Here is a 57,671-nt window from a genome sequence, read left to right as displayed (position 1 = left end):
AGCGGATCGTTATCGAAGATATTTACGGTACGGTTATTGAGCTGAGCCGTGATTATTACGATGTCGCAAATAAAACCGAACCTTATCAATTTATTAAAGAGGGAACCGACGCGTTAAAAGAATTCTATGAAAATTATTACGCACAGCATCCTAATTTAAAAGAGATGGCCAGGAAAACCGTCAAAAATTATATCAAAAAGAACTTCGGGCTGAATATCAACCCTGATAAATTCTATTTCATGCACTTTAACTCTATTGAGTATATTGATTATAAAAAGCTACAATTCGCCCCTGCGGATATCATAAGAAGTCTTACCCAGTGTCTTTTTACAAATTTTGGCGCCTGGATCCAGGATCGCATGCCGGATATGGATGCCATGTGCGGCATTTACCGTGAATCGATGATTAATAATACTGAATTTGATGCCGACAAAGCGCTTGGTGTCACGCCGACGCAATTTATTAATGCCGTCTGGTATATCAACTTCTATAAACAGGCCACCAACGCAATCAATAAATTCTTCGCCAATGAAGATATGCATATCAAAAAATTGTTTCTTGATTTTATCGACCATTTAAACATTGCAAAACTTCCCGAAGATGCGGCAAGAGATGTGTTAAACGGTGTAAACCTTTTCAATGATCGCGAAATCGAGGGCAGTTTTTTTGATATCGATGGTTATCACTCACCCAATTCCTTCCATTTTAATAATATAAAAACCGGTCGCCACACGCTGTATTTTCCGCACAGCGATTTTAAATTTAAAAGCTTTGATAACGATATTCTTATGCGTACCTGGGTGACGGATGCCTGTTCCGATAAAAAATTTCGCGACATGCTGGAAAAACACTTTACTCTGTATGACCGACAGGATGGTTCGATTTATTCTGGCGTCGACACCTGGGTCAACGCCATCGCACAAAATCATCGATATTACGATAAAATTGCCAGAAAATCTGAATTTATAGATTCAAAAAATTTTTTCCGCACCCGTGTCGCCAAATTAAAAGAGAAAATGTTATCGGATGCTGACACCTTAATAAAATCAGATAGCGAAGTCACACGGGATTTGTTTGAAGCCGGCTTTGAAGCTGCCAATGAACTCTTTTTTGACCCATTTACAGGTATCGTTTCACTCGCTTTTCATATTGAACATGCGGCTGAGGGCGATACGCCTGAAGAGAGAAAAGCTGAATGGGTAAAATTAAGAAGTGATGCGGTGAATATCGCTACGCTGGTTGCTTTCGCCAGTTTCGTTAAATTACCCGGCATTGAAGGTTATGAATTTATTGATTCGGTAAAAACAGATATTAATGTCGAGGCGGAACGCAGGCTGGTAAAATTTTCAGAAATGGAGGAGGTCTATGCGCCAGGAGAACTGGAGTCTTTTGATAAAAACGAGATGATTGACGCGCTTCTCCTGCACAATAACCCGGAAATCGCTGAAGATGCGGCTTCACTCGATGATTTATTGCCCACTAACGATCAAATATCGCTGCCAGGTGCCGAAGAAGGCCCTGCGCAAGCCCCCCCTGTTGATGAGCGAGATCCGTTTAAGCATATCCCCCAGCCACATGACCCCTTTACGCTTGATGAAATACAGGAGCTTGATGAGATTCAGCCATTCGTTAAAGAATCTGCGCGTGCGGGGAACAACCCACTGTCAGGAGCAGGAAGGAGTCAACAGGCAGGCGCGGCGGCTATCAGCTGGAGCGGAGGCCGAAGAGTCGCTATCCCTCCAACGTCCGGGGCCTCTTCTTTAATGCGGCCAGTCATCAGTACCCAGACGCTGCCTTATATTCGCAGTTTCGTTCCTTATAGGGAAATCCCTCTGATTAAAAATTGGGCAAGTTTTGACTATACCTTGTCACAATTTATAACGGAAAAATTACGCAATCATCCCTGGGATCTCTTTCTGGGCTTTAGTGAAGGAGAACAAGAGTTTGTTCCGCAATATATGCGGGTCGCGCGCTCTGTCGTCAGAATGCATATAAAATCGGCGGAAGATGCGATTACGAAAACCCGCAGAGTGTTATTAAACCCGGATATGCATGATGACGTCCATTTTTATTTCAGAAATATCCTTGGCATTGCCGATGATCGGATCATATTTGAGGCAGTAGACAGGTTCCGTTTACAAATACAGCGCATATCCAATTTCCTTTATGATACTGAACAATCCGGCTATAACAATTTTGTGATTATTTCTACGCGGCAAGAAATTGTCGATAACCCGATCTTCGGATTTAATCATCAATACCGCAGCTCCATCCACGATAATAATTACTTGCGTACGCTATCGAAAGCGTTCATTGCCAAAGGTGACCCCCACCGCAGAATTTTTATCATGTACGACACGATACCCGAATTTGATATAACAGGAGTCGATGCTTTCGGTAGGCGAAAAAATAATATGGAAAGCACAATATTGCATGAAATCTCCCACCTTGCCGCCGATACCAAAGATTTTTACCCCAACGAAATAAACCCACAAACTTTTGAATTAGGTACAGCAAGATATATGTCGGAAAAATTCCAGCATTTACTGAACAACGGTGCACTTGCCTATCAAAATGACTTCAACATATTTACCAACGCTGTTTCTGAATGCTTTATGCTGCCTTATACCAATAACGATATCGCCATGCTTAATTTAATGAGGCAAAACCCGATGCTGCAAGCGAATTTTATGATGGAAAATGCAGACAACTTTGTGGCTTATGTGAAAGATATCAGCGAAATGCACCCCCCCATCACCAAAAAGATTAAAAAAATAAAAAAGAAAAAAAATTGGGGTGGAAAAAGTAGCCAAAGTAGCGACAGCAAGCCGGGAACATCCGATAGCGGAGTTTCTCACCAAATGTTAAAAAGAGCGATTCGGGAACCTGAATTTGATATCACGGAAAAATTCAACGGTATCACCTTTACCGCGCCACGAGAGCATTACATGGCGAATAATACACACAAAGCCAGATCAAATCGCAGCGGACCAGAAAAAAAGCGACTTAGCTATACCTGAACGACGAAACAGTAATATAAAGCGGGCGCTCCCGAAACCTGGAGCGCCCAATTGTTAGAGGATGCTTTTCGCAAACACGCCCGCCGCCACCTCCGGGGGAGTAACCACTCCGCTGTCCAGCACCCAACCGCTGATAAGCGACGCGGGCGTCACATCAAATGCCGGGTTATAAACCCGCGCGTCCTCAGGCGCCCACTGAACACAGCCAAAGCTTCCCGCCACGCCGGTCACTTCTGCGCCAGCACGCTGCTCAATCGGGATAGCCTCACCGTTTGGGCAACCCGGGTCCAGCGTGGTTTGCGGCGCCGCCACGTAAAAAGGGACGCCGTGAAATTTTGCCAGCACTGCCAGCGAATACGTGCCGATTTTGTTCGCCACATCACCATTGGCGGCTATTCTGTCCGCCCCCACCCACACCGCATCCACCTGCCCTTTGGCCATGATACTCGCGGCCATCGAATCGGTAATCAGCTGATAAGGCACACCCAGCTCGCCCAGTTCCCAGGCGGTAAGTCGCCCACCCTGCAATAATGGCCGCGTTTCATCCACCCACACGGTCGCCACTTTTCCTTGCTGATGCGCCAGTGCGATCACCCCAAGCGCCGTGCCTGTCCCTGCCGTTGCCAGCCCACCGGTATTACAGTGGGTCAGCAAACGGCTGCCCGGCTTCACAAGCGCAGCCCCGGCCTGCGCGATGTCGTCACACAGGCGTTTGTCCTCTTCCACTAAGCGCAGCGCTTCGTTTGCTAACGCCGCTACCCAGTTTTCCTGCGCCAGCGCCTGCTTCATTCGTTCGAGGTTATTCATCAGATTCACCGCCGTCGGGCGCGCGGCGCGCAGTGTTTCCAGCGCCTGTGCCAGCCGGCTTCGCGCTGCCCCCTGCTCCGCCAGCAGCGCCAACAACAGGCTGGCGGAAAGACCAATTAACGGCGCGCCGCGAACGCGCAACGCATGAATATGACCCACAAGTTCCTCTACCGTACTGGCCGGTAGCCAGTGTTTTTCCTGCGGTAAGGCCTGTTGGTCGAGAATAAATAAGCGATTATTGGCGACTCGCAGACTGGTGGTCTGTAATGGCTGCATCTCGTTAAATCCCTGTTGCGTTAATGTATCGTATTGTGTCAGGATGAGGTTCGGATGTATAGACGTCTAAATGGCTTTATTTCAGATATGAGGATCAGGCAATGTCGCACTACCGCACCTTCACCGCCCGCGATGCCGTGGCATATGCTCAACAGTTTGCTGGCCTGGACGATCCTTGCGCGCTGGTTGATGCCCGTGAAGTTGGCGACGGTAATCTGAACCTGGTGTTTAAGATTTTTGACCGCGAAGGCATCAGCCGCATCATCGTTAAACAAGCGCTGCCCTATGTCCGTTGCGTGGGAGAATCCTGGCCGCTCACGCTGGACAGAGCCAGGCTCGAAGCGCAAACGCTGATTGAACACTATCAACACTGCCCGCAGCACACGGTAAAAATCCACCACTTCGACCCACAGCTTGCGGTGATGGTGATGGAAGATCTCTCCAGCCATAAAATCTGGCGCGGTGAGCTGATCCACAACATTCATTACCCGCAGGCGGCAGCGCAACTGGGTGAATACCTGGCGCAAACCCTCTTTCACACCAGCGATTTCTTTTTGCACCCGCACGAGAAAAAAGCCCTCGTCGCCCGGTTTATTAACCCGGAAATGTGCGAAATAACCGAAGATCTGTTCTTCAACGACCCCTACCAAATCCATGAGCGCAACCAGTATCCGGCAGAGCTTGAGGCTGATATCGCCGCTCTGCGCGACGATGCTGCGTTAAAGCTGGCCGTGGCGGCACTCAAGCATCGCTTCTTCTCCCATGCCGAAGCGCTGCTGCACGGCGATATTCATAGCGGTTCGATTTTTGTTGCCGAAGGCAGCCTGAAAGCCATCGACGCCGAGTTTGGTTACGTCGGGCCAATCGGTTTTGACATTGGTACCGCAACGGGCAACCTGCTGCTGAACTACTGCGGCCTGCCGGGGCACCTGGGGCCGCGCGATGCCGCTGCCGCGCGTGAACAGCGCCTGGCCGATATCCACACCCTGTGGAACACTTTCAGCCAGCGTTTCCAGGCGCTGGCTGAGGAAAAAACGCGCGATACAGCGCTGGCCCAGCCGGGTTACGCTCAGGCGTTTTTACAGAAAGTCTGGGCGGATGCTATCGGCTTTTGCGGCACAGAACTGATTCGCCGCAGCGTCGGGTTGTCGCATGTGGCGGATATCGACAGCATCGCCGACAACGCGATGCGCCACGCCTGCCTGCGCCATGCCATTACGCTGGGCAGAGCGCTGATCCTGCTGGCTAGTCGTATTGATAGTGTTGATGAACTGATTGCCAGGGTGCGCCAGTACAGCTAGCCACCTTCTCCTGCGCCCGGAAACGCGCGCAGGAGCGCGTTTAGCCCAGATACTCAATCACTGATAAGCCACCGTTATAATCCGTGCTGTAGATTATCCCCTGTGCATCGACAAAGACGTCGCATGACTGAATGACGCGCGGCCTTCCGGGGCGGGTATCCATCATTTTTGCCGGTGCGCCAGGCACCAGCGCACCGGTTTCCACCGGGCGATAAGGGTTAGAAATATCGTATGCCCGCACACCCGCGTTCTGATACGTCGCAAAAATCAGCGTGGAGCTGATAAAGCTGCCAGGGCGGTTTTCATGCAGATTGTGCGGGCCAAAATGCGCGCCTTTCGCCACATAATCCGCCTCGTCCGGCTGCGGAAAGGTTGAGATGCTGACCGGATTGGACGGTTCTCTGATATCAAACAGCCAGATCAGTTTCTCGCCATCTTGTTGATTATCCAGCACGGCTTCATCCAGCACCACCAGCAAGTCCCGGTCAGGCAACGGCAGCGCGGTATGCGTACCGCCGCCGAAAGGTGGGCTCCAGTTACGGTGGCTGATAAGTTTTGGCTGCGTGCGGTCTTTGACATCCAGCAGCGTCAGCCCCCCGTCACGCCAGCTGCCATAAGCTGTATCTCCGCTGATAATCGCGTGATGCAGCGCATAGCGTTTACCGGCGGGCCACGTTGGCGTCTCGCCTGCGGCCTGATGCATCCCCGGCAGCCACCAGCGCCCGGCGACCTGCGGTTTACGCGGGTCGGCCAGATCGATGGTAAGGAAAATATAATCGCTAAAACCGTCGATAAGCGCCGAAACATACGCCCAGCGCCCACCCACGTACCAGATACGGTGAATACCGATGCCCTGCAGCGACAAGAAGCTGATTTCGCGCGGTTTATCCGGCGCAGAGATATCGAAAACACGCAGCCCGGCGCTCCAGCCTCTGTCCTGCACATCACTGACCGTGTCGCCAACGGAGCGGGTGTAATACACCTTTTCATCGGCAAAGCGTGCGTCAGCGAACAGGTCGCGCGCGTTAATCACCAACAGCAAATCATCGTGCGCTTGCAAGTGCACGTTCCACGTGCCCGGCGGCGCAGGCACATAGCCGACGGTTTTCGGCTTCGCTGGATTGCGCACATCCACAATCGAAAACCCCTGCGAAACCATATGCCCGATATAAGCAAAACCCCGGTGCACCATCAGCTGTACGCCGTCAGGCCGCCCGCCCTGATCGCTGTGACCAATCAGCCGCATATTGCGGCTGTATTCCGGGCGCGGTAGTTCAGTTGCCATAACCCGCCCTTATTTGTTTTTGGCTTCCAGCGTGGCAAACCACGGGGCGATAAAGTCCTGCGTCTGTCCCCAGCCCGGAATGATTTTACCCAGCGTCGCCACACTCACCGCCCCCGGCTGGCTTGCCAGCAGCGCTTGCGGGATAGCCGCCGCTTTGAAGTCATACGTGGCGGGTGTCGGTTCGCCTGCGATTTTATTCGCCAACAGGCGTACATTGGTGGCGCCAATCAGTTTTGGGTCCACCGCCACGCTCACCTTCCACGGGCTGTTGGCTTCGCGCATCAGCTGCAAATCCTGATTAGAGATATCAATGCTGTAGAGTTTTATCTCCGTGCGGCCGTTCTCTTTCAGCGCTTTGTACGCGCCCTGGCTAAAGGCATCCCAGGTGCCCCAAATAGCATCAATCTGCCCTTTCGGGTACTTCGCCAGCACAGCGCCAAGCTTGTTGGCGGTGTCTCCCTGGACATCAGACGAGACCGCGCCGATGGACTCCAGCTCCTTGATACCCGGATGCGCTTTCAGTAACGCGGCGTAGGCCGCCTGGCGACGCTCCATCGGCGGGAACCCGGCCACCCACAGTTTGATAATGTTGGCGTTACCGTTAAAGTCTTTCACCAGCTCGCCAAAAGAGAGGTTCGTCAACGAGGCATCGTCCTGCTGCGTCACCGTGACGCCTGCAATCTCCCCGTTCACCGCCGTATCAAATACCGACACCTTGATGCCTGCCGCCACCGCTTTTTTGATCAAGTCAGTGGAATAAGGATCGCGCCCCTGCGAGAGGATAATGCCGTCATATTTCTGGCTGATGGCCTGGTTAACAAAGTCCTGGAACTTCGCATCGTCACCGTTACTTAAAAAGGTGCTGATTTTAAAGCCGAGCTTTTTCCCCTCCTGCACGGCACCGGCCACAAACTGCGTAGTGTTATCATCAGACCCCAGGTTACGGATAAGCGCGATACGCACAGGCCCGTTATGGCTGGCAATCGCCTGCGGAACGGGCGATGGCGTGGCGGCAAAACCCGGTAGCGCGCTCAGTAACCCTGCCGCTAACAGTGTAAGTGTGATTTTTTTCATCTGACCCTCTGAATCATTAACGGCGCTGAAAATAGGTCAATGCCAGCGCGCCAGCCAGCACCAGACCTTTAATAATGTCCATCGCGTAATACGGCACCGACAGCATCACTAAGCCGTTTTGCAACACGCCAAGGATAACCGCGCCCACCAGCGTGCCGAGCGCGTTCGGTTTGCCGGAGCCTGCCAGCGAAAAACCTATCCAGGCCGCCGCGACGGCGTCCATCAGATATCCGCCGCCCGCGTTGACCTGCGAGGAGCCGATGCGCGAAGCGAGCAAAATGCCGCCAAGCCCGGCCAGCAGCGAGGCAATCACATACGCCGCCACTTTGTATCGCGTGGTACGTATTCCGGAGAGGCGCGCGGCTTCTGGGTTGCCGCCAATGGCGTACATCCGCCGACCGTGCGTGGTGAGTGACAAGCCAAGCTGGGCCACGAGCGTCACCACCAGCATAATGATGACAATGGTCGGCACCTGGCCGAGCAGGCCAAATGCCGCCGGGATCACGCCTTCTGCCATTTCACCACTCGGCAGCACCATGTTTTGTGTAATCGAGCCGCCGTAGCTGTAGGTCATCGCCACGCCCTGGATCACAAACAGGCTACCGAGGGTGGCGAGCATGTCGGGAATTCGCAGCACAACAATCAGAAACGCGTTAAACAGCCCGACCAGCGTACACAGCAGCAGAGTGATAACGATGGCTTCGGTGGTGCCAAAGCCGTGCCAGACGAACAGGGAGATAACCAGCGCATTGGCCAGCGAGGCGGTGGAACCCACGCTGAGGTCAAAGCCGCCGACGGTGAGCGAAATCGAGACGCCAATGGCTATCACCGTCACGATCGCTATCGAGCGTAATATGTTGATAATATTGAAAGGGTCGAGGAAGTTATCCGCCGCCAGACCAAAAATCGCCACCAGCGCGACCACGGTAAGCAACATGCCCCATTTATAAAGAAACTCAAAAAATTGCTGACGCGGCGACGCCGCCACGTTCACTGACAGGGCCTTGCTCACAGCGCCGTTCCTCCGGTGGAATAATAAAGTAATGTCTCTTCCAGAGCCTCCTTGCCCTGCATTTCTGCTACGATGCGCCCGTCCCACAGCACACAAATCCGGTCACACAACCCCACCAGCTCGGCAAATTCACCCGAGGCGTAAATTACCCCTTTGCCCTCGCGCGCCAGAGCGTCAATCAGCGCAAAGAGATCGGTTTTCGCTTTAACGTCTATGCCTTTGGTCGGTTCATCGAAAATTAGCACGTTGGCATTACCGCGCAGCCATTTACCGATAGCCACTTTTTGCTGATTGCCGCCGGAGAGACGGCGCAAGCGCTGCCCCGGCCCGGTGGTGCGCACGCCAACGCGGGCAATCACCTCCTGCGCCCAGCGCCAGGCCTGGCGATGGCCAAACAGCCCCCAGCGCGAGAAACTGTTATCCGCGCTGACCGATAAATTCATGCTCACCGCTTCGTCAATAAAGATGCCTTCTTTGCGCCGCTCTTCAGGCACCAGCGCCAGGCCGCGCTGGACAGAATCCGCCGGGTCGCGCGGTCGCCAGGGCTGGCTATTCAGCTCGCCGCGCGTGATGCGGCTTTTGCTCGCGCCAAACAGCGCCTTGCACAGCTCCGTTTTCCCGGCACCGGCCAGCCCGGCAATACCGAGAACTTCGCCTCTACGCAGACGCAAAGAGATATCTTTCAGCAGCCCTTCGTCGTGCAAACCCTCCACGCTGAGCAGCATTTCATCACCGGGCGTCGGGCGCGGCGGCGGCCAGATATCGCTCAGCTTATGACCGAGCATTTTCTCGACGATTTGCTCCCCGCTGAGCGCCGCCATCGGGCCGCTTTCAATCAGCTTACCGTCGCGCAGAACGGTTAAGGTGTCGCAAATCGCTTTCAGCTCATGAATACGGTGTGAGATAAACACCACGCCGATCCCCTGCTGTTGCAGGCGCTTCACGACGGTGAATAAGCGCTCACTTTCGTGCCGATCCAGCGGCGCGGTCGGTTCGTCGAGGATCAGAAAACGACACGCGCTGGAGAGCGCCCGCGCCAGCAGCACCTGCTGTTTTTCCGCCAGCGAACAGCTATCAATACTGCGCCGGACGTCCAGCGAGACATCCAGCAGCGCCAGCGCATCGCTCGCCTGCCTGCGAATTTCGCTCCAGCGGTAGCGATGCCCGGCTTCGGCGAGTTTATCGAGCATAATATTTTCCGCGATGCTCAGCCCCGGCACTAACGCCACATCCACTTCCTGTTGCACCAGATGGATGCCGAGCTGCTTTGCGTCACGCGGTGTGCGCACAGACACCACCTGATGATTGATGCTTATCTCCCCTTCATAGTGCGCATGGGTGCCGCACAGCACCGCCATCAGCGTGGATTTCCCCGCGCCGTTGGCGCCGGTCAACGCATGCACCGAACCGCCGCGCAGGGTGAAGTCCACCTGTGAGAGCGCTTTCGCGCCAGCAAAGCTCAGGCAAATGCCGCGCATCGCGAGGTGGTTATGACTCATGGTGTTTATACCCACGGTTTAATAGATTGATTTAACGAATTTTTCACAGCCTGGCTTGACTGGCAACGACAGAAAAGGCATAAGATAAAGCCAAATATTATTAGCCATCCGGATGTCCAGACATAACATCGGGTTAGCCTTCCTCCACAAGGACACAACTTATGAGCAGTACAGAGATTCGCGTCGTACCCGGCCCGGCCAACTACTTTTCACACGCGGGCAGCCTTGCGCGCATAGCGGATTTTTTCACCCCGGAGCAGCTTTCCCGCGCGGTGTGGATTTATGGCGAGCGCGCTTTTGCCGGGGCCGAAGCCTTTTTGCCTGCGGCCTTTCACGCGCCGGGAGCCAAACACTGCCTGTTCAAAGGCCACTGTAGCGAGCGCGATGTGAATGAACTGGTGCGCCAGGCGGGCGACGACGGAGCGGTGGTGATTGGTATTGGCGGCGGTGCGCTGCTGGATACGGTCAAAGCCGTGGCGCGCCGTCTTGCGCTGCCAGTGGTGGCTATCCCGACTATCGCCGCCACCTGTGCGGCCTGGACACCGCTCTCGGTCTGGTATAACGACGAGGGCCAGGCGTTACACTTTGAGATCTTTGACGACGCTAACTTCCTGGTGCTGGTGGAGCCGCAGATAATCCTCAACGCACCGGCGGAGTATCTGCTGGCGGGTATTGGCGACACGCTGGCGAAATGGTACGAAGCGGTCGTGCTGGCACCCCAGCCGGAAAACTTACCGCTGACGGTACGTCTGGGCATTAACGGCGCGCTGGCCATTCGCGATCTGTTATTAACGAGCAGCGAGCAGGCGCTGGCAGACCAACAACGCGGCGAGGTTACTCAGGCGTTTCGTGATGTGGTGGACGCCATTATTGCCGGCGGCGGCATGGTGGGCGGTCTTGGCGAGCGCTATACCCGCGTGGCGGCAGCTCATGCGGTGCATAACGGCCTGACGGTACTGGCGCAAACGGATAAATTCCTGCATGGCACCAAAGTGGCGTACGGCATTCTGGTACAAAGCGCCCTGCTCGGCCAGGACGCAGTGCTTGCCGAGCTTATCGCCGCCTTTAAGCGCTTTAACCTGCCCACGTCGCTTGCCGCGCTGGCGGTGGATATCAACGACCGCGTCGCGCTGGATAAGGTGATTGTGCACACCCTGCGCCCGGTCGAGTCTATCCATTATCTGCCGGTCACCCTGACAGCCGACACCTTGCGCCGCGCCTTTGAAAAAGTCGAAGCCCTGTCGCGCCAGAGCGTGTGACAACGCGTTACGCGGGCCACAGGGCCATCGCCATGCGCGCAATGGCAAGCAGCGTTTCACGGCTCGCCCCGTCGCGCGCCTGAATCGACATCCCCTGCTGGATGCTGGCATAGAGTTTTGCCAGCGCGTCGATATCGGTTCCGGCGGGCAGCTCCCCTTGAGAAAGCCCCCGCGCCAGGGTGGCTTTTAACATATCAATGCCCCTGGCGCGAAGCTGGCGCACCCGGTTGCCCAGTCGATCGTTGCCTTCGCAGCCCACCGCCGAGAGCGTCACCATACAACCGTTTGGTATATCGCTTCGCGTTAAGGTCTGCGCTGAGCGCTCCAGCCAACGCGCCACCGCCGCTTTTGCTGAGGTTTCGCTGGCCATATCGCCCCAAATCAACGGCGCGATACACTGTTCGTAATGTTGCAGCACTTCGTCATACAGATCTTCTTTGCTGCCAAACGCCGCATACAGGCTGGGAGATTTGATCCCCATCGCCTGGTACAAATCACTCATTGACGTGGCGGTATATCCCTTGCGCCAGAAGAGATCCATCGCCTTGTTAAGTGCTTCAACGCGATCAAATTCACGTGGTCTTCCGCGTCCCATCGTTTCGCCTCCATACATTTTGTGCTGATCGATATATTAATACTATTGACGGACAGGTGAAAGGCTGTTTATTTTAATTGTGTATCAATCGACACATAATTCAGGAGCCATCATGTCATATGCACTTTCAGGTAAACGCGCCTTAGTCACCGGTGCCAGTCGTGGTCTGGGTAAAGCTATCGCGCTGACGCTGGCGCGCGCGGGCGCAGATGTTGCTATCACCTTTGAAAAATCAGCACAAAAAGCCGGGGACGTTGCGGGCGAAATACAGGCGCTTGGTCGTAATGGCCTTGCGATTCAGGCAGACAGCGCCCGGCCAGAAGCGGTTCGCGCGGCGGTAACCCAGGCGGTCGAAGCGCTGGGAGGGCTGGATATCCTCGTCAATAACGCAGGCATTGCTTACGGCGGATCGCTTGAAGAAATGTCGCAAGAACAGATCGACGCATTAATTAACGTCAACATTCGCGGCGTGGTCTACGCCACGCAGGCTGCGCTGGCATACCTGCCAGACGGCGGGCGGATTATCAATATCGGCAGCAGCCTTTCTGACCGCGTGCCATTACAGGGGGTCGCCATCTATTCCATGACCAAGTCGGCGCTGAACTCGCTGACGCGCGGGCTGGCGCGGGATCTGGGAGCCAGAGGTATTACGGTGAATATGGTGAAACCCGGCTCGACAGACAGCGATATGAACCCGGCCAACGGTGAGAATTCAGAAACGCAGCGGCAACTCACTGCGCTTGGGCACTATGGCGAGCCGCAGGATATCGCCGAAGCCGTAGCGTTCCTGGCAAGCCCGGCGGCAAAACAGATAACCGGTGCGGATATTGTGGTCGATGGCGGTGCAAACGCCTGATTCGAACGCTGAGACGGCGCGTCAGCAACAGCGCGCGCCGCCTTTCCCACCGTAGCGAGCATCCTGCCGCTCGCGGAAAAACTCCTCATAGCTCATCGGCGTCTGCTCAGGATGCGTAATGCGTACATGCTCAACGTAGTTGTCATAATCCGGCACGCCAATCATCATTTTCGCCGCCTGACCAAGATACTTTCCGGCTTTCGAAAGGGTATCAAACATGGTGTCTCCCGTTAGGATTTCCTCACCCTCGCCACAAAGAGGGTGAGGAGAACAATTAATGCGCGCCTTTTGCCTGGGTAACAATCTGCTCGACGTTTTCCGGCATCGGCTCATACGGCGTCTCTTTTGCCGTGGGTTTCTCGTCTTTTAACGCCGCCAGCGCGGTTTTCAGCGAGTAGCCCGCCAGCACCACAACCACCACCATAAAGAAGATGGTCAGTCCTGCGTCGAGACGGTTGTTAAACACCAGTTGTGCCAGCTGTGACTGGGTATACTGCGCCGGAATATTACCGCTGTCGATCATCGCCTGGAATTTATTCGCGATAGCCAGGAAACCGACTTTGGTATCCGGACTGAACGACTTCTGCCAGCCCGCCACCAGCGTGCACACCAGCAGCCAGGCCGTCGGCACCAGCGCCACCCATGCGTAACGCTGGCGCTTCATCTTAAACAGCACCACCGCGCAGAGCATCAGCGCCATGCCTGCCAGCATCTGGTTAGCGATGCCGAACAGCGGCCACAGGGTGTTGATACCGCCCAACGGATCGACAACGCCCTGATGCAGGAAGTAGCCCCACGCCAGCACGCACAGCGCGGTGGCGAGCAGGTTTGCCGGGAGTGATTCAGTACGTTTAAGCGTCGGTGAGATAACCCCCAGCAGATCCTGCAACATAAAGCGCGCCGCACGCGTCCCGGCATCCACCGCCGTCAAAATAAACAGCGCCTCAAACAAAATAGCGAAGTGATACCAGAACGAGACATCCATCAGCCCGCCGAGCGCGCCGTGCAGAATGTAGGCCATCCCCACGGCAAGGGTCGGTGCGCCGCCCGCGCGCGAAATAATGGATTGCTCGCCCACTTCGTTAGCGATGTGCGTCAGGGTTTCTGGCGTCACGCTAAAGCCCCAGCCGCTCACCACCTGCGCCGCCGACGCCACCACATCCACCGCGCCCGCCGGGGCGAGTACCGCCATCGGGCTGTTCATGGCGAAGTATACGCCCGGGTCGATAATACAGGCGGAGACCAGCGCCATAATCGCCACAAATGATTCCATTAACATGCCGCCGTAGCCGATAAAGCAGGCCTGCCCTTCGCTGGCGAGCATCTTCGGCGTGGTGCCGGACGAAATCAGCGCATGGAAGCCCGACACCGCGCCACAGGCAATCGTAATAAAGAGAAACGGAAACAGATCGCCCGTCCACACCGGCCCGGTACCATCGACAAAGCGGGTCAACGCAGGCATGGTCAGCGTCGGGCGCATAATCAGGATGCCAATCGCCAGACCGATAATGGTGCCGATTTTCAGGAAGGTCGACAGGTAGTCTCGGGGAGCCAGCAGCAACCACACTGGCAGCACGGCCGCCACAAAACCGTAGCCCACCAGCATCCACGTCAGCTGGACGCCGGTAAAATCAAAAAACGGTGCCCAGGTCGGGCTGGCCGCGACCCAGCCGCCGGAAATAATGGCAAACACCAGCATCACAAGGCCGATAACCGAGACCTCGCCAATCCGTCCTGGACGCAGATAGCGAATATAGATCCCCATAAAAATCGCCAGCGGAATGGTAAAGGCCACGGTGTAAGTTCCCCACGGGCTGTGGGTCAGCGCTTTGACGACAATCATTGCCAGCACTGCGAGGATAATCACCATGATCATAAAGGTCGCCACCAGCGCAATCACGCCCACGGTCGGCCCCATCTCCTCTTTCACCATCTCCCCAAGCGAACGCCCGTCGCGGCGGGTAGAGATAAACAGCACCATAAAATCCTGCACCGCCCCCGCCAGCACCACGCCCGCGAGGATCCAGATCATGCCCGGCAGATACCCCATCTGCGCGGCCAGCACCGGGCCAACCAGCGGGCCAGCCCCGGCAATCGCCGCAAAATGGTGACCGAACAGCACTTTTTTGTCAGTTGGCACATAGTCCAGGCCATCGTTGTGCCGCACCGCCGGGGTCATGCGCGTCGGGTCAACCTGCAGCACTTTTCTGGCGATAAAGAGGCCGTAAAATCGGTAAGCAATAAGGTAGACACAGACCGCCGCCACCACAATCCACAGTGCGTTGATCTGCTCGCCACGGTTTAGCGCGATGTAGCCGAGGGCAAAAGCTCCGACGAGGGAGAGGATTGCCCAGATGAGGTATTTCCCTGCGTTGTTCATAGTGGTTATCCGTTGTGGAGACAGAAGAATGTTACATTTTGTTTCTATCTCAATTCACAATTTTTAACAACTTTGAAACATGAGAAATCAGCCTTTCATCGGGGCATTTACACCATTGTGTTAAGGAGATCACTGTCGCGCGGCAGGTAAAGGGCAAAAGCGTTAGCTGCCCTGGGATATTGCGCGGTGAATTAGCCCAGCACCGCCGTGCTCAGACGGCAGGTACAGCAGCGCCGCCCCTGCTCGTCAAACACGACGATTTCCCAGCTTTGCTGCTGACGGCTCAGATGTAACGGCTGACAAACGCCGCGCACTTTACCCTGCGCCACCGGGCGATGATGCGACGCGTTCAGCTCGGTGCCCACCACGCACTGGCCGTCGCGCGTCATCAGATACCCCGCCATAGAACCGAGGGTTTCCGCCAGCGCCGCCGATGCGCCGCCGTGCAGCAGGCCAAACGGCTGATGGGTGCGGGCATCGACCGGCATTTCAGCTTCCAGCGTATCGTCGCCGATGCGGGTATACACAATGCCAAGATGCGCCACCATCGTGGCGCTGCTGGTCGCGTTTAGCTCATCAAGGGTTAAATGACGTTTCCAGATCATTTATGCCCCCAGCGTCGAGCCGCCATCCACCACGATATCCTGTAACGTGATGTGGCCTGCCAGATCAGAAGCCAGAAACAAAATCGTATTCGCCACGTCCTGTGGCCGGGCGATTTTACCCAGCGGAATACCCAGCTTGAACTGCTCGCTAAACCCGCGGATACGCTGCTGTTCAGCATCATCACTTTGCCAGAGCGTGCGCTGCATATCCGTGTCGGTGGAGCCTGGCGAGACAATATTGCACCGCACATGGCTTGCTGCCAGCTCCAGACCAACGGTCAGCGCCAGGCTTTTGAGCGCCGCTTTTGACGCGCCATACGCGCTCATCCCGATGCGCGGCGTGTGCGCCGCATCTGAGGCAACGGTTACAATCGCCCCACTCTGCTGGCGGCGAAACTGCGCCATCGTCTGCTGAAAAAAGTTAAACGCCCCGCCCACATTCACCGCAAAAGTGCGCTGCCACGCCTGCGGCGACAACGCATCCGTCGCGCCCATATGCAAAATGCCAGCGGCATTGACCAGCACATCCAGCCGCTCGTTTTGCGCCAGCAAGTGCGCACAAACCGCCGCCACCTGCCCGGCTTCGGCGACATCCAGCGTTTCACAGGCAAAGGGGTAATCCGTGCCCGGAAAGGCGATATCCAGCCCGGTCACCCGTGCGCCTGTGTCGGCAAATGCCCGCGCGGTCGCGTAGCCAATTCCCTTTCCGGCCCCGGTGACCCACACCATTTTCCCGGAAAAATCCAGCGCAGGCATTATTTCACCTCGCGGGAAAGTAGCGCCCACCAGGCATCAATCGTCGGGTTCTTCGCCAGCATCACAAAATCGATATCGCTGTGGACTTTGCGCCAGCGGGCGGCCAGCGCCATCATGCGCACCGAATCCAGACCGTAATCAATCAGGTTTTCGTCGTCCAGCGGCTCGTCAGACTCGTCCAGCAGCGGCAGGATAAGCGCACGCAGCGCCGCTTTACTGCCCGGCACCGGCAACAACGCCTGGGTCAGCAGCACGCGACCGGAGCGACCGGCGACGTATTTCAGCGACATCAGATGCTCCTCGCGGCTAAAGTCAGCCAGCGCATCGGCCACCATAAAAGGTTTGATATCGCGCATGAATGCATCGGTGGCGGTGGTCATGCAGCCGATATGGGCGTACACACCGGTGATAATCAGCTGGTCACGGCCCGTTTCTTTGAGCATTTGCTCTAATGGCGAGCGGTGAAACGCGCTGTAGCGCCACTTCACCAGCACCGTATCGGCCTCGTCTGGCGCCAGCTCCGCCACAATTTTTTGCTGCTCCGGCGAGCGGGTCAGTCCCGGCCCCCACATATCATTGAGCAGCGCCCGGTCTTCATCGCTCTGCTCTTTCGGCTGCGCGGTGTAATAGACCGGAATACTATGCTGCTTGCAGAAGTCACGCAGCGCGGCGATATTCGCCACCACCTGCTGCATCATCGGGCAGTTATCACCCCAGAAGTTGATGAAATACTCCTGCATATCATGAATCAACAGCGCGGCACGCTGAGGCTCGAACGCCCAGCTGACTTTATTTTCCGGGATATCCGCCGCTGTCGGCAGCGCGTAGCCCTGCAATTTAGGGATTGCCATGTTCTCTCCTCGTTACGCGCTGGCGCGCTGTGCCAGCCACTGGCGTAATTGTTTTTTATCGACCTTGCCCACCGGCGTTAGCGGCAGTGCGTCCAGGCATTCGACCCGATCCGGCAGTTTGTACTCCGCCACGCCTTGCTCGCGCAGAAAACGCCGGATGGCCACCGCCCGCACCGGCGCTTTTACCACCAGATACGCGCAGCTTTTCTCGCCGAGCAGCTCATCTTCCATACTGACCAAAGCCGCATGAATCACTGCCTCATGGCGCAGGAGCAGGTTTTCTATCTCTTCGGCGGCAATTTTCTCGCCGCCACGGTTGATCTGATCTTTTTCACGCCCCTGCACGGTGATATAGCCCTGCTCATCAATCGAAATCAGATCCCCGGAGCAGTAAAAACCGTTCTTATCAAAGGCGCTGGCGTTGTGTTCCGGGCTATTAAAATATCCACGGAAGGTATAAGGGCCGCGCGTCATCAACCGCCCGACCTGCCCTGGTGGCAGCGGGTTGCCCTGCTCATCGGCCACCCAGACTTCATCGTCCGGGCACATCGGACGCCCCTGGGTATGAAAAATACGCGCGTCGCTGTCATCCAGACGGGTGTAGTTCACCAGCCCTTCGGCCATGCCGAACACTTGCTGCAGCTGGCAGCCGATCTCAGCCGGAATACGTGCTGCAAGCGTTGCCGATAAACGCGCGCCGCCAACCTGCAACAGTTTGAGCGACGCGAGCTGCGCGTTGCTGCCCCACTCGTTTATCGCCTGCAACCACAGGCTTACGGCAGGCGGCACCAGCGCGGTCACGTTGATGCGATGCTTTTCAATCAGTGCAAAACAAAGGCTCGCGCTGGGATCGGCGGCCAAAACAACGCAGCCTTCGGCCAGAAAGACGCCCAGCGCGCCAGGTGAACTCATCGGGTAGTTATGCGCCGCAGGCAGGGCGCACAGGTAGCGGGTTTGTGCATTGAAGCCACAAATCTCATTGCTGCGCAAAATGCTGTAGTAGTAATCATTATGCGTGCGCGGAATGAGTTTCGGCGTGCCGGTGCTGCCGCCGGAGAGCTGGAAGAACGCCACTTCATCCGCCGGGGTCGGCGTTGCGAGCAGCGCCTGCGCCGGGCGGGCAATCGCCGCTTCCAGCCCATGCTCGCTGCTCTCGCCGCGCAGCAACACCACCCGCAGCGAGCGGTGCTGCGCCACAAAATCATTCACAAAGGTATCGTCAGCAAATAACGCGTGCTGGCGATCGGCTATCAGCAGCGCCGGTTTTATCTGCGAAGCGTATGCATTGAGTTCGCTACGCTGATGGCTGAACAGGGCGTTCACCGGCGCGACGCCGATTTTTAACAGCGCAAACAGCGTGATGTAAAACTCCGCCACGTTGCCAAGCTGCACCAGCGCCGTCTCCCCGTGGCGAACCCCTTGCGCCTGTAATGCACTCGCCAGGTTATCAACGGCCTGATTAAGCGCCTGGTAAGTGAACTCCCGCTCGCCGTCAATCACCGCGACCGCGTTGCTCTGCGCGTGGCGCGTCAACATCTCGATCAGCGGCAAATCCTGCCAGTAACCTTTTTCACGGTAGCGTCTGGCGAACTCATCCGGCCAGCGGGTAAAAGGAATGGACATTTTTGCTCCTTAATGCAGGCCAAACACGTTCAGCATGGTGGTCAGTTTGACGCCGGTTTCGCGCCACTCAGAAAGCGGCGAAGAAGCCGGAACAATCCCTGCCCCGGCGAACAGGCGCACCGTGCGCTCATAAAGACGAGCGCAGCGGATAGTGACCACCCATTCGCCGTTGCCCTCGGCATCGCACCAGCCAACGATGCCGCCGAACAGTTCCCTGTCGAACGGCTCCAGTTCCGCAATCAGTTTTTTCGCCGCCTGATGCGGGAAACCGCTCAGCGCAGGCGTAGGATGCAGCAGGCAGGCAAGCGTCAGGGCATTCTCTTCGTCACGCGCAACGCCCTCAATAGGCGTGGCCAGGTGCCAGAGGGTCGGCGTGCTGACCAGTTGCGGCGAGTCCGGCAGCGTCAGCGAACGGCTGCGCGGTGCGAGCACGGCTTTCATCGCCTGCGTGACCAGTTCATGCTCGTGGCGGTCTTTTTCTGACGCCAGCAGCTTGTTGCCTGCTTCGCGATCGAGCATGTCGTCTGGCTGACGACGCGCAGACCCCGCCAGCGGCAGCGAGCTAAAATGCGCCCCCTCTTTGCGCACCAGCAGTTCCGGGCTGGCGCCCAGCAGCACGCCGCCATCCGGTAGCGGCACGTGGAAGTTAAAACTGGCCGGGTTTTGCGCAATCAACCGCTCCAGCAGCGCGCCGCTGTCGATACGGCTTTGCGTATTGATATCAATCAGGCGCGAAAGGACGACTTTATCCACCTCCGGCGTCGCGGTTTTTGCCACCGCGCGCTCCACCATCTGCATAAAGGTATCCTGCTCAGGGATAGCCGTTTGCGACGTCACGGCAGGCATCGCGGCGCCCGCGTGGTAACGGGCTGAGCGCTGTTTGTCCGGGCGGGAGAAGCTTTCTATGCGTTGCGGGATAAACAGAGCGGACGGCTGCGTCGTATCGAAGGGGATAGCGCCCACCATCACCGGGTTGGCGATGCCAGAGGCTTTGGCATCGGCAAAGGCCTGCGCCAGTTTTTGCTGGAAGCGGCTCGCCTGCGCCTCGCCGCCGCTGGCCGGCTCAGAGAAGCGGGCAAAACAGCCTGTTGTGGTAAAACTGCGGTACGGCGACATAAAGAAAAACTGTTCAGCGTTCAGTGTGTTAGCTGAGCGCTTAATATCCTCTGCCAGTTCGGTATCCATCTCTCCTCCAACAACGCTAAGTTAACTAATAATTATTATCATTTGCATTTTAAGTCCGATAAGATAAAAAGTTATGACCGGCTCTGTCAACAGCAGAATCTTTCTCTGTAGGGCAAATGCTTGCATCTGCTTCATTCAACACTGAAAATGATACGCATTAACTTTACGTTTAAATACAGGATGTGCCACGTGAGATTACCTGTTTTCTTCTGCAAGTCCTTATTGTTACTGTGCTTTTTCACTTGCGGATTAACCTCAGCCGCCGCTGAAGGCTGGCCGCGCCAGGTGACGGACAGCCACGGAACCCACCAGCTCGACAGCAAACCGCAGCGTATTGTCTCTACCAGCGTCACCCTCACCGGTTCACTGCTGGCGATTGATGCGCCCGTGGTGGCGAGCGGCGCGACCACGCCGAACAACCGTTTCGCCGACGCGCAGGGTTTTTTGCGCCAGTGGGGCGATATTGCAAAACAACGTAACGTGGCGCGCCTTTATATCGGCGAACCCAATGCCGAAGCGGTCGCCGCGCAGATGCCGGATTTGATCCTGATAAGCGCTACCGGCGGTGATTCTGCCCTCGCGCTCTACGATCAGCTCTCGACCATCGCGCCGACGCTGGTGATTAACTACGACGATAAAAGCTGGCAAGCGCTGCTGACCCAGCTTGGCGAGATAACCGGCCACGAGCAGCAGGCCGCCGCGCGTATCACCGAGTTCAATCAAAAGCTCGCGGCAGCGAAAGCGCGCATGACGTTGCCGCCTCAGCCGGTCAGCGCGCTGGTTTACAACCCGGCGGCGCATAACGCGAATCTGTGGACAAAAGACTCCGCCCAGGGGCAATTGATGGAGCAGTTGGGTTTCGCCCTTGCTTCGCTGCCTGCCGGGTTACAGGGCAGCCAGAGCCAGGGCAAACGTCACGATATCGTGCAGTTAGGCGGTGAAAATCTGGCTGCCGGATTGAACGGCGAGGCGCTGTTCTTGTTTGCCAGCTCGCAGAAAGAGGCGGATGCGCTGGCGGCGAATCCTCTGCTTGCGCATATCCCGGCGGTGCAACAAAAGCGTGTTTATGCGCTGGGCGCGGAGACGTTCCGCCTGGATTACTACAGCGCCACCCGCGTGCTGCAACGCTTAACCGCGCTGTTTGGTTAGTTCGCTCTCTGGCGGCGTTTGGCGAAAACGCCGCAGCTCTCCCAGCACCATCACCAGCAGCACGCCAATTATCACCAGCGCGAAGCCGCTGATACTGGCCGACGCAGCAGGCGTAATCATTGAGCCCATCGCGCCAAGCAGCGCCGCGCCGATGGCATCTCCGGTCACGTTCTGCGCCGTCCATAAACCGTTAATGCGCCCGAGCATCGCTTCCGGCGTCTGGGTTTGCAGCAACGTATATTGTAAAAGCGAACTCACCGCGCTCAGCCAGCCGCAGAGCGCCAGAAACAGCGCGCCCAGCTGCCAGACCGGCATCAAACTGAACAGACCGATTGCGAGAAACGCCCCAAGCGTGGTTGCCAGCATCACCACGCCTGGCCGCTCGCTGTGCGCCAGCCGACCGCTGGTTAGCGCGCCGATGGCGGCGCCCAAAGGCAGCGCTGCATACAGCAGGCCAATCCCGGCGGGCGACATCTGCCAGCCGGTCGCCAGCGCCGGGTAGAGCACGCGCACGGCGCTCGCCATCGTCAGCAATCCGCCAAGCAGCGCAATACCGCCTATCAATGGGTTACGCAGTAAAAATTGCAGCGCGGCCAGCAGCGATTTCAGCGGGTGCTCGCGCGGCTGTGGCGGCGGTGGCAAGGTGGGCAAGCTCAGCAGAGGCAGCAAGGTAATAAAGGTGCCCGTTGCCGCGAGGCCGTAGTTCCACACCACGCCGCCGGTCGCCAACAGCAGGCCGCCGCACATCGGGGAAATCACCGAGCCCAGGCGCACGGTCAGCATGGTTATCGCTCCGGCCTGCATCAAATTTTCCCGCCCGACCAGCGCAGGCGTCGCCGCCAGAAGCGCCGTCACGCCCAGCGCACCAAAGAAACCGTCCCAAATGCCCAAAAGATAAATCGTCGCCAGCGACGGGGTGGGAAGCAGCGCATTAAGACACAGACCGATAAACCCGACGCCACAGGTGGAGCGCGCCAGTAAAATCAGTTTTTTACGCTCAAACCTGTCCGCCAGTACGCCGCCAATCATCAGGCCGATAAACATCGACCCGCCGGTAAGCGTCACGGCAAGCCCCACCGGCCAGCTCGATTGTGTCAGCGTCTGAATTTGTACCGGCACGGCAACGCCCAGTAAACCGAGCGCGAGGATGGAGATAAAACGCGCCAGAAAGACCGCGCGATAAGCCGGGTGCGTGCGCAGCAGGCTCAGGTTTAACAGCCAGGATTGTTGCTTCATTACAATGCCTTAATACACACTTTTTTATGCCCACTTGCGGGCGGCGCATGGTAACATACCAGAACAAGATCGATAACGATAATTACTATCATTATCAAATTCAAGGTGTTGTATGTCGTTTTCTGCTTTCCCGACGCGCCCCTGCGCTCTTGTCGGGTTATTGATATTGCTACTGATAGCCATTGCACTCAGCCTGTTAATCGGTGCCAAACCGATACCCGCCTCCGTGGTGATTGATGCCCTGACCGGCGCGTGCCAGAGCGCGGACTGCACCATTGTGCTGGATGCCCGCCTGCCCCGCACGCTGGCAGGTATTCTTGCCGGTGGCGCGCTGGGCGTGGCCGGTGCGCTGATGCAAACCCTCACCCGCAACCCGCTGGCCGATCCGGGCCTGCTTGGCGTCAATTCTGGCGCAAGCTTTGCTATTGTGCTCGGCGCGGCGCTGCTCGGCGTGGCGTCGCCCCAGGAGCAACTGCTGCTGGCGTTTTGCGGCGCGCTGGCCGCCTCCTTGCTGGTCGCCTTTACCGGTAGCCAGGGCGGCGGGCAGCTCAGCCCGGTGCGCCTGACGCTGGCAGGCGTTGCGCTAAGCGCCGTGCTCGAAGGCTTATCGAGCGGCATTTCGCTACTCAATGCAGACGTCTACGATCAGCTGCGTTTCTGGCAGGCCGGTTCGCTGGATATCCGCACACTCTCCACGCTGAAAATTGTCCTGTTGCCGGTTGTGCTGGCTGGCGGCATCGCTTTATTGCTAAGCCGTGCGCTGAACAGCCTGAGCCTCGGCAGCGACACCGCCACGGCGCTTGGCAGCAAAGTGGCGCGCACCCAGCTGCTTGGGCTGCTGGCGATTAGCATCCTGTGTGGCAGCGCCACCGCCGTGGTTGGGCCGATTGCGTTTATTGGCCTGATGATGCCGCATATGGCGCGCTGGCTGGTGGGTGCCGATCACCGCTGGTCGCTGCCGGTCACCCTGGTTGCCACCCCTGCCCTGCTGCTGTTTGCCGATATTATTGGCCGCCTGCTGGTGCCGGGCGAGCTGCGCGTGTCGGTCGTGAGCGCCTTTATCGGCGCGCCGGTATTGATAGCGCTGGTGCGCCGCGCGAAAGGAGGTGGCCTGTGATAGCGCCCTCCCGCCGCCTGGTTGTTAGCTGTTTAGTGATGACCATCGCCGCACTGGTGCTGAGCGCCTTCAGCCTGCGCAGCGGCGCGGTTACGCTGGCGTTTTCTGATGTTTTCCACGCCCTCTTTGGCGATGCGCCGCGCGCGATGAAACTCGTCGTCACCGAGTGGCGTCTGCCGCGCGTGCTGATGGCGCTGCTGATTGGTGCCGCTCTTGGCGTCAGCGGCGCGATTTTTCAGTCGCTAATGCGAAACCCGCTCGGCAGCCCCGATGTGATGGGTTTTAACACCGGGGCGTGGAGCGGTGTGCTGGTGGCGATGGTGCTGTTTGGTCAGCATCTGACCGCTATCGCGCTGGCGGCCATGGCAGGCGGAATATTCACCTCGCTAATTGTCTGGCTGCTGGCCTGGCGCAACGGTATCGAAACTTTCCGCCTGATTATTGTCGGCATCGGCGTGCGCGCGATGCTGGTGGCCTTTAACACCTGGCTTTTGCTGAAAGCCTCTCTGGAAACCGCGCTCAGCGCCGGGCTGTGGAACGCAGGTTCGTTAAACGGCCTGACCTGGGCAAAATTGCTGCCCTCTGCGCCGATTATTGTGGCGATGTTTGTCTGCGCGGCCTTGCTGGCTCGCCGCTTGCGGCTGCTGGAGATGGGCGATGACAGCGCCTGCGCGCTGGGAGTCAGCGTTGAGCGCTCGCGCCTGCTGCTGATGCTGGTGGCGGTGGCGCTCACCGCGGCGGCGACGGCGCTGGCAGGCCCAATTTCCTTTATTGCGCTGGTTGCGCCGCATATTGCGCGCAGAATTAGCGCTACCGCGCGCTGGGGGCTGGCGCAGTCCGCCCTGTGCGGCGCGCTGCTGCTGCTGGGGGCCGATATGATAGCCCAGCAAGGGTTCACGCCTTACCAGTTGCCGGTCGGTGTGGTGACGGTCAGCCTCGGCGGCATCTACCTTATCGCCTTGTTAATTCAGGAGTCCCGCAAAAAATGAACGATTCACAAGCCCGTTTGCGTGGCGAAGCGCTCACCCTGGGTTACGGCAAAAAAATCGTTGCCGAGCAGTTGACGGTCGCTATTCCCGACGGCCATTTCACCGCGATCATCGGGCCTAACGGCTGCGGGAAATCAACGCTGCTGCGCACGCTCAGCCGCCTGATGACGCCGACCAACGGGCACGTTTACCTGGATGGCGAGCAGATCCAGCGCTTTGCCAGCAAAGAGGTGGCGCGGCGCATCGGGTTACTGGCGCAAAACGCCAGCACGCCGGGAGATATCACCGTGCAGGAGCTGGTCGCGCGCGGGCGCTATCCGCACCAGCCGCTGTTTACCCGCTGGCGTAAAGAGGATGAAGCGGCGGTGCAGCGCGCGATGCGGGCAACCGGCGTGGAGAACCTGGCGCAGCAAAGCGTCGATACGCTCTCCGGCGGCCAGCGCCAGCGTGCATGGATTGCGATGGTGCTGGCGCAGGAAACCGCCATTATGCTGCTCGATGAGCCGACAACCTGGCTGGATATCAGTTATCAGATAGATGTGCTGGAGCTGTTAAGCGCGCTGAATCGCGAGCAAGGTTACACGCTGGCGGCGGTGCTGCACGACTTAAACCAGGCCTGCCGCTACGCCACGCATCTGATTGCGCTGCGCGACGGCAAGATTGTGGCGCAGGGCGCGCCAAAAGAGATAGTCACCGCCGAGCTGATTGAAGCGGTCTACGGCATGCGCTGCATGATAATTGACGATCCTGTCGCGCATACGCCGCTGGTGGTGCCGCTGGGGCGTCAATAGTGCGGCCTGGGCGAGCGCGTGTTGCACTCGCCCTGCCCTTTCAGCCCTCGCCAAGAATGTCCCGCAAGACCGGGCCGATGCGCGTAAATGCCTGCGGCGAGATAATATCCACATGCGCGCAATCCTGGCGATACACCTCCAGCTCACCCACCCAGGGTGCCCAACATTGTTGCGGGTCCATACCTGAAGGCAGCGTACGTTCGGCGACAAACAGCGTCGCTTTCCCGGTAAATGGCTGGCTGCGGGCGGTGGTCAGCAAACGCACGGCGTCGGCATAGTTGCCCTCAATTGTGTTAAACAATTCGCCACAAGCCTGCCCCTGCTGCGCGGCAAGAAAGGCCTGGCGCTCGCGTTCGATTTCCGCCAGTACCACCGGGTCCAGCCCGTTCGCCTGCTTCTGCGCCCAGTTTTGTGTTTCCGGCGGCCAGGTATCCAGCAGCCCGAGAAACGCCACCGCTTCGCCGCGCGCCTGCAAACGCGCCGCGATGCCTTGCGCCAGCGTGCCGCCAAGCGAGTAGCCAAACAGATAATAAGGCCCGTGCGGTTGCTGGCTTAAAAGTGTCGCCAGATGCTGCTCGCACACCTCATCGAGCGTGGCGGCTTGCTGCATTGGCCCGGTTGGTCGCGGCGACTGAAGCCCCGTAATCGACCAGTTGGGCGCCAGATAACGCGCCAGCACGCTGAACTGCCAGGCAAAGCCGGAAGCGGGATGGAAACAGAAAAGCGTCGGCCCACGACTTTCGCGCAGCGGCAGCAGCGTTTCCAGCCCCAGGCGCTGCGTCTCTTCAGATGAGCGCGTTTTTTCCAGCAGAACGGCGAGTTTCTCCACCGTTGAAGCGACCATGATTTGCCCCGGCGTGACCGGCTGTTCGCTCTGCGCACTAAGTTGCGCGGCAAGGCGCATGGCCAGCAGGGAATGGCCGCCAAGCGCGAAGAAATCCGCCTGCGCATCGTTAATGTCACAGCCGAGCAAATCCGCAAACGCCTGCGCCACGCGGGTTTCCATCCCTGCTTTCACCGGACGCCCGCCGCTGCTTGCCGTAAGGTTCGGCAACGGCAGCGCTTTTCTGTCGAGTTTGCCGTTGGCGCTGAGCGGCAGTTCGCTCAGTTGCAGCAGCACTACCGGCACCATATGCGGCGGTAGCTGGCTGCGCAGTTGCTCCAGTAACGCTTGCGTATCAAGCGGCAGGCCGGAGGCCGAAACCACATAGCCGACCAGCTGGCGCGCATCGCCGCCGCTGGCTGCCGCCTGGTTCAATACGCAGGCATGCGCCACCGCCTGCGCCACATCCGTAAGGTTCAGCATCGCGCGGTCGATTTCGCCTAATTCAATGCGCTGGCCGCGGATTTTTAACTGAAAGTCGCTACGCCCTAAATACTCAACCGCGCCATTCTCCAGCCAGCGAGCCACATCGCCCGTGCGGTACATACGCTCGCCGGGGGCAAACGGGTCAGCGATAAACCGGCTGGCGCTAAGATCAGGTCGCCCCAGATACCCCTGCGCCAGTTGCACGCCGGTAAGGTAAAGATCGCCCGCTACGCCAGGCGGCACCGGGCGCATCATGGCATCCAGGATACGCAGCCCCGTGTTCCACACCGGGTAGCCAATCGGTACGCTGTTACCGCGCACCGCTGCGAGCGCCTCGCCATGCGCCGGATACCAACTTACGTCAACCGCCGCTTCCGTCGGGCCATAAAGGTTATGCAGCGCAACGCCGGTCAACTGCTGCCACTCGCGGCAGAGATCGGCGGGCAGCGCCTCGCCGCTACAAAACACCTGCTTTAAGCTGGCGCAGCTTTCCTTCGCGCGTTGTGGCGTCAGCGAGGCCACGAACGCCGCCAGCATGGAGGGCACAAAATGGGTGGTGGTGACGCCGTACTGGCGGAAAAAAGCCTGCAATGCCTGCGGGTCGCGGTGCGCCTGCGGTTCGGCCATCACCAACTGGCTTCCGGCGAGAAACGGCCACCAGAACTCCCAGACCGAGACGTCAAAACTGCATGGCGTTTTCTGCGCCACCACATCCTGCGTGCTTAAGGGGTAGTGCGCCTGCATCCACAGCAAGCGGTTAACGATAGCCTGCTGACCGACCATTACCCCTTTCGGCCGCCCGGTCGAACCGGAGGTAAAAATAATGTAGGCCGTATGTTCCGGGCGCGAGAGCGCCAGCGGCGTGCTGCCATCCGTCGCCAGCGGTGCCTCATAGCAAAAATGCGCCAGCCCAGGAATGCCGCTAAAACGTGCACGCTGATCGTCGCTGGTGATAAGCAGGCGCGGCTTCGCATCTTCCAGCATCATGCGTAGCCTGTCGTCGGGGTAGCCGGTATCGAGCGGCAGCCAGGCGGCTCCCGCTTCCACTATGCCGTGCAGCGCCAGCGTCAGAAAGACCGAGCGCGGCAAGGCGACCGCCACGCTGTCGCCAGGCTGAACGCCCAGCTCGCGCAGCTTGTGCGCCAGCGCCAGCACCTGTTCGCGCATTTCACGGTAGGTAAAGTGCCAGCGCGCATCGGCCAGCGCGGGCGCGTCCGGCGTTTTTGCCGCCTGCGCCGCCACCAGCTCACTCAGTGTCGTGCGCGGGATCTCAACGGCTGTGTCGTTAATACGGGCAAGCTGTTGCGCTTCGTCAGGCATCAGTAGCTCTGCATCGCCGCAGCGCAGCGCCGGGTTCTCCGCGAACTGGCGCAGCAGTGCGTCCAGGCGCGCAACGTGCTGGTTTAGCGTCGCTTCATCGTAACGGCTGCGATTCGCCAGCACTTCCAGCGCCAGGCCTCCCTCCTCGTTCGGGATCAGGGCGATTTCCAGATCGTTGACCGGCCCGGTTGCCAGCGTATGGGTTGTTGCGCTGATGCCGTCAATATCCAGCCGGTAATCAAACATTTTTACGTTAAAGACCGGGCCAAACAGTGGCTCAGCCCCTGCTGCCCGCCCGGCATCGCGCACGATTTGCTCGGCGTCATAACGCTGATGGCGACGCATCGCTTTTAGCGAGGCGGCCAGTTGTGCGGCCAGTTGCTCCAGGGTTTGCGTGCCATCCAGATGAATGGCGAGCGGCAGCACATTCAGCACCGGCCCGGTGGTGGTCAGCGCCGCCGACCCCATGCGGCGCATAAAGATAAACCCGGCGGCGTAATCCGTACGCCCGCACAAGCGCCCCAGCCACAGGGCCACCAGCGCCAGCGCGAGATCGGCGGGCTGGCTCTGTTTTGCCGACTGCGTTAAACGGCTGAACGCTGCACCATCAAACTGCTTTTTCAGGCGGATAATCGCGGTGGTGGCCGACGGCCCCGCCAGCGGTGTTGCAGAAAGCGAAGCCGGGGGCGGCAGTTCGCCACGCTGTTTTGCCCAAAACGCGCTGTCGCGCTGCCAGGCATCGCTTTCCCGGTAGCGCTGGTACTCCTCCACCACTTCAGCGAAGGGGGTGAAAGGCGTTGCCGGGGTGGGTTCGCCGCGTTGCCATGCGCGGTAAATTGCCGCTATCTGGCGGGTAATGGCCGGGAAACTAAAGCCATCAACCAGTAAGTGATGATAGCGCTGATACCAGTACCAGCACTCTTCGCCCACGCGTATCAACTGGTGATGCAGCAGCGGCTTACCGCTCTCCACCCGCAGGTTTTGCCCAAGATCGGCGTGCATCAGCGCCAGCGCCGCGGCGCGCGGGTCTGCATGCTGGCGCAGGTCAGAGATGGTTGGCGTACTAAATACCTGGCTTTCATCCACCCATTGCCACACCTCGCCATTATCTTCGGCAAAGCGCATGCGTAGCGTGTCGGCCTGCGCAAGCCCTGCGACGATCGCTTGCGCCAGTAGTGCGCTGTCGATTTCGCCACGCATTTCAACATAGTGGGCAACACTCCAGGCGTTAGGCTGCGAGGAGAGTTTTTCCGCCATCCAGATGCCGGGCTGGGCGGCGACAAGCGGTAAACGTTGCTTCATTTGCCGCTCCTTATTGTGCGTAGTTCGAAGGCGTGAGGGCGTGCCAGTGCGCCTCAAGCCAGGCATTGCACTGCGCTGTGGGCTGCGGTTCACACATCACCTGCCAGCCTGCGGGTAGCGCGCACTGCTCCGGCCACAAGCTGTATTGCTGCTGTGCGTTTTGCAGAATATAAAAGCGTCCTTGCGGGTTATCGAAAGGATTGGTGTACTCCATAACAAACTCCTGTCATAAAAGGGCTTCAGGCGGTGCGGCTCAGGGAGTGCCAGAGGGTTATCAGCCCGGCGGTCAGGCCGCCGCGCCAGCACAGCGCGTCGTGCCCGCCATCGACGGGCCGCCACTCGATGGTCACCGGCTTGTGCTCAAGCAGCGCAAGCAGCGCCTGGTTAGTGCGATAGATCAACGGCTCGCGCACGCCTGCTTCCAGTACAATGCGCAGCCCGTGTGGCTGTAGCGCACCCTTTTTTAATTGTTCGATAAGAAAACCGTCCTGCCCTTCGCCGCGATGCGGCCACCAGTAAGAGCCGGACTGGCTGAGCACGCAGCCAAAACGTTGCGGCCAGTGCAGCCCTGCGTATAAAGCAGAAAGCCCGCCAAAACTTTGCCCGGCCACCACCGTGTTCTCGCCGCTATCGCTAAAGGGCGCAATCGCCCGCACCTGCTCCAGTAGCTCTTCCTGAACCGCCAGCCAGAACGCCTCGTTGCAGGGTAATTCCTGGCTGCGGTGGGTGTTATCAATCACGTCAATCAGGAGATAGACCGCCGCAGGCAACTGCCCCTGGGTGGTGAGCGACGCCAGCGCGGGCCAGACCGGCATGCTGTTCGCCCAGAACTGCCCGTCCAGTAATATTGCCAGCGGGCGATCGGCGCTTACGCCCTCGCCGGTGGTGAAAACCCATACCCGGCGGCGGTTTTTCAGCCGTGCGCTGTGCCATGTCAGGCAGTGCGGTTCATTGAAAGGCGTTTCTGACGCTCCCCAGCCAGGTTGCGGCGGCGCGCCTGGCATTTCCAGCGCCGACACCGGATGGCCGCGTCCGCCGCGCCAGCTTTGCGGGTTAAGCGGGTCGGCAATCGCGTGGGCGAGTAATTTGCGCCAGCCTTCGCGCAGCGCAATGCGGTCAGGCGGGCTGGCAAACGCATCCGGGGGAAAATCGGTTTCATTTTCTGAGGGGATCAGGCAGTAGCTACCGCGCCAGCGGCTCTCCAGCTCAACTTCCGCAAACCAGACATCGGTATCCGCAATGCGCTGCAACGAGTGCGGCGACGCCTGCCGGTGGTGATCGGTCACGCCGGTGATGTAGAGCCAGACCCGCTGCACGCGGGAGGTAGCTTGCGTACCGGCAGGATCGCGCCACCAGAAGGTGACACGGTATGTGCCCGATGCGGCGGCGACCCATTCCGGCCCCTTTTTAGACGCCCACCAGGCATCGCTTCCCGTTGCTGACATCACGGCTGTAACCCCAAGAAATAAATGAAAAGTTCTGATTGCTCTAATATAAATTATCGATAATATTATTGATAACTATTTGCATTTGCAATAGCGTATTGGCGCGCTGTGGGAAGCGCGTCTTTCACAGTAAACAAGCCGCCGTTAACGCACTTTCTCAGGAGCGAGGGATCGTTATGCGCTGGCGTCATCATGCCGCCCCCTCTCCCTCTGGGAATGGACACGCCGGGGTTGCGGCGAGGAAAAGCAGGTACAACAATGAATAACAAGATGAAATCCCTGACCTTACTGGTCAATTTAGGGATCTACGGCGTTGCCTTACCCGCCTTTGCGGCAGAGGCGCCAGTCAGCGAAACGATCGGCCCGGAAGACACTATCGTCGTCACGGCAGCACAGCAAAACCTGCAAGCGCCCGGGGTTTCCACCATTACCGCCGACGAAATTCGTAAAAACCCGCCGGCGCGCGATGTCTCAGAAATTATCCGCACCATGCCAGGCGTTAACTTAACCGGCAACGCCACCAGCGGCCAGCGTGGTAACAATCGCCAGATAGATATTCGCGGCATGGGGCCGGAAAATACCCTGATTCTGGTCGACGGCAAACCGGTCACCAGCCGTAACTCGGTGCGTCTTGGCTGGCGCGGAGAGCGCGACAGCCGTGGCGATACCAACTGGGTGCCGCCGGAGATGATCGAGCGTATCGAAGTCATCCGTGGCCCTGCCGCCGTGCGCTACGGTAACGGTGCGGCGGGCGGCGTGGTGAATATCATCACCAAAAAACAGAGCGGCAACGAGTGGCACGGCTCCTGGAACAGCTACTTCAACGCGCCGGAACATAAAGATGAAGGTGCTACTAAACGCACAGATTTTAGCCTCAGCGGCCCGCTGGGCGGTGATGTCAGCTTCCGTCTGTACGGCGGGCTGGCAAAAACGCAGGCAGACGCGTGGGATATCAACGAAAATCATCTCTCTGAGCGTACCGGCACCTATGCCGACACCCGCGCCGCCGGGCGCGAAGGCTCAATTAATAAAGATATCAATGGCGTGGTGCGCTGGGACTTTGCGCCTATGCAATCGCTGGAGTTCGAGGCCGGTTACAGCCGCCAGGGTAACCTCTACGCGGGCGATACGCAAAACACCAACAATGACAGCAAAACCAATGATTATGTGCGCAAAAATTACGGCAAAGAGACGAACCGCCTCTATCGCCAGAACTACTCCGTAACCTGGGCCGGGGCCTGGGACAACGGGGTCACGACCAATAACTGGGTTCAGTACGAACGCACCCGCAACTCGCGCCTCGGTGAAGGCTTAGCGGGCGGTCTGGAGGGGCTCTTTAGCAGCGACAAATTTGTCGATATCGATCTGTCCGACATCATGCTGCATAACGAGATAAACCTGCCGCTGGATCTGCTGGTGAATCAGAACCTGACGCTGGGTACCGAATGGAACCAGCAGCGCATGAAAGATTTGGCGTCGAACACCCAGGCCTTCCAGGGCGGCCCGATTGCCGGTCTGAGCAGCACCAATCGCAGCCCCTACTCCGATGCGGAGATCTTCTCCATCTTTGCAGAAGACAATATGGAGCTGACCGACAGCACCATGCTGACCCCGGCGCTGCGTTTTGATCATCACACCCTTGTCGGCAACAACTGGAGCCCGTCGCTGAACCTCTCCCAGGGGCTGGGCGATGACTTTACGCTGAAGATGGGGATTGGCCGGGCGTATAAAGCGCCAAGCCTGTATCAGACTAACCCTAACTATATTCTCTACAGTAAAGGCCAGGGTTGTTATGCCAGCGGCACCGGCGTCGGTTGCTATATGATGGGTAACGAAGATCTGAAAGCCGAAACCAGCATCAATAAAGAGATTGGTCTGGAGTATAAACACGAAGGCTGGCTGGCGGGCGTGACGTGGTTCCGCAATGATTATCGTAACAAGATAGAGTCTGGTATTACGCCGCTGGGCCAGACCAGCTCCGGCAGCACCAGAACCGATCTTTACCAGTGGCAAAATATCCCGAAAGCGGTGGTTGAAGGGCTGGAAGGGTCGTTAAACGTGCCGGTGAGCGATACGGTCACCTGGAGCAATAACTTCACTTACATGCTGCAAAGTAAAAACAAAACCACCGGCGAGCGTCTGTCGATAATCCCGGCCTATACGTTAAACTCCACGCTGAGCTGGCAGGTCGTCCCGGATGTGTCTGTTCAGTCAACGTTCACCTGGTATGGCAAGCAGCAGCCGAAGAAGTATGACTATCAGGGTAACCGTGTGACGGGCTCAGCCACGAACGAAGTCAGCCCGTACAGCATCGTTGGCCTGAGCGCGACCTGGGATGCGACGAAAAATATCAGCCTGACCGGCGGGGTCGATAACGTGTTCGATAAGCGTCACTGGCGCGCGGGTAATGCCCAGAGCACCGGCGGCGACTCGGGCTGGATGTACGGCGCGGGCGCTGAAACCTATAATGAGTCGGGACGCACCTGGTATCTGAGTGTGAACACCCACTTCTAAGCTATACCGGCCCTCTCCTGCGGGAGAGGGTCTGGTGAGACTCTCGTTATGGATACTTCCCACCACAGCATTTCATTCGCCGGGCACACGCTGCATCAGGTTGACTTTGACTCTTCCACTCTCACCCCTGGTTGTCTGTTATGGCTTGCGCACCACGAGCGGCTTGCGCGTTTCGCACGTAAGCGCCAGGCAGAACACCTGGCCGGGCGAATCGCCGCCGTTCACGCTTTGCGCGCGCGGGGTGAAACCACGGTGCCGGGCATCGGCGCGGCGGGTGAACCGCTATGGCCTGCGGGAGTTTTTGGCAGCATCACCCACAGCGCAAGCAGAGCGTTAGCGGTGGTTGCCAGCCAGCCGGTTGGTATCGATCTCGAAGTGCTGTTCAGCCCGTCGCTCTGCAGCGAGCTTGCCGATTGCATTGTCAGCCCGCAGGAACGAGTACGGCTTGAGCGCTGTTCGCTGCCCTTTGCGCTGGCGCTCACGCTGGTGTTTAGCGCCAAAGAGAGCCTGTACAAAGCCTTTTCCCATCTCGCCCGCCCCTTTCCAGGCTTTGACAGCGCCGAGCTTCTCGCCATTGACGAGCGCACGCTCACGCTGCGCCCGCTGGCTACGTTTTCACCGACACTTGGCAGTCGATTAATAAGCGTTCACTGGCAGAGTGATGAGGTCTATGTCATGACGCTGGCGAGCGAGTAATGTGAGAGGCCCGAGGCAACGGGCCTGTTAAGAGAATATTACGCGAGGGCTGCTGCCGTCGGGCGCGTTTTCCTGGTGGTGATTTGTGCCGCACCGCTCTTCGCTGCCTGCTCATCACCGGGTAAGGTAAAGACCGAGACGATTTCCGTTAAACGAAACGCCTGCTGTTCCAGCGAGCTGGAGGTGGCGGAGGACTCTTCGACCAGCGCCGCGTTCTGCTGGGTTACGCTGTCCATTTGCGAAATCGCTGCGCCCACCTGGCCGATGCCTTTGCTCTGCTCGGTTGAGGCGGCGGCAATCTCCCCCATGATATCCGTTACACTGCTGACCGAACGCAGGATGTTATCCATTGATTCACTGGTCAGCGTCACCTGATCGTAGCCGTTGTTGACGTTCGTGACCGACTCATTAATCAGGGCTTTTATCTCTTTCGCCGCTCCGGCGCTGCGCTGCGCGAGGTTACGCACTTCGCTTGCCACCACGGCAAAACCGCGCCCCTGCTCACCGGCCCGGGCCGCTTCGACGGCGGCATTCAGCGCCAGGATATTGGTCTGGAAGGCGATGCTATCGATGACATTAATGATATCGGTGATTTTATGCGAGCTTTCGGTGATATTTTTCATACTGGCAATCACGGACTGCACCATCTCCTCGCCTTGATTTACCGCGCCTGAGGCATTTTTTGCCAGCACGCTGGCCTCGCTGGCGTTGTCTGCGTTCTGTTTTACCACCGCGCTTAACTCTTCCATGCTGGCTGCGGTTTGCGTCAGCGCGGCGGCCTGTTCTTCGGTACGTGAAGAGAGGTCGGTATTTCCTGCGGCGATTTCGCTGGCGCCCTGGTAAATCTCCCCGGCACTGCTGCGGATCTGGCTGACGGTTTTTACCCAGTTGGCCTGCATCGTATCCAGAAACGGGATCAGTTGACCGACTTCGTTATTACCGAGATGTCGGGTGGGTTTGTCGAGATTGCCAACGGAGAGCACCTGTAGATGGTCTTTGACCCACTCCAGTGAACGAGCCAGGCACAGAGCCAGATAACGCTCGGAGAGCGCCAGCATCAGCAGGCCAAACACCATCGCGATAATAATAATGGTACGCGTCACCGAGACCCAGCTGGCAATTCGCGCATTGGCGGCGGATTTCAGGTCATGTATTTCCTGATTGTACGCCACAATGGCCTGAGAAAAACCGCTACGCAGCGGGCTAAACTGCGCTTTTGACAGCGAAATATAGGTATCGTTATCGTTCGCTTTCACGGCGTCAAACATCGGTTTAATCGCCTGGTTAAAAAGCGTCAGCGAGCTGTTATAAATATTGTCGGTTGCCGTAACGCTAATATTGGCATGGTCAGTCACTTTAAATTGATTGAGGCCAGCCTGCAGGAAATCGATATCTTTGGCGATATGCTCAACGGTTTGCTGATAGTTTTGTTGATCGTTGCTGGCGTGATAAACCATCGCGCGATCCATCAGTAATTTTACCTGGTAGTAGCGATCGCTGGCGTTATTAATAATATCCCCGTTAACTTGCTGCACATTGGTCAGCTCGACTTCGTCGGTTAACCCGCTCAGGGCGTGCAGAGAGAAAAACGACACGCCGCCCCAGAGCAGGGTAAAAATAATCAGGATCGCCAGCATCACGAACTTGATCTTCAGGTTACGAATAAATTGCATAAAAACCCCGGTAATTGCTGTGGAATAAAAAACGTGAGTGCAACTGACTACGTTTTAATCGGCGAAGCGACGGGGTTAATTAATAACAAAAAGAAGCAACATAATAATTTTTCATAAAAAAAGTGATAACCATCACTGAATTATCACCTTATTTATGCAGGGTTATCAGAACTGCTCGTGAAAGCTATTGAGCGAACGTATTTGCCTGCCTTGTAGATCGAAATTGCTGGCGGCAATCCAGGCCGTAATTGCCGCGTCACGCAGCGGCCATTCATTATCCAGCATCGAGAGATAATCGCTGTCACGGTTGCGCCCTTTGCGCACCATATGCTGGCGAAAGCGCCCTTCCCAGGTAAAACCAATACGCTCGGCGGCGCGGCGCGAGGCGATATTCATCGCATCGCATTTCCACTCAACGCGCCGGTAACTGCAGGCAAACGCATGGTGCAGCATCAGCCATATCGCCTCCGTACCCAAAACGCTCTGTTTCATCAGCGGCGACCAGGTGACATGGCCGATTTCCACCGAGCCGTTTTGCTCGTCGATAGCAAGCCAGGCCACAACGCCCACCGCACGCCCGCTGGCCGCGTCGATAACCGCAAACGGGTTGACGGTTGTATCGATCACTTTTCCGGCAACCCAGCGCGCCATCTCCTCAATCGTCGTGGGCCTGTCACCCGCAAGCCATGTCCAGTCCCTGTCATCCTGCGCCTGTGAGTAAGCATGCAGCAGATCATGGCTGTGTAACTCAGCATCAAGGGGTTGCAGGCGACAATACTGCCCGGCGAGCGTGATGCGCGGCAGTGGTTGCGCACCGCTCCACGCCGCCAGCGCCTCGTCCACTGCCTGCCCAAAATGATTACGCTGTGCCACGTTCCCTCCCTAAACCGGTAAAATATATTTTATCTCAAGGGAACAAGAGTGCTGTCAACGCCCGAAGCTGGTGGGTTGTTGCCCGCACACATCGCGTGAGCGGGCAAATTTATGCAACTGAATTTGACTTAAAATACGCATACGTTTACAACAGAGGCTCTTTTTATATGCCCGGCTTGCGTCTTTGCTATTTTCGTCCAGGCTTCCATTTTATCCTGTAAAAACAGTGACAGTTGTTCGGTTAAGAAAGTACTTAACCGCAATGTCATTGTGCAGGTCCCCGTGTCAGTGGAGTAGAGAATGTTCTCTTTTGTCGCCCGGCAAGCGATTTTCGACGCAAATATGAACACCGTCGGTTACGAATTGTTGTTCAGAGACAGTATGACCAATCGGTTTCCCGACGTAACGGCGGAATATGCCACGGCACAGATTATCGTGGAGCAGTTTCTCGGCGCACCGTTGGGGCGTTTGAAAGAGTACAGTACTATTTTCGTCAACTTCCCCTATGAATTACTGATACAGGGCGTCGCGGAAACACTTCCGAAAGATCGTGTTATTATCGAAATTCTGGAAACCGCCTCCCCTACCCCGCAGCTGCTGAAAACAGTCAAACAACTTTCTATGCATGGCTTTCGCATTGCGCTGGATGATTTCTCACTGGATGATACCTGGAATGCTTTTTTACCCTACATCAGCATAATTAAATTTGATGTCAGGGAATACACGCTACAAGAAATCAGTAGCTATATTGCGCAAAAATCGCAGCGACTAAAAAATATTATTTTGCTGGCGGAAAAGATCGAAACCGAGGAAGAATACACAGCGTATAAGAATTTAGGCTGTACGCTTTTTCAGGGACATCTTTTCAGTAAACCCGTGATTCACGCTGCAAATAAATTAATCCAGAACCAGGCTATTACGCTTAAGTTAATTAAAGAAGTCAATGCTGATGCGCCTGATTTTGGCAAAATTGAAGCATTACTGAAGCAGGATTTAGCGCTCTCTTTTAAAATTATGCGTTATGCACAAAACATTGCGTTCAATGCTAAAGGGATTAAAAATTTTCGCAGTCAATCCTTAAAAGATATTATTTACTATCTCGGCACTAACGAATTGCGCCGCTTTGTGCTGGTTTCATGCCTGACATCCGTCAATAAAGTGAAAACGGATGATATTTACCATCAGAGCCTGGTGCGCGCCAGGTTCTGTGAGCTGGCGTCCGCGCACTCTTTTAGTCGCCACGCTGCCGATGATGCTTTTATCGTGGGGCTTTTTTCCCAACTGGATACGATCTTTGAGATGCCCATGACCGATCTGATCAACCAGATCGATGTATCGGTTAATGTAATGATGGCGCTAAAGGAGAAAAGCGGCCCGCTCTATCCCTGGCTCCAGCTGATTGAGCTGTATGAGAATCATCGCTGGGAAGAGGTAAGCGCCCTGAGCCATCGGCTGGGCTTTAACCGCAGCGTGGTTGCTGATCTTATTAAGACCGCAACAAAATGGGTGAATGATATCCCTGTGGGCAGGAGCTGAATGAAGCGCGGGATGCCCTGCGTGAGGCGATGGAATAATTATTTCCACAATAAATATTATAAACAACACTTATAAAAACATATTTGAAGATTGCAAATATAATCAAACCTCATCATTTAGAATAAAATAACAAAAATCGACAAAAATCAGGAAATTCGTTTCCGCACAACTTATCATCAATTATGACCCACTATACCTGGTAAAAAAAACAGCATTACAGAGAAAAAATCTTAAAAACCAGTCTCGGTGGTTTTTCCTCCGCATTTTAACTTTTAACGCCCTATAAGTGCCTCCATTTATTGAACACAAAAATGCATTTGAATACATAACAAAATTCTAACTACTATACGGGGTTTAAAATGATGGAAAGCACATATCTCCAAAAATGGCTCAACGATTACTAAAAAAATCTGGCTCTTTTTTCGATCGCCAACGCAATTTCCTGGACTAACGAAATGGATAAGTTAACGATATATGGATATCGCCTCGGAAAATATAACGAAGTCGAATTTCTGCCATTTAAAAAGAGCTTGATTAAATATGGTTCACCAGGACAGGTAGAACACTTGCGCCAGACGATGGCAAATTTGCTGGAATATTTACTTGCTCACGCTGTCGGCGAAGTCGTGCCGGATAAAAATTTACAAGTGCAGGTTTGGGAAAATAATGGGCTGAGTTGCTCAAGTCAGCGCTTGTGGCAGGTGATGAATAACCTTAAAGCCAAGCTCAGAAAAGTTGACTTACCGGAAAACTTTATTCAGCGCGTAACAGGAAAAGGCTATACGATCCCACAAAATATGGTACTGGAGCTGTACTGCCGGGAGAGTTTTTTCCTGCTTAAAAAAAACGTATAGCCACTTCAAGTAAATGATTTTTATAATTATTATTCACTACACCCTTTACTTCTGACGTGATTTCTCACGCGTTCTGCATATCACAGCGTGCGGCATAGGCTGTTTTCCCCGGACTATGCCAGCTATTCAATTAGTTTTCCGCTCACTGTACCCAGAGAAATCAAACGCAACAGATAATTCCTTCCAGATATACACAGTTTATATACATTTCATTCCAAAAAGAGCAAAATCTCAGTAATATTTAGACTGCAAGTTAACAACAATAATATCATTGAGATAATTCCTTTCATCGCTAAAGCCTTAAATACACCATTTGGTCCACACATATAAATAAATAAGAATATCCTCAGTTAACTATTCTTTTCCTTTATGATAAATATCAGCTCAAACAAGGGACATAAAAAAAATTAAGTACATCTTCAATACGCTCAAGGAGGGTGTAAGATGGAACGAAATATAAACATAATATTATATAAAACAACTTGTCCTTATACAAAAAAAGGGATCAGTGAGTTAGGGGAAGAAATCAGCAAAATTAACGGGCAACATACTACTGTTAATTTTATCACACCCTGTAGAATTAAACATTTTAGCCACGCCGTTCTGGCCGTCACCAAGGGGAATTTTATACCGTTTACGCTATACGACTCAGAAGTGATTGTGATACCCGATAAAGTTTCAGTCGATGTCCTGCTGGATATCTTTATAGAGTATACGCATGGCAGGCTTAGTCATTACGTCAAAACCATTACGCTGGGTAAACGCGAAATTTCCGTACTGCAAGAAATTTTGTTCGAGAAGAGCGACAGTGAGATTTCTGACCTGCTAAATATTAATATAAAAACCGTCTCCTCGCATAAGGACAATATAAAAAAGAAAATTTCAGCCACATCTAAAATTGATGTCTTTTACGCTTTCAGCATATTTACCACAAAAGAATTAGCCCTGGCTGCAATCGCCAAAAAAACGCTTTACTTTAATGACTGCATCATTCCAGGTAATAAAAGAAACGCTTCCTGTTGCCTTCAATTATAAGCATTCAGTATGACATTATTCCGTGCGCGTGCCGCGAGCTATTACGCCGCCTTGCGAATTTTTACGGAATTAAATTATATCCTGATAAGCAAAGGATTGTTATGAAAACCAGGATCTGTTTCTGCTTCTTCTATAACCTCCTGGTTTTCTTGAGCGTACTATTTTGATATGCATATAAAACGCAAAAACGCTGACGGCCAGTAAAAAGCTGATAGCAAGAATCTCTATTATAATCATTGAGTACCACCTGTGCGTCCTGACAACTCATCAAATGGTCGAGACGACATAGTCTTAACCAATTATGTAAAACCAGGATAATATATATACTTTTTTATTTTCTTTAGACGCTTACCCCTTAAAAGTCTTAATTCATGTTCACTCTTTGGCGAAAGCATGCTCACACCCTACCAAAAAACGTAGGCGTGCAGTTGATGACGACTATAAATAATCCTGACAGACTGCCGATAGCAGTTAAGTTACTTTATCAGCAAATTAAAGCAGGCCAATCATGAAACGACATCCGCTCTCTTGCCGGGCATTGCGAACCGCAGGCTACGATCCTGGCACCAGCGTACTCGAACTTGAACACAGCAATGGCCGTGTCGAGCAATATCTTGGTGTTCCGCCCAAGACCTGGCAAGGTTTTTTAATGAGCCATGAACAAGAGAAGTATTTCCGCGACAATATCGCGCACAGTTACTTAAAGGTTGTTGTTGAACATGCAAATTATAGTCGCTTTTAAGCCGGGAAAAGAGGTGTGACTGTAAATCAGAATTGGCACAATGTTGTGCCTTACAGAGAACATTATCCGCAAGGATGCTGGATAAGAAAGAATGCTGCTTCGAGCGTGAAAATGCCGAATGCTTACCAGAAGATTCCCGTCGTTTCCGCTCTATTTCAAACTGTTAATTACACGTAACGGACTGCTCCCGGGTGCGCATCGCACTATAAAGTGAGCATAACTCCTGCAGGCTTTTCGTTCCCGTGCGCTTCATCAACCCATTGCGCTGTACGCTCACGGTCGTTGGGCTGACTCCGCGTATTCGCGCAATATCCTCTAACGAATGCCCACGCAACAGTAAACGCATAATTTGCTGCTCGGCGCTGGTGAACTTGAAGGTTCTTGGATGATACCCGTCCTGGTCATTTTGCACAGACAGCAAGTTCATGACCTTCAACGCCTGGCTGAGTTCATCCACCCTCAGTTGTGCTGGCAGACATAATTTCACAAGCCCCGGGAAAAGCAGTGTCAACGAGTCAAAGTGGCGCTCTGCAGCGATAAAAACAGAGTAGTGTGCAGGTGGTCTGGTGAAAAACAATGAATATATTTCCACAATATTCATGCCTGATGTCACATAAATAGATAATTCTCCACTGCTAAAACGATTTTCTTCTTCCCGGCTCAATTGCCTGAGTATTTTCTTTATACCAGAGATATAGAGCTGATCTTTTCCGTAGATAGTCATTAAGGTACTCCAGAGAATAATTTTTTATCAGAGTTTCCTGAAGAGGCTCTCTTTTTTCCTGAGTGTTGGTCATATCGTCAGGCGGATCAAGCCACTAATTTTTGCTGTTTAGCCTTTGTTTAATGTTCCCGGCCTTCCTGAAGCACCAGTGTATTGCATTTTCCAGTAAATGCTCTCGCAAAATACCAGGAATAAATTTATATGGAGAATAAAAAAATGCTCCAACCTGATAGGTATCCCAATGATAACAAGACAACCACGCCAGATTTAACTCATTGTTTTAAATAGATATAAATATATGAGAATATCTTTATAAAGTGCTGAATAGCATTTAAAAAACTTGATTTAAATGTTCAATCTCAGTCTCAAAACACTATTTCAAAATGTGTAAAAGTGCGTTCCAGTTGATAACATCACGAAATCAAAAGAAAACAACTTGCGCTTATAAAATGGAGAAAAAACCAGGCAATATATTATGTGTGGTGAATCCCCCTCAGCGGCGGGGTCATGTCGATAGGAGGATATCCTCAGTTATGTTTCATTTTTATGGGCGAATTGGGGACGTCGACCCTCAATTCACCGGGAGGCACCCGGCACCACACACCTTATTAAAAAATGATTCCAGTCTTTGCTGCAGTAAAACAGATTCAGAAGTAATTAATACGCCTGCTAATTATGCATATTAAAAGTGAAGAATAGTGAGGTTTATTTGATTTAAAGATTCTCAGGAGCAGAAAGCAGTATTTCACTTTTTATTAAAACTATCTGCAATTTTGCAGAGGACATCTTGTACCTTTTTGAATGAAAATAATAGGGGATATTATGTTACGCACGTTTTTACTGGCTACAATACCGTTTATTAGCTTAGCCACCCAGGCTGTCACCTTTGATTATCGTCACGAAATGAATGACAGTGGCGGAAATAACCATAAAGACCGACTCTTAATGTCTCATCGCTTTGCCAACGGGTTCGGTTTATCGCTGGAAGGCAAATGGAAAGGGTCACAAAATAAAGATCAGGCATATCACGAAACAGTCAGTAACGGCACTGAAGTGGTCGCCAGTTATGTGTATAAAATTAACCCCACGTATCAGCTCGAACCCGGTTTTTCGCTCGATACCAGTTCTTCTTCAAACAATTATCGCCCTTACCTGCGCGGCAAGGTCAACTTCACCAATGATGTGAGTGGTACGCTGCGCTATCGTCCTTATTTTAAACGAAATTCTGGCAACATTGGTAGCGCAAAAGACAGCCACGAAAACGGTTATAATTTAACTGCAGCGTTATCTTTTAAACTTCCGCTTGATTTCCAGTTCGATTATGAGCTGGATTATAAAAAAGCAACGTCAGCAGGTGTTTTAATTGCTGATAACGAGAACTATGACTGGACCCATGATTTTAAATTTACCTATAAATTTGATAAAAACTGGTCGCCCTACTTTGCCATTGGTAATGTCTCCGGCAGTAAATACACTGACGAAAGACAAACCCGCTTCCGCGTTGGCGTAAAATATAATTTCTGATAACGACTGTTGACATAAATAAGGGTTGCGGCTGTAACCCTTATTTTTATAAGGGATCGCAATGAAACTTTCAAAATGCGCTCTGCTGTCAGGGCTGATTGCTATATCTTGCACGGCGGCGGCACAAAATACTCCTCGCCTGAACAGCGTTATAGAATTTGCTGATGTCGTTATTGCCAAAGCAAGTAGTTCTCATGACCCACAGTTACCGCTCTTAGCAAATGGCGTCGATCCGCGTAATGGCAAACAGATGGAATGGATCTTCCCGGACGGGGAAAAGGCCGTGCTGTCCAATTTCTCCGCGCAGCAAAACTTAATGCGTGTGCTAACGGGCCTGAGTAACCTGACGGGAGATGCAAAATATCAGCAATTGGCCGAAGATAACGTCCGTTATTACTTTAAACATTATCAGGATCAAAGCGGGCTATTGTTATGGGGAGGTCATCGCTTTGTGGATCTCAACACACGACAACCGCAAGGACCAAGCGAAAAAGAAAAAGTACACGAACTAAAGAATGCTTACCCCTATTACGATTTGATGTTTGCTGTTGATAAAACAGCTACTGCGCATTTTATACGCGCCTTCTGGAATGCACATGTTTATGACTGGCAAGTACTGGAAACGAGTCGTCACGGTGAATACGGTAAAGAGATGGGAAAATTGTGGGCCAGTCACTTCGAACAGCAGCCCCCCTTTTTTGCCAGCAAAGGGCTGAGTTTTCTCAACGCGGGCAACGACCTTATCTACGCGGCATCAATGCTGTTCCATTATGATAACGATCGGGGAGCGCTAACCTGGGGGAAACGGTTGGCAGAACAATACGTCCTGCCGCGTGATAAAAAAACCGGACTTGGCATTTATCAATTCACACAGGCGCTAAAACGCGCGCAAACAAGTGATGATAGCGATACCCATTCAAAATATGGCGATCGCGCCCAGCGTCAGTTTGGCCCGGAGTTCGGCCCCGACGCGCTGGAAGGTAATATGCTATTGAAAGGTCGTACCAGTACGCTCTATTCAGAAAATGCACTCATGCAATTGGCGCTGGCAAAATCGTTAGGGCAAGAGGGTCGCGATATAAAAAAATGGACGCTGGATGGCCTGAAAGCGTTCGCTCAATACGCTTATGATGAAAAAACGAATACCTTCCGCCCTATGCTCGCTAATGGAACCGATCTTTCTGGTTATGTTTTACCCCGCGATGGCTACTACGGCAAAAAAGGAACCGCGCTGGTTCCTTATCCGGCAGGTAATGAGTTTCTGCTCTCTTATGCGCGGGCCTGGACGCTGGATGCCGATGCGCAGATGTGGAATGTCGCACGCGGTATTGCTCGCGGACAGGGGTTGGGCGATATCGGTGAAACCGGCGGTAAAAATAGCAGGCTGGATTTACAGACCAAAAATAGCGAGCCGTATGCAATTTTTGCCTTAATCGATCTATGGCAAGCTACTGCGAATAAAAGCTATCTTCAACTGGCTGACAAGATAGCGGAAAATATCATCAATACGAAACGACTGAACGGCTTCTTTATTGATGATCAGCAGTATGTTTACGCTAATATTGACCATATCGCCCCTTATGCGCTGTTAGCATTAGAAGCCGCCTGGCGCGGAAAACCAGACGCTGTTGCGCCGTTCCTTAATGGTGCTGGTTTTACCGAAGGTGCTTATCTACAGGCTGATGGTACGGTGCGTTACTCCACCCGTGATGATGAATTATTCAAATTGAAACCCGGCGAACAATTAAAGCCAAACGGTAAAAAGTGAGTTACCTCATCCTCTCATACCCTCAGTGAGAGGATGACGTTCTATTATTACCTCAACGAGATAGTTAACAGGAACCCGCATTACCACCAGAACCAACACTCATCGTGTTGCCTTTATGCCCAAAATTTGATCTCAACCGGAATTAAAGCCGTTCTCTCTCAGGAAGCAGCATGCAATTATTAGCAGAATAAATATTCTGCAGGAAATTTGGACAGCAAAGCAGTACGCAGGGAACAAAGCCTTCAGATGAGGTTTTCCTCAAGCGAAAAACCGGGTAAGCATCGGCATCCCATATTGCGCCTGTCGCACCGAACTGGCATCGTCAGCAATAAATTTTCATATATTCGCGACGTATACCGCATACCTTCGGCTTATACGGTTTCATGTTAAATGACTTGCAACATGATTTCTCGCATCACCTGTTACAAAAGCAACCAGCGGCAGCATGACCGAATATTTTCCGCCCTCCGATGCGACGTTGTTTCCACCATAATGATAAAAGATAAAATGCCCTTTTCTGGCCTTACCGGTGCTTACAAAGCAATGTTGGATGCGGCCTGAAATGTACAACCGGCATTTTTTGTATCCAGTCATTATCGCGAAAGGATATGAACGAATATCTTTGACTTTTATTGCGCAACAAGCCAGCAAGCTCCATAGCACTCCCCTTTTCTGGCAAACGGAGAAAAAAGCGTAGAGGGGTACAAGGTGATGTAAGGATAAATCACGCATGCTTTTTTGGACTTTTTTATTCTTAAATTTTGCTTAACATGCTGCCCTGCAAATCATGGGGTTGCAAACCTGCATCTATATTTACTAAAATATAAATTCTCGTGTTGATCTTTATGACTTTATCACCAAAAATTAAGTCGATACTTTATTTCATTTCCCATGACAAGGAGTGACGCTATGTCAGAAGCACTGAAATCACTTAATAACATTCGCACCCTTAGAGTACAGTCTCGTGAAGTTACGCTGGAAACGCTTGAAGAGATGCTGGAAAAGCTTTCTGTTGTCGTAGAAGAACGTCGTGAAGAAGAAGCTTCTTTACGTAAAGAACAAGAAGAGAAAGAAGCTAAACTTGCTGCTTTCCGCCAGAAATTACTGGATGAAGGTATCGATCCGACCGAGCTTCTTTCTTCACTGAAAGGTCAGACCACAAAATCTAAATCCGTTCGCGCGCCCCGTCCTGCTAAATATAAGTATGTTGACGAAGATGGCAGCGAGAAAACCTGGACAGGCCAGGGCCGCACGCCAAAAGTGATTGCTAAAGCCATTGAAGATGGTAAAAAACTCGAAGATTTTGCAATCTAAGCATCAGGGGCGTAGGCTACCACGCCCCTTTTTTACAATGGCTTAACGTATAACAATGGCTGAAAATTTAGCCAGAATGGGTAATGCAACAGTCCGTCGAATTAACCTGGGCGGGACGCCGGTTATCCACAAGCAGAACGTCAGTATTGTCGAATTGTATTTTTATAAATATGTAGCACAAATCCTGAGCCACAAAGGGCTTGGATTGCCGCTTGTTTATGAATTAAATACGACAACACGTAGCGTATCCTTAGAATATATTCCCTATTCCATCACCCAGAATGAACTTCGTGATAACATCGTATTTTTGCAGATGTTAAGTGTCGTCCATGCACATCCTTTAGCTTCCTCTTCCTGTCTGCACCAGCACCACTGGTCTGATAATGCCAGCGATATCACAAACAGGCACCTGAACCTTTGTTCAGAGGCACGCTCGGTCTTGCGTAAAATAAAAACTGCCAGCGACATCCTTTTTTGCTCTGAAGGAGTGATATCAGGTGACAGTAATGCCGGGAATTGGGGCAGAAGAGCTAACGGAGATATCGTTCTGTTCGACTGGGAACGTTTCGGGCAGGGTTCTCCGGCAATCGATCTGGCACCTTTAATAAAAGGAATGGGCACGCATGCTGATTATTATGCAATAGCAGAACGTTATTGCCGAATAAACAGACAGTACAAAGCAAGGGCGTTAAGCCGGGAAATCGCGATTTGCAAAGCGTGGGTAGTTACTGAAGTGATGATGTTGCTATTTGTGCGTAAAAAGCCCGCATTGTCTCTTTACACACAGTGGTATAAAAAGAATTTTCCGTGCTGGTTATCGCAAATCAGTAAGTTTATTTAGCGTTGCCAACGTGTTCGCAGCAGCGATGTTTTAAACATACACTTAAAATGCAACTCTTCCCCCTTCTGAAAAACTGAACTGATAAACCTTTCTGGCAGGTAATATTTGGCATTCTCATTTCCCCAGGCCCTCACAAACCAGCAGCCAGCAGTAAATGGATATATCCCTATAAGTGTTATCTTATTGCTAAAACCCTGTTTATCCCCTCTCCCATCATGGTTATCAGTAAAAGAAGTGTGAGCTCAGGCGGAATATATCAGTCTGAAATTGATGTAGGAGCATTAACTTATGCAGCACAATTTTTTACTCTATTTGTGCTGAACTTTACCTGTGCTTATATAAATGTTAGCAACAAAAAATAAAGGCACTGCATTTTTCAGCAGCACCTTTCTGTTTTATTATCCACTCATCAGAATGAAGCGTTCAGATTTATCCCATTACTCTGGATAACATCGCGATACCAGAAAAAACTTTTTTTGCGCCGCCGCTCCAGCGAGCCCAGACCTGCATCATCGCGATCTACATAGATAAAACCATAACGTTTTGACATTTGTGCCGTCCCTGCGCTGACCAAATCAATTGGCCCCCAACTGGTATAGCCCAGTAACTCGACTCCGTCGTCAAGCGCCTCCCGCACCTGTTGCAAATGCGCCTGCAAATACTGAATACGATAATTATCTTCTATCGTGCCATCATCCGCTGGCGTATCTTTTGCGCCTAGCCCATTTTCAACAATAAATAACGGTAGCTGGTAACGATCGTACAATTCATTAAGCAGGAAACGTAAACCCTGCGGATCGATTTGCCAGCCCCATTCAGAGCTTTCAAGATGCGGATTGGGTATCATGCTGAGAATATTAGCGCGCTCATCCTGATATAGCTCCGTCTGCGCAGCGGCGCAACCGCTCATGTAATAACTGAATGAGATAAAATCTACCGTCTCTTTCAGGTCGGCATAATCCTGGTCGGTAATATTCAGAACAATATTCTGTTCACGAAAGAAACGAGCGCTCCATGCCGGGTAAGCGCCTCTGGCCTGCACATCGCCAAAGAATAACCAGTCGCGATTGGCGCGTTGCGATGCCAGCACATCTTCGGGTTTGCAGGTAATTGGATAGCGAATTGCTCCCAGAAGCATACTGCCAATTTTCGCCCCGGGAATAATTTCATGGCAGGCTTTTACTGCCCGCGCACTGGCAACCAGCTGATGATGAATGGCCTGGTATATTTCCTGCTGACTTCTTTCACCCGCCAGCCCAACGCCGGTAAATGGTTCGTGAAGTGCCATATTAATTTCATTAAAGGTAAGCCAGTATTTAACCTTGTGACGATAACGGGTAAAAACGGTACGCGCGTAGCGCTCAAAGAGATCGATAACCTGCCGTCCTGCCCAACCATCATAATTTTTCACCAGACCATAAGGCATTTCATAATGCGACAAAGTAATAAGCGGCTGGATGCCATATTTTGTCATTTCATCAAACAGGCGATCGTAAAAGGCCAGCCCCTCTTCATTTGGCACTTTTTCGTCGCCCTGGGGGAAAATACGCGCCCATGCAATCGACGTACGCAACACTTTAAAACCCATTTCGGCAAAGAGTTTTATATCTTGCGGATAACGATGATAAAAATCGATGGCAATGTCTTTAATGTTTGCGTTAGAACTATCCCGTTCTGATGCACTACCATGTATGCCATGCGGCTGAAGATCGGATGTGGATACGCCTTTTCCACCTTCGTTCCATGCTCCTTCTACCTGATTAGCTGCGATCGAACCGCCCCACAGAAATCCTTCCGGAAATGATGTTTGCACCATTAAACTCTCCTTTGTCATAAATAAAAATCAGCATGCGACCACATGCAATGAAGGAATAATTCAGTTCTGAACGCTGAGTCGCGTTAAATAAAAACGTGCCAGGTAAACGGAGCCGGTTTTAGCCCGCGTCGAATTTCACTGGCATTAGCCGTGCTGCTGACCGTTCCTCCCTGCCCGCTTTTCCAGCCGGTGTTTGAAGCAAAAAAAAACCTGATTTCATTGATTCCGCCTTCGGTTTCAATGAAATCAGGTTTCGCTCAGACTGGCTGATTACGCCCTTCAACAATCGCTTATATCGAATTGAAAGACGTCGCACAACCCTGGTAAAAAAGAAGTGTGACTGTAGTCATGTATGCGTAATTTTTCGGCTTTAAAGGAAATTCGTTATTCACCCTGCCGACATTTTTGATTCAGCGTTCTGGGAATATTTTTATGCACTGGAAGTAACAGAAATAAAGAAAGCACGCTCTGGACAAACACAATATCGGTCAGTATCAGAAGAAATGGTACGCCCCACAGGATTCGAACCTGTGACCTACGGCTTAGAAGAACGTATAGCACGAATTAACTTGCTGTAATTACGTAAATTAAACCGCGCTCGCAACCGATTTGTGTCATTTCGTGTATTCATTTTACATCGCAGACCTTTCCGCGCCTTCCATGAATGACACAAATCCGACTCAGAGAACGCAAACCAATGCTATCTGTATTTAAATCAAATTCCTTTATAAATCGTAGTACTTAAGGACGCGCACCAGTTTTTCTCCCTACCCCCTATGCTGCGGCCTTACGGCTGGAGGTTTCACTGAAGGATCATTCCACCGTAAGGTTACATGCGCAATTCGACACTTTTTTGCGCCTTGCCTGTAATTTATGGCATGGCTTTATATAATTATTTGCCGAGCCGGGGAGGAATACGAAGTCACCAGGATAACAACTCTTACGTTGTGTGGTCATTTTTTCAGGAGAACAAATGAATATCAGCAAATGGACTGGCGTGAACAGGGAGCCGGCACCATGACTAACAATATGTCACTGGCCTGGATTTTCGAAGAAAGACTGGCACCGTGGCGATTTTCATTCATCATTCGTCCACAGCTTGCCGCACAAAGGATTAAATCACTTCCGCCATCCTCCGTGATTTCTATGTTAAGTCGGCTCGATAATCTTCGATCCCGTACTGGCGCGAATCCATATCAGACAGGCCGCGATCTGCGTATTGTCGCAGCTCATGAACTTGAACGCGGTACCCTGGTTGCCATCAACGACAGCTGTCGTATGTGGTCACCAATGAGCGAGTTATTTTTTATTAACAGCGAAGGTCGCCTTCAGTCTTTTTCAACTACTGATGTATCAATGATATATCCAGTCAGTAAAATTATTCGCCGATATGAAGAGATGGTGAATGCCTTTGGTAAGCGCCCCCCCGCCACCGTTATGCCGCCTGCGCAGTTAACACGTTACCAACCGGCGATGAGAGGAGAAGATCCCAGTCCGGGGAACAGTCGCCCAGGCAATTGGGATGAGACTACGCGCCCACTCACCAAAGCGGAACGCTGGCAGGAGAGAAAAAATCTTATCGGTAAAGGGCAGCGCAGTATTTATCCCGACGCACAAACAACCGCTAACCGGCTGGCAGAAAATAATGTCGCTGTCGAAAAGGCAAAGCTCGCACAAAATATTTATGGCCGCGCCGGGCAGCCAGTAAATGCTCTGGAATCCTTGCCTGATGTGCCGGAGGGGTGGACTGATATAAGCAATGATGAGAACGCACTGTCATCTTTAGGCTTAAAACGTGAGATGCTATTTGACCAGTCAGCTGAACCCAATTTCTTTAGCCGCGTTTATGCACCAGACAAATCTGTATTCGGGAATGATATGAACCCGACCGTGGTTTTTAGAGGTACGCGACCCGATAAAATGATGGACTGGGGCAACAACCTGGCTCAGGGAGGAGGATTCCACTCAACATATTATGAGAAAGCGGTAAATATTGGCAGTAAGATCGCGCAGACCGGCAACAACGTAGACATAGCGGGTCATTCACTCGGTGGCGGCCTGGCTTCTGCTGCAGGAATAGCCAGTGGCCAACCAACCTGGACATACAATTCAGCCGGGCTGAAGAGCGGTACAGTTGAAAAATATGGCGGGCGTCTTATTGGTGATGGATCTGCAATCTCGGCCTACAGAGTCAGTGGCGAGGTGCTAACCTCAGTCCAGGAAATTAGTTTTGATAACCTGGCCAATGCCAATTTTGACCTGTCAAGCCCAGCCCTCGCGATGAAAGCGGGTGTTTCAAATATGTTCCCTGACGCCATTGGTAAAGCCAAAGAACTCAGCGGGGGTACTGGATGGACGTGGGATAAGCACGCTATGTCACAGGTGATTGACTGCATTGAAGCTCAAAAGGATGAGGATATTGGAATTATTAAAAGCAGGTTATAGCATGAAAAAATTCGCATCCGCGATCCTGATTTGTTTACTCTTTACTCTGTTATCGGCGTGTAATGATATGAAAAAGATAGACCCCGAAAAACATTTTACTGGCGCCCAACTTGCCCTGGCTAAAGCCATTCAGGCAGCAGATCGTGAATCCATTCTCAAACTTGCAAAAAATACTGACCTTAACACGCCGGGAAATGAACAACTGACCCTGCTATTTTTCGCTCTAAATGAGGCTATGTATAACGATAACCCACCAGTAAGGTTAGAAATCGTCACGGATCTGGTACGCGGCGGAGCAGACCCTCAGCAAGCACAGCCGAATATGCCTGGGACTCCTGCTCAAATGATGGCCATGGGAGATAAAGATATATGGTTAAAAGCTATTCTCGACGGTGGGCTTGATCCTAATTCCCGGGATAAATTACTTAATGTCCCCCTCATTTTTTCAGCGTTAGATTCAAAGAATACAGCCACACTGGCACTCTTAATTGAGCGGGGAGCGGATGTAAACAGCCGGGATTACTTAGGTGAAACCCCACTTGTTGATGCATTTTTCCGTGCCGATTTTGATAAGGTTCACTTTCTGCTCGACCACGGAGCCGATCCTAACCCTGTGAATAAGCAAGGACGTTCATTCAGGCAGATGGTGGACAAAAATCTTCAACAAGTTAAGAAAGGTACGGAGTATTACGATAAGGTTATAGAAGTAAGAGAAAAAATTAACAGCATGTCCGATTGATTTGCTGACAGGACCTAATGCATTCTGTTGGGTCCTGAATTAACTGCTCCATTACTTTACGATTAACAGATCCGTGTAACGTGTTGTGTATCCTGGAGAGCATTTCTCTTTTCATCTGCCATTGCTGCTGTATGCCTTGTCCTGCAAAATACAGCGTGCCTCGTCCATCTCTGGCGTTCAGATGATCCAGCACTTCCATCAACGCGCGGCTGTTATGTCGCGGTGCGTTGCCATCAAACAGATTAAGCTGCGCGACGCCCTGGCTGAAAAAGTCCCCGAGCATTACCTCTGCTTTCTGGTAGCGGTGACCATCCTTCCAGGCAGCATCAAGGCAGCGCGTGGCCGCGCCGATGATATCCCGGCTGTCCAGGGGTGGTGTAAACAGTTTTACAGACGCACTGTTGCCGTAATAAGGCTCATTCAGGGCAAACGAAGATGTTTTCAAAAATGCTGAATCGCCACGGAAAATAGACGCTATTTTTGATGAAGATGTCCCAAATATGTCCCAGGAAGAAAAATTCGAAACAGGAGGAATGGTGTAACTCTTTGATAATTAATGGTACGCCCTACAGGATTCGAACCTGTGACCTACGGCTTAGAAGGCCGTTGCTCTATCCAGCTGAGCTAAGGGCGCATTATGCGGATGTTCCACAGCGAGGTGGAATCGGCTGGAATTATACGGTCAGCACCAGGTGAGTCAATCAATTTTCCGCCGGATGCTTGCTTAGTGAACGACAGCGCACATTAACTCACCAACTCATCTATTTTTAGCATCAAATCTACTGATTCATTCAACACAATGGTTAAAACCACAAACGATAACTGACAGCGTGCCGCGCTTCTGACAAAATAGTCCTGTCCCCCTTAGTTGATATGACAGACGGAATCCTCTCTCTGATGGCAGCAAAAATTATTGATGGTAAAACGATTGCGCAGCAGGTTCGCTCTGAAGTTGCAGACAAAGTGCGTGCCCGCCTGGCGGCGGGAAAACGTGCGCCAGGGCTTGCCGTTGTGCTGGTCGGAAGCAACCCGGCATCGCAAATTTATGTCGGCAGCAAGCGCAAAGCATGCGAAGAAGTGGGATTCCTCTCCCGTTCTTACGATCTTCCGGAAACCACCAGCGAAGCAGAACTGCTGGAACTTATCGACAAACTGAATGCGGATGCCACCATTGACGGCATTCTGGTGCAGCTTCCTCTGCCTGCCGGTATCGACAATGTAAAAGTGCTGGAACGTATCGCCCCGGATAAAGACGTTGACGGTTTCCATCCGTACAACGTTGGTCGCCTGTGTCAGCGCGCACCGCGCCTGCGCCCTTGCACACCGCGCGGTATTGTGACCTTACTGGAACGCTACAACATCGATACGTATGGCCTGAACGCGGTGGTGATCGGCGCATCCAATATCGTGGGACGCCCGATGAGCATGGAGCTACTGCTCGCTGGCTGTACCACCACCGTCACGCATCGTTTTACCAAAAATCTGCGCCACCACGTTGAAAACGCCGACCTGCTGATTGTGGCCGTCGGTAAACCCGGCTTTATTCCGGGCGAGTGGATCAAAGAAGGTGCGATCGTTATTGATGTCGGTATTAACCGTCTGGAAAACGGCAAAGTCGTGGGCGACGTGATTTTTGATGAAGCCGCCGCTCGTGCCTCGTGGATAACCCCTGTTCCGGGTGGCGTAGGCCCGATGACGGTTGCGACCCTTATCCAGAACACGCTCCAGGCGTGCGAAGAATATCATGATGTAGAAGGCGTATAAGATGGCAACATTTTCTCTTGGAAAACACCCGCACGTAGAGCTGTGCGATCTGCTGAAACTGGAAGGCTGGAGCGAAAGCGGCGCGCAGGCAAAAATCTTTATCGCAGACGGGCAAGTGACTGTCGATGGTGCGGTAGAAACGCGCAAGCGCTGCAAAATCGTCGCCGGTCAAACCGTCAGTTTTGCCGGGCAAAGCGTGACCGTCACTGCCTGAAACTGCTCTTCCTGCCGGGGATCTTTCCCCGGCACTTTCCTTACATAAACCCTTTCAAAAAGTACGGAAGATTTCCGATCCACATCAAATAATAACAATCTCCTCTGACGAAACGTCAAAATTCAGTTGCAGCGATTTGTGCCTTCTTTCACGATAAGTAGAACGTTCTACTAAAACGTTCTACTTACAATAACAGTGCGTAAAAAGCACAACATCGGGGGAAGTCAGCATGAGTCTGATATCAGGGTTTGTTAAATCGCTGTCGAAGTTATCCATGATTGGCCGGGCCTTAATGCTGCCAATCTCCTTACTGCCTGCCGCAGGCTTATTACTGGCTTTCGGCGACAAGTTCCACCTGCCGCTGATGATGAACGCGGGCGGCGTTATTTTTGATAACCTGCCGATGCTTTTCGCTATCGGCTCCGCCGTCGGACTGGCATCCGAATCAGGCATTGCTGCGCTGTCTGCCGCCGTGTCGGTATTTGTCACCAATATCACTATCAGTACCGTACTCAGTATCACGCCGGAGATGGCATCGCAGGGCGGGAAATATGCGATGGTGGTTGGCATCCCGACGCTGCAAATGGGCGTCTTCGGCGGCCTTATCTGCGGTATCCTGGCAGCCTGGTGCTATAACCGTTTTCACACCCTGCAACTGCCCGAATTTCTCGGGTTCTTCTCTGGTAAGCGCTTTGTGGCTATCGCCAGCGCGTTTTTATCTTTTATCCTCGGCCTGCTTTTGCCCTACGTCTGGCAGCATATTCAGGCAGGTATCGATGCGCTTTCTATCATCGTCAACGGCGACAATCAGGCAGCCTCGACCTTTATCTTCGGCGTGGTGGAGCGTGCGCTGATCCCGCTGGGCCTGCACCATATCTGGTATCCCTCTTTCTGGTATTCGTTTGGCGACTACACCACCCAGGCCGGCCAGGTTATCCACGGCGATCAAACCATCTGGTTCAAAATGCTGGAAGATGGCGTGAAATCGTTTAGTAGCGACACCTATCATAACGCTGGCAAATTTATGCAGGGCGAGTTCCCGCTGATGCTGTTTGCGCTGCCTGCCGCTTGCCTGGCGATGTACCACGAAGCACACACGAAGAATAAGAAAATTGCCTCCGGGATCCTTTTCTCCGCAGCGCTGACCTGTTTTCTGACGGGCATCACCGAGCCGGTAGAGTTCACCTTTATCTTTGTGGCGCCGATTTTATATATTTTTAACGCGATCATGGCTGGTCTGGCCTATATGACCATGTACCTGCTGCACGCGCATATCGCAAAATCGTTCTCCGCCGGGCTGATTGACTACATCTCTTTTGGTATCCTGCCGTCGTTTAATGGTTACCAGACGAACTTCCTCAATGCCGCTATCGTCGGCGTGCCGATGGCGCTGATTTACTACTTTACCTTCCGTTTTGTCATCCGCCGCTTTGATGTCAAAACGCCGGGTCGCACTGATGTCACGGCAACCGCAAACGATAAGACAGACAGCGAAATCGCCAGCGAAATTATCGGCTTGCTCGGCGGCAGGCAGAATATTGACTCGGTCGGCTCCTGTATCACTCGCCTGCGCCTGGAAGTCGCCAAAAGCGATCTGGTCGATAAAGAGGGGCTAAACAGCGTGGGTGCGCGAGGCGTGGTATTTGTTGGCGACACGGGCATCCAGGTTATTTTTGGCGCCAGGGCACAATTTATCGCGCAAACCATGTCCACCCTGCTCGGCAAATAATACTATTGCTGGCGCGCTTATTACCCGCGCGCCAGCACGCAATTTCAGGGAGAGAATTTGAAGAGAGTCAGCATTATTGATGTCGCTAAACAGGCGGGCGTATCCGTGTCGACGGTCTCGCTGGTACTGCGCCAGAAAGGGAAAATTTCTGCGGCGACCATCGCGAAAGTTCACGCTGCCATCGACGCGCTCGGCTATGTGCATAACGTTGCGGCGGCCAACCTGCGCGCCAGTACCTCAAACCTTATCGGCCTTATCCTGCGCGATTTCAGCGACAGCTTCTCAATCAAAGTGATGGCGAGCATCGTGCAGGAGCTGGAAAAGCAAGGCTATATGGTGTTTCTCGGCCAGCCGCTTAACGAGGGCGAGCATCTTGAGCGCTGCCTGTTGTCGTTCAAACAACAAGGTGTTGCGGGCGTCATTTATCTGGCCTGCGATCCGCGCCACCCGCATTTGCCCGCGCAAATCCGCGAGTGTCCTCTCCCGTTAGTGGTGGTCTCCCAGTCGCTACTGGAAGAGAACTGTTGCCTGGTGATGCGGGATAATCGCCAGGCGGCGAACCTCGCCACGCGCTATTTAATTGAACGAGGCCACCGTAATATTGCTTATATCGGCGGTCGGGAGGACGATCTGATTCGCCAGCAACGGCTGCTGGGTTTTCACAGCGCGATGGCACAATATGGCCTGGCGCTACGGGCAGAATCAACGCCAGCATGTAGCGATGATACCCAGGCCGCCAGCCTGGCGACCCGGCAATTACTGGAAAAAAACAACACAATCACCGCGCTGCTTTGCCATTCACCGGATGCGATGATTGGTTCGATTTCCGGCATTCATCATACCGGGCGCACGGTGGGCAAAGATGTGTTCCTGACTCAGCAGGTTGCGCTTATCGGCTTTGAAGATATGCTGCATGTGAACCTCACCTCGCCCTCTTTTACGTATGTCTCCTCCGCCAGCGAAGAGACCGGCCGCCAGGCCGCTGCGCTTATGCTGCGTAAACTAAAAGAGCCTGAGCTACAAACGCAGCGCATTACGCTCTCCGGGCAATTGATAGCGCGCGAATCGGCATAATTCAGACTTCCCCTTGCAGTGCAACCCTCTGTTTCGCTATAACATTGCTCATTTACCACGGGTAATTATTATGCCAACAATTATCACTCACGCCGCCGTCCCGCTGTGTCTCGGCTTAGGTCTTGGCCGCAAAGCCGTTCCGGCGCGCCTGCTTTTCGCCGGTATTGCGCTGTCGATGCTGCCGGATGCCGACGTGCTGGCGTTTAAATTCGGCGTCGCTTACGGCAATATTTTCGGTCACCGGGGCTTTACCCACTCGCTGCTGTTTGCTTTTGTGGTACCGCTGCTGGTGGCCTGGATGGGGCGAAGGTGGTTCAAAGCCAGCCTGATGCGCTGCTGGGCGTTTCTCACCGTCTCGCTCCTGTCGCACAGTTTGCTCGACTCGGTCACCACCGGCGGCAAAGGCGTGGGCTGGCTATGGCCCTGGTCGGATGAGCGTTTCTTCGCTCCCTGGCAGGTAATAAAAGTCGCGCCCTTTGCGTTGTCGCGTTACACCACGCCTTACGGCCATCAGGTGATTATCTCCGAGCTGCTGTGGGTGTGGTTGCCTGGCGCAATTATGATGCTGTTGCTGTGGAAACTGCGCCGCCGCTAGCGCACAGCAGGCAACAAAAAAGCGGCCGCAGCCTAATGCCGATCGTTTAAGGATCGGTTGACCGATCCGGTGGCTGGTGTAAAAAGGGTTTCATGTTCATCATGGAACCCTTTTTAAATGGAACTTTCCCAGGCCCTCGGCATTATTAATCTCACCGCA

The 57,671-nt window shown here is 53.6% G+C and carries 47 protein-coding genes and 1 tRNA gene (1 of these 48 running past the window's edge); 25 read left to right on the top strand and 23 right to left on the bottom strand.

The features are described 5' to 3' along the window. On the top strand, positions 1-3,020 hold the 3' portion of the coding sequence (locus ACTU3N_RS20330; RefSeq protein WP_443087948.1) for a dermonecrotic toxin domain-containing protein. The gene continues 472 nt to the left of window position 1, outside the view; only the last 3,020 of its 3,492 coding nucleotides appear in the window; its start codon lies off the left edge, out of view; the stop codon is at positions 3,018-3,020. Positions 3,021-3,074: 54 nt separating this feature from the next. Here ACTU3N_RS20330 and mtnA read toward each other — a convergent pair whose 3' ends face one another. Beyond that, positions 3,075-4,103, bottom strand: a complete 1,029-nt coding sequence (mtnA, locus tag ACTU3N_RS20325) for an S-methyl-5-thioribose-1-phosphate isomerase (RefSeq protein ID WP_443087947.1) — start codon at positions 4,101-4,103, stop codon at positions 3,075-3,077. Positions 4,104-4,204: 101 nt separating this feature from the next. Between mtnA and mtnK the strand changes: the two genes are divergently transcribed. Further along, entirely contained in the window at positions 4,205-5,404 is a 1,200-nt protein-coding gene (mtnK, locus tag ACTU3N_RS20320) for an S-methyl-5-thioribose kinase (protein ID WP_443087946.1), read from the top strand. A 40-nt stretch (positions 5,405-5,444) separates the two neighbouring features. Here mtnK and ACTU3N_RS20315 read toward each other — a convergent pair whose 3' ends face one another. From ACTU3N_RS20315 to ACTU3N_RS20300, 4 genes are read right to left on the bottom strand one after another with little or no spacing between them, the layout of a single operon-like run. Beyond that, entirely contained in the window at positions 5,445-6,689 is a 1,245-nt protein-coding gene (locus tag ACTU3N_RS20315; RefSeq protein WP_443087945.1) for an LVIVD repeat-containing protein, read from the bottom strand. A gap of 9 nt (positions 6,690-6,698) precedes the next feature. After that, the gene (locus ACTU3N_RS20310; RefSeq protein ID WP_443087944.1) at positions 6,699-7,763 is read right to left on the bottom strand and encodes a sugar ABC transporter substrate-binding protein; all 1,065 of its coding nucleotides are present in this window, start codon (positions 7,761-7,763) and stop codon (positions 6,699-6,701) included. A 16-nt stretch (positions 7,764-7,779) separates the two neighbouring features. Beyond that, a complete protein-coding gene (locus tag ACTU3N_RS20305; protein WP_443087943.1) occupies positions 7,780-8,775 on the bottom strand; it encodes an ABC transporter permease in 996 nt (331 codons plus the stop codon). Next, the gene (locus ACTU3N_RS20300) at positions 8,772-10,274 is read right to left on the bottom strand and encodes a sugar ABC transporter ATP-binding protein (protein WP_443087942.1); all 1,503 of its coding nucleotides are present in this window, start codon (positions 10,272-10,274) and stop codon (positions 8,772-8,774) included. The genes ACTU3N_RS20305 and ACTU3N_RS20300 overlap by 4 nt, the downstream gene beginning before the upstream one ends. A gap of 161 nt (positions 10,275-10,435) precedes the next feature. On the opposite strand from ACTU3N_RS20300, the gene ACTU3N_RS20295 reads away from it, so the two are divergent. Continuing rightward, entirely contained in the window at positions 10,436-11,533 is a 1,098-nt protein-coding gene (locus tag ACTU3N_RS20295) for an oxidoreductase (protein ID WP_443087941.1), read from the top strand. Positions 11,534-11,540: 7 nt separating this feature from the next. On the opposite strand, the gene ACTU3N_RS20290 is transcribed toward ACTU3N_RS20295, so the two are convergent. Beyond that, positions 11,541-12,128, bottom strand: coding sequence for a TetR/AcrR family transcriptional regulator (locus tag ACTU3N_RS20290; RefSeq protein WP_443087940.1), 588 nt, complete (start codon positions 12,126-12,128; stop codon positions 11,541-11,543). Positions 12,129-12,240: 112 nt separating this feature from the next. Here ACTU3N_RS20290 and ACTU3N_RS20285 point away from each other — a divergent pair, with 112 nt between their 5' ends. After that, positions 12,241-12,984: an SDR family NAD(P)-dependent oxidoreductase gene (locus ACTU3N_RS20285; RefSeq protein ID WP_443087939.1), complete on the top strand. Its 744-nt coding sequence runs from the start codon at positions 12,241-12,243 to the stop codon at positions 12,982-12,984. Positions 12,985-13,005: 21 nt separating this feature from the next. On the opposite strand, the gene ACTU3N_RS20280 is transcribed toward ACTU3N_RS20285, so the two are convergent. The 7 genes from ACTU3N_RS20280 to entC form a co-directional block, all read right to left on the bottom strand. Further along, positions 13,006-13,203: a YbdD/YjiX family protein gene (locus ACTU3N_RS20280; RefSeq protein ID WP_443087938.1), complete on the bottom strand. Its 198-nt coding sequence runs from the start codon at positions 13,201-13,203 to the stop codon at positions 13,006-13,008. Between the two features lie 55 nt (positions 13,204-13,258). Continuing rightward, positions 13,259-15,364, bottom strand: coding sequence for a pyruvate/proton symporter CstA (cstA, locus tag ACTU3N_RS20275; RefSeq protein WP_443087937.1), 2,106 nt, complete (start codon positions 15,362-15,364; stop codon positions 13,259-13,261). 191 nt (positions 15,365-15,555) lie between these two features. Next, on the bottom strand, positions 15,556-15,969 hold the full coding sequence (gene entH / locus ACTU3N_RS20270) for a proofreading thioesterase EntH (protein ID WP_443087936.1): 414 nt from the start codon (positions 15,967-15,969) through the stop codon (positions 15,556-15,558). Next, positions 15,970-16,725 (bottom strand): 2,3-dihydro-2,3-dihydroxybenzoate dehydrogenase EntA, encoded by a 756-nt coding sequence (entA, locus tag ACTU3N_RS20265; protein WP_443087935.1) that lies wholly within the window; start codon positions 16,723-16,725, stop codon positions 15,970-15,972. Next, positions 16,725-17,576 carry an isochorismatase family protein gene (locus ACTU3N_RS20260; RefSeq protein WP_443087934.1) on the bottom strand — a complete coding sequence of 284 codons (852 nt, stop codon included), beginning with the start codon at positions 17,574-17,576 and terminating at the stop codon, positions 16,725-16,727. Before ACTU3N_RS20260 ends, entA begins: the two co-directional genes overlap by 1 nt. Before the next feature lie 12 nt (positions 17,577-17,588). Beyond that, entirely contained in the window at positions 17,589-19,199 is a 1,611-nt protein-coding gene (gene entE / locus ACTU3N_RS20255; RefSeq protein ID WP_443087933.1) for a (2,3-dihydroxybenzoyl)adenylate synthase EntE, read from the bottom strand. A 9-nt stretch (positions 19,200-19,208) separates the two neighbouring features. After that, positions 19,209-20,384: an isochorismate synthase EntC gene (gene entC, locus ACTU3N_RS20250; RefSeq protein ID WP_443087932.1), complete on the bottom strand. Its 1,176-nt coding sequence runs from the start codon at positions 20,382-20,384 to the stop codon at positions 19,209-19,211. Between the two features lie 189 nt (positions 20,385-20,573). Here entC and fepB point away from each other — a divergent pair, with 189 nt between their 5' ends. After that, positions 20,574-21,533: a Fe2+-enterobactin ABC transporter substrate-binding protein gene (gene fepB, locus ACTU3N_RS20245; RefSeq protein WP_443087931.1), complete on the top strand. Its 960-nt coding sequence runs from the start codon at positions 20,574-20,576 to the stop codon at positions 21,531-21,533. Here fepB and entS read toward each other — a convergent pair. Next, entirely contained in the window at positions 21,513-22,769 is a 1,257-nt protein-coding gene (gene entS / locus ACTU3N_RS20240) for an enterobactin transporter EntS (RefSeq protein WP_443087930.1), read from the bottom strand. The two genes, fepB and entS, sit on opposite strands and share 21 nt — an antisense overlap. 112 nt (positions 22,770-22,881) lie before the next feature. On the opposite strand from entS, the gene fepD reads away from it, so the two are divergent. From fepD to fepC, 3 genes are read left to right on the top strand one after another with little or no spacing between them, the layout of a single operon-like run. Further along, on the top strand, positions 22,882-23,886 hold the full coding sequence (gene fepD / locus ACTU3N_RS20235; protein ID WP_443087929.1) for a Fe(3+)-siderophore ABC transporter permease: 1,005 nt from the start codon (positions 22,882-22,884) through the stop codon (positions 23,884-23,886). Further along, on the top strand, positions 23,883-24,875 hold the full coding sequence (fepG, locus tag ACTU3N_RS20230; RefSeq protein WP_443087928.1) for an iron-enterobactin ABC transporter permease: 993 nt from the start codon (positions 23,883-23,885) through the stop codon (positions 24,873-24,875). The genes fepD and fepG overlap by 4 nt, the downstream gene beginning before the upstream one ends. Then, entirely contained in the window at positions 24,872-25,666 is a 795-nt protein-coding gene (fepC, locus tag ACTU3N_RS20225; RefSeq protein ID WP_443087927.1) for an iron-enterobactin ABC transporter ATP-binding protein, read from the top strand. The genes fepG and fepC overlap by 4 nt, the downstream gene beginning before the upstream one ends. Positions 25,667-25,706: 40 nt before the next feature. Here the strand turns inward: fepC and entF are convergent, their stop codons facing one another. The 3 genes from entF to fes are packed head-to-tail and all read right to left on the bottom strand — an operon-like array spanning position 25,707 to position 31,042. Then, positions 25,707-29,597 (bottom strand): enterobactin non-ribosomal peptide synthetase EntF, encoded by a 3,891-nt coding sequence (gene entF, locus ACTU3N_RS20220; RefSeq protein ID WP_443087926.1) that lies wholly within the window; start codon positions 29,595-29,597, stop codon positions 25,707-25,709. 10 nt (positions 29,598-29,607) lie between these two features. Continuing rightward, positions 29,608-29,811 carry an MbtH family protein gene (locus ACTU3N_RS20215; protein WP_443087925.1) on the bottom strand — a complete coding sequence of 68 codons (204 nt, stop codon included), beginning with the start codon at positions 29,809-29,811 and terminating at the stop codon, positions 29,608-29,610. A 25-nt stretch (positions 29,812-29,836) separates the two neighbouring features. Continuing rightward, complete coding sequence (fes, locus tag ACTU3N_RS20210) at positions 29,837-31,042, bottom strand: enterochelin esterase (RefSeq protein WP_443088019.1); 1,206 nt, start codon at positions 31,040-31,042, stop codon at positions 29,837-29,839. Positions 31,043-31,300: 258 nt separating this feature from the next. Between fes and ACTU3N_RS20205 the strand changes: the two genes are divergently transcribed. Together ACTU3N_RS20205 and entD are read left to right on the top strand one after the other, a co-directional pair. Then, positions 31,301-33,556, top strand: a complete 2,256-nt coding sequence (locus ACTU3N_RS20205) for a TonB-dependent siderophore receptor (protein ID WP_443087924.1) — start codon at positions 31,301-31,303, stop codon at positions 33,554-33,556. Positions 33,557-33,604: 48 nt separating this feature from the next. Further along, a complete protein-coding gene (gene entD / locus ACTU3N_RS20200; RefSeq protein ID WP_443087923.1) occupies positions 33,605-34,252 on the top strand; it encodes an enterobactin synthase subunit EntD in 648 nt (215 codons plus the stop codon). A 38-nt stretch (positions 34,253-34,290) separates the two neighbouring features. Here the strand turns inward: entD and ACTU3N_RS20195 are convergent, their stop codons facing one another. Together ACTU3N_RS20195 and ACTU3N_RS20190 are read right to left on the bottom strand one after the other, a co-directional pair. Further along, positions 34,291-35,925, bottom strand: coding sequence for a methyl-accepting chemotaxis protein (locus ACTU3N_RS20195; RefSeq protein WP_443087922.1), 1,635 nt, complete (start codon positions 35,923-35,925; stop codon positions 34,291-34,293). Positions 35,926-36,090: 165 nt separating this feature from the next. Next, positions 36,091-36,798 carry a GNAT family N-acetyltransferase gene (locus tag ACTU3N_RS20190; RefSeq protein WP_443087921.1) on the bottom strand — a complete coding sequence of 236 codons (708 nt, stop codon included), beginning with the start codon at positions 36,796-36,798 and terminating at the stop codon, positions 36,091-36,093. A gap of 300 nt (positions 36,799-37,098) precedes the next feature. On the opposite strand from ACTU3N_RS20190, the gene ACTU3N_RS20185 reads away from it, so the two are divergent. The 4 genes from ACTU3N_RS20185 (at position 37,099) to ACTU3N_RS20170 (ending at position 40,965) form a co-directional block, all read left to right on the top strand. Further along, complete coding sequence (locus ACTU3N_RS20185) at positions 37,099-38,334, top strand: EAL and HDOD domain-containing protein (RefSeq protein ID WP_443087920.1); 1,236 nt, start codon at positions 37,099-37,101, stop codon at positions 38,332-38,334. 455 nt (positions 38,335-38,789) lie between these two features. Continuing rightward, complete coding sequence (locus tag ACTU3N_RS20180) at positions 38,790-39,188, top strand: winged helix-turn-helix domain-containing protein (RefSeq protein WP_443087919.1); 399 nt, start codon at positions 38,790-38,792, stop codon at positions 39,186-39,188. Between the two features lie 444 nt (positions 39,189-39,632). Next, positions 39,633-40,223: a helix-turn-helix domain-containing protein gene (locus tag ACTU3N_RS20175; RefSeq protein WP_443087918.1), complete on the top strand. Its 591-nt coding sequence runs from the start codon at positions 39,633-39,635 to the stop codon at positions 40,221-40,223. A 508-nt stretch (positions 40,224-40,731) separates the two neighbouring features. After that, on the top strand, positions 40,732-40,965 hold the full coding sequence (locus ACTU3N_RS20170) for a KTSC domain-containing protein (RefSeq protein WP_443087917.1): 234 nt from the start codon (positions 40,732-40,734) through the stop codon (positions 40,963-40,965). Between the two features lie 163 nt (positions 40,966-41,128). On the opposite strand, the gene ACTU3N_RS20165 is transcribed toward ACTU3N_RS20170, so the two are convergent. Then, positions 41,129-41,689 (bottom strand): helix-turn-helix transcriptional regulator, encoded by a 561-nt coding sequence (locus tag ACTU3N_RS20165; RefSeq protein ID WP_443087916.1) that lies wholly within the window; start codon positions 41,687-41,689, stop codon positions 41,129-41,131. Positions 41,690-42,511: 822 nt separating this feature from the next. Here ACTU3N_RS20165 and ACTU3N_RS20160 point away from each other — a divergent pair. The 4 genes from ACTU3N_RS20160 (at position 42,512) to ACTU3N_RS20145 (ending at position 47,136) form a co-directional block, all read left to right on the top strand. Further along, positions 42,512-43,213, top strand: coding sequence for an oligogalacturonate-specific porin KdgM family protein (locus ACTU3N_RS20160; protein WP_443087915.1), 702 nt, complete (start codon positions 42,512-42,514; stop codon positions 43,211-43,213). 61 nt (positions 43,214-43,274) lie between these two features. After that, a complete protein-coding gene (locus ACTU3N_RS20155) occupies positions 43,275-44,981 on the top strand; it encodes a hypothetical protein (RefSeq protein WP_443087914.1) in 1,707 nt (568 codons plus the stop codon). A gap of 909 nt (positions 44,982-45,890) precedes the next feature. Next, positions 45,891-46,295 carry an H-NS family histone-like protein gene (locus tag ACTU3N_RS20150; RefSeq protein ID WP_443087913.1) on the top strand — a complete coding sequence of 135 codons (405 nt, stop codon included), beginning with the start codon at positions 45,891-45,893 and terminating at the stop codon, positions 46,293-46,295. Between the two features lie 55 nt (positions 46,296-46,350). Then, positions 46,351-47,136 (top strand): phosphotransferase family protein, encoded by a 786-nt coding sequence (locus ACTU3N_RS20145; protein ID WP_443087912.1) that lies wholly within the window; start codon positions 46,351-46,353, stop codon positions 47,134-47,136. A 409-nt stretch (positions 47,137-47,545) separates the two neighbouring features. Here the strand turns inward: ACTU3N_RS20145 and ACTU3N_RS20140 are convergent, their stop codons facing one another. Beyond that, entirely contained in the window at positions 47,546-48,952 is a 1,407-nt protein-coding gene (locus ACTU3N_RS20140; RefSeq protein ID WP_443087911.1) for a glycoside hydrolase family 1 protein, read from the bottom strand. A gap of 1,017 nt (positions 48,953-49,969) precedes the next feature. Between ACTU3N_RS20140 and ACTU3N_RS20135 the strand changes: the two genes are divergently transcribed. Both ACTU3N_RS20135 and ACTU3N_RS20130 read left to right on the top strand, forming a co-directional pair. Then, entirely contained in the window at positions 49,970-51,397 is a 1,428-nt protein-coding gene (locus ACTU3N_RS20135) for a hypothetical protein (RefSeq protein WP_443087910.1), read from the top strand. Continuing rightward, positions 51,372-52,136 (top strand): ankyrin repeat domain-containing protein, encoded by a 765-nt coding sequence (locus ACTU3N_RS20130; RefSeq protein WP_443087909.1) that lies wholly within the window; start codon positions 51,372-51,374, stop codon positions 52,134-52,136. Before ACTU3N_RS20135 ends, ACTU3N_RS20130 begins: the two co-directional genes overlap by 26 nt. Here the strand turns inward: ACTU3N_RS20130 and ACTU3N_RS20125 are convergent. After that, positions 52,117-52,581: a DUF4113 domain-containing protein gene (locus ACTU3N_RS20125; RefSeq protein WP_443087908.1), complete on the bottom strand. Its 465-nt coding sequence runs from the start codon at positions 52,579-52,581 to the stop codon at positions 52,117-52,119. The genes ACTU3N_RS20130 and ACTU3N_RS20125 overlap by 20 nt on opposite strands. A gap of 112 nt (positions 52,582-52,693) precedes the next feature. Further along, positions 52,694-52,770: transfer RNA gene (locus ACTU3N_RS20120), tRNA-Arg, on the bottom strand. 263 nt (positions 52,771-53,033) lie between these two features. Between ACTU3N_RS20120 and folD the strand changes: the two genes are divergently transcribed. The 5 genes from folD (at position 53,034) to ACTU3N_RS20095 (ending at position 57,512) form a co-directional block, all read left to right on the top strand. Continuing rightward, positions 53,034-53,900: a bifunctional methylenetetrahydrofolate dehydrogenase/methenyltetrahydrofolate cyclohydrolase FolD gene (gene folD / locus ACTU3N_RS20115; RefSeq protein WP_443087907.1), complete on the top strand. Its 867-nt coding sequence runs from the start codon at positions 53,034-53,036 to the stop codon at positions 53,898-53,900. A gap of 1 nt (position 53,901) precedes the next feature. Then, positions 53,902-54,114, top strand: coding sequence for a ribosome-associated protein YbcJ (gene ybcJ, locus ACTU3N_RS20110; RefSeq protein WP_443087906.1), 213 nt, complete (start codon positions 53,902-53,904; stop codon positions 54,112-54,114). Between the two features lie 229 nt (positions 54,115-54,343). Beyond that, positions 54,344-55,843, top strand: a complete 1,500-nt coding sequence (locus ACTU3N_RS20105) for a PTS transporter subunit EIIC (protein ID WP_443087905.1) — start codon at positions 54,344-54,346, stop codon at positions 55,841-55,843. Positions 55,844-55,900: 57 nt separating this feature from the next. Next, complete coding sequence (gene malI, locus ACTU3N_RS20100; RefSeq protein WP_443087904.1) at positions 55,901-56,917, top strand: Mal regulon transcriptional regulator MalI; 1,017 nt, start codon at positions 55,901-55,903, stop codon at positions 56,915-56,917. A gap of 70 nt (positions 56,918-56,987) precedes the next feature. Next, positions 56,988-57,512, top strand: a complete 525-nt coding sequence (locus ACTU3N_RS20095) for a metal-dependent hydrolase (protein WP_443087903.1) — start codon at positions 56,988-56,990, stop codon at positions 57,510-57,512. Positions 57,513-57,671: the final 159 nt, after the last annotated feature.

This window comes from Vagococcus sp. WN89Y, assembly GCF_052220145.1.
In the GTDB taxonomy this organism is placed as follows: domain Bacteria; phylum Pseudomonadota; class Gammaproteobacteria; order Enterobacterales; family Enterobacteriaceae; genus Kosakonia.
This window is presented reverse-complemented; position numbering and strand designations above follow the sequence as displayed.

What these genes read in the sequence shown, in the direction of transcription:
- mtnA (WP_443087947.1), bottom strand. Translation starts at nt 4,103, where the DNA reads ATGCAGCCATTACAGACCACCAGTCTGCGAGTCGCCAATAATCGCTTA.
- mtnK (WP_443087946.1), top strand. Translation starts at nt 4,205, where the DNA reads ATGTCGCACTACCGCACCTTCACCGCCCGCGATGCCGTGGCATATGCT.
- ACTU3N_RS20315 (WP_443087945.1), bottom strand. Translation starts at nt 6,689, where the DNA reads ATGGCAACTGAACTACCGCGCCCGGAATACAGCCGCAATATGCGGCTG.
- ACTU3N_RS20310 (WP_443087944.1), bottom strand. Translation starts at nt 7,763, where the DNA reads ATGAAAAAAATCACACTTACACTGTTAGCGGCAGGGTTACTGAGCGCG.
- ACTU3N_RS20300 (WP_443087942.1), bottom strand. Translation starts at nt 10,274, where the DNA reads ATGAGTCATAACCACCTCGCGATGCGCGGCATTTGCCTGAGCTTTGCT.
- ACTU3N_RS20295 (WP_443087941.1), top strand. Translation starts at nt 10,436, where the DNA reads ATGAGCAGTACAGAGATTCGCGTCGTACCCGGCCCGGCCAACTACTTT.
- ACTU3N_RS20290 (WP_443087940.1), bottom strand. Translation starts at nt 12,128, where the DNA reads ATGGGACGCGGAAGACCACGTGAATTTGATCGCGTTGAAGCACTTAAC.
- ACTU3N_RS20285 (WP_443087939.1), top strand. Translation starts at nt 12,241, where the DNA reads ATGTCATATGCACTTTCAGGTAAACGCGCCTTAGTCACCGGTGCCAGT.
- ACTU3N_RS20280 (WP_443087938.1), bottom strand. Translation starts at nt 13,203, where the DNA reads ATGTTTGATACCCTTTCGAAAGCCGGAAAGTATCTTGGTCAGGCGGCG.
- cstA (WP_443087937.1), bottom strand. Translation starts at nt 15,364, where the DNA reads ATGAACAACGCAGGGAAATACCTCATCTGGGCAATCCTCTCCCTCGTC.
- entH (WP_443087936.1), bottom strand. Translation starts at nt 15,969, where the DNA reads ATGATCTGGAAACGTCATTTAACCCTTGATGAGCTAAACGCGACCAGC.
- entA (WP_443087935.1), bottom strand. Translation starts at nt 16,725, where the DNA reads ATGCCTGCGCTGGATTTTTCCGGGAAAATGGTGTGGGTCACCGGGGCC.
- ACTU3N_RS20260 (WP_443087934.1), bottom strand. Translation starts at nt 17,576, where the DNA reads ATGGCAATCCCTAAATTGCAGGGCTACGCGCTGCCGACAGCGGCGGAT.
- entE (WP_443087933.1), bottom strand. Translation starts at nt 19,199, where the DNA reads ATGTCCATTCCTTTTACCCGCTGGCCGGATGAGTTCGCCAGACGCTAC.
- entC (WP_443087932.1), bottom strand. Translation starts at nt 20,384, where the DNA reads ATGGATACCGAACTGGCAGAGGATATTAAGCGCTCAGCTAACACACTG.
- entS (WP_443087930.1), bottom strand. Translation starts at nt 22,769, where the DNA reads ATGAAGCAACAATCCTGGCTGTTAAACCTGAGCCTGCTGCGCACGCAC.
- fepD (WP_443087929.1), top strand. Translation starts at nt 22,882, where the DNA reads ATGTCGTTTTCTGCTTTCCCGACGCGCCCCTGCGCTCTTGTCGGGTTA.
- fepC (WP_443087927.1), top strand. Translation starts at nt 24,872, where the DNA reads ATGAACGATTCACAAGCCCGTTTGCGTGGCGAAGCGCTCACCCTGGGT.
- entF (WP_443087926.1), bottom strand. Translation starts at nt 29,597, where the DNA reads ATGAAGCAACGTTTACCGCTTGTCGCCGCCCAGCCCGGCATCTGGATG.
- ACTU3N_RS20215 (WP_443087925.1), bottom strand. Translation starts at nt 29,811, where the DNA reads ATGGAGTACACCAATCCTTTCGATAACCCGCAAGGACGCTTTTATATT.
- fes (WP_443088019.1), bottom strand. Translation starts at nt 31,042, where the DNA reads ATGTCAGCAACGGGAAGCGATGCCTGGTGGGCGTCTAAAAAGGGGCCG.
- ACTU3N_RS20205 (WP_443087924.1), top strand. Translation starts at nt 31,301, where the DNA reads ATGAATAACAAGATGAAATCCCTGACCTTACTGGTCAATTTAGGGATC.
- entD (WP_443087923.1), top strand. Translation starts at nt 33,605, where the DNA reads ATGGATACTTCCCACCACAGCATTTCATTCGCCGGGCACACGCTGCAT.
- ACTU3N_RS20195 (WP_443087922.1), bottom strand. Translation starts at nt 35,925, where the DNA reads ATGCAATTTATTCGTAACCTGAAGATCAAGTTCGTGATGCTGGCGATC.
- ACTU3N_RS20185 (WP_443087920.1), top strand. Translation starts at nt 37,099, where the DNA reads ATGTTCTCTTTTGTCGCCCGGCAAGCGATTTTCGACGCAAATATGAAC.
- ACTU3N_RS20180 (WP_443087919.1), top strand. Translation starts at nt 38,790, where the DNA reads ATGGATAAGTTAACGATATATGGATATCGCCTCGGAAAATATAACGAA.
- ACTU3N_RS20175 (WP_443087918.1), top strand. Translation starts at nt 39,633, where the DNA reads ATGGAACGAAATATAAACATAATATTATATAAAACAACTTGTCCTTAT.
- ACTU3N_RS20170 (WP_443087917.1), top strand. Translation starts at nt 40,732, where the DNA reads ATGAAACGACATCCGCTCTCTTGCCGGGCATTGCGAACCGCAGGCTAC.
- ACTU3N_RS20165 (WP_443087916.1), bottom strand. Translation starts at nt 41,689, where the DNA reads ATGACTATCTACGGAAAAGATCAGCTCTATATCTCTGGTATAAAGAAA.
- ACTU3N_RS20160 (WP_443087915.1), top strand. Translation starts at nt 42,512, where the DNA reads ATGTTACGCACGTTTTTACTGGCTACAATACCGTTTATTAGCTTAGCC.
- ACTU3N_RS20155 (WP_443087914.1), top strand. Translation starts at nt 43,275, where the DNA reads ATGAAACTTTCAAAATGCGCTCTGCTGTCAGGGCTGATTGCTATATCT.
- ACTU3N_RS20150 (WP_443087913.1), top strand. Translation starts at nt 45,891, where the DNA reads ATGTCAGAAGCACTGAAATCACTTAATAACATTCGCACCCTTAGAGTA.
- ACTU3N_RS20145 (WP_443087912.1), top strand. Translation starts at nt 46,351, where the DNA reads ATGGCTGAAAATTTAGCCAGAATGGGTAATGCAACAGTCCGTCGAATT.
- ACTU3N_RS20140 (WP_443087911.1), bottom strand. Translation starts at nt 48,952, where the DNA reads ATGGTGCAAACATCATTTCCGGAAGGATTTCTGTGGGGCGGTTCGATC.
- ACTU3N_RS20135 (WP_443087910.1), top strand. Translation starts at nt 49,970, where the DNA reads ATGACTAACAATATGTCACTGGCCTGGATTTTCGAAGAAAGACTGGCA.
- folD (WP_443087907.1), top strand. Translation starts at nt 53,034, where the DNA reads ATGGCAGCAAAAATTATTGATGGTAAAACGATTGCGCAGCAGGTTCGC.
- ybcJ (WP_443087906.1), top strand. Translation starts at nt 53,902, where the DNA reads ATGGCAACATTTTCTCTTGGAAAACACCCGCACGTAGAGCTGTGCGAT.
- ACTU3N_RS20105 (WP_443087905.1), top strand. Translation starts at nt 54,344, where the DNA reads ATGAGTCTGATATCAGGGTTTGTTAAATCGCTGTCGAAGTTATCCATG.
- ACTU3N_RS20095 (WP_443087903.1), top strand. Translation starts at nt 56,988, where the DNA reads ATGCCAACAATTATCACTCACGCCGCCGTCCCGCTGTGTCTCGGCTTA.